The sequence below is a fragment of the Citrobacter sp. U14242 genome, from assembly GCF_046555775.1.
Lineage (GTDB): Bacteria > Pseudomonadota > Gammaproteobacteria > Enterobacterales > Enterobacteriaceae > Citrobacter.
Genome location: NZ_JBKGLW010000008.1, coordinates 230,686 through 288,356 on the forward strand (window position 1 = coordinate 230,686; position 57,671 = coordinate 288,356).

At 52.1% G+C, this 57,671-nt stretch carries 54 protein-coding genes, 5 tRNA genes and 1 pseudogene (2 of these 60 only partly in view); 20 read left to right on the top strand and 40 right to left on the bottom strand.

All coding sequences use genetic code 11. From position 1 onward, the window contains the following. Positions 1 to 239 carry the 3' portion of a 2,3-diphosphoglycerate-dependent phosphoglycerate mutase gene (gpmA, locus tag ACLJXE_RS15190; protein WP_003022999.1) on the top strand. The gene continues 514 nt to the left of window position 1, outside the view, so the window shows 239 of its 753 coding nt (coding positions 515–753); its start codon lies beyond the left edge, outside the window; the stop codon is at positions 237 to 239. Positions 240 to 307: 68 nt separating this feature from the next. Here the strand turns inward: gpmA and aroG are convergent, their stop codons facing one another. Continuing rightward, the gene (gene aroG / locus ACLJXE_RS15195; protein ID WP_286628318.1) at positions 308 to 1,360 is read right to left on the bottom strand and encodes a 3-deoxy-7-phosphoheptulonate synthase AroG; all 1,053 of its coding nucleotides are present in this window, start codon (positions 1,358 to 1,360) and stop codon (positions 308 to 310) included. 375 nt (positions 1,361 to 1,735) lie between these two features. Between aroG and zitB the strand changes: the two genes are divergently transcribed. Continuing rightward, complete coding sequence (gene zitB / locus ACLJXE_RS15200; protein ID WP_410751316.1) at positions 1,736 to 2,677, top strand: CDF family zinc transporter ZitB; 942 nt, start codon at positions 1,736 to 1,738, stop codon at positions 2,675 to 2,677. Here the strand turns inward: zitB and pnuC are convergent. The 18 genes from pnuC to cydA form a co-directional block, all read right to left on the bottom strand. After that, positions 2,674 to 3,393, bottom strand: coding sequence for a nicotinamide riboside transporter PnuC (gene pnuC, locus ACLJXE_RS15205; protein WP_410751317.1), 720 nt, complete (start codon positions 3,391 to 3,393; stop codon positions 2,674 to 2,676). The genes zitB and pnuC overlap by 4 nt on opposite strands. Before the next feature lie 27 nt (positions 3,394 to 3,420). Continuing rightward, entirely contained in the window at positions 3,421 to 4,464 is a 1,044-nt protein-coding gene (gene nadA, locus ACLJXE_RS15210; protein WP_410751346.1) for a quinolinate synthase NadA, read from the bottom strand. Between the two features lie 332 nt (positions 4,465 to 4,796). Continuing rightward, positions 4,797 to 4,872 (bottom strand) — tRNA-Lys (locus ACLJXE_RS15215). Positions 4,873 to 4,904: 32 nt separating this feature from the next. Then, positions 4,905 to 4,980: transfer RNA gene (locus tag ACLJXE_RS15220), tRNA-Lys, on the bottom strand. Between the two features lie 146 nt (positions 4,981 to 5,126). Next, positions 5,127 to 5,202 (bottom strand) — tRNA-Lys (locus ACLJXE_RS15225). 3 nt (positions 5,203 to 5,205) lie between these two features. Next, positions 5,206 to 5,281: transfer RNA gene (locus tag ACLJXE_RS15230), tRNA-Val, on the bottom strand. A gap of 128 nt (positions 5,282 to 5,409) precedes the next feature. After that, a tRNA-Lys gene (locus ACLJXE_RS15235) sits at positions 5,410 to 5,485 on the bottom strand. A 164-nt stretch (positions 5,486 to 5,649) separates the two neighbouring features. Next, positions 5,650 to 6,438: a cell division protein CpoB gene (cpoB, locus tag ACLJXE_RS15240; protein WP_286628321.1), complete on the bottom strand. Its 789-nt coding sequence runs from the start codon at positions 6,436 to 6,438 to the stop codon at positions 5,650 to 5,652. Between the two features lie 9 nt (positions 6,439 to 6,447). Then, positions 6,448 to 6,966, bottom strand: coding sequence for a peptidoglycan-associated lipoprotein Pal (gene pal, locus ACLJXE_RS15245; RefSeq protein ID WP_003022983.1), 519 nt, complete (start codon positions 6,964 to 6,966; stop codon positions 6,448 to 6,450). 34 nt (positions 6,967 to 7,000) lie between these two features. Beyond that, positions 7,001 to 8,293: a Tol-Pal system beta propeller repeat protein TolB gene (gene tolB / locus ACLJXE_RS15250; protein WP_038638949.1), complete on the bottom strand. Its 1,293-nt coding sequence runs from the start codon at positions 8,291 to 8,293 to the stop codon at positions 7,001 to 7,003. Positions 8,294 to 8,421: 128 nt separating this feature from the next. Continuing rightward, a complete protein-coding gene (tolA, locus tag ACLJXE_RS15255) occupies positions 8,422 to 9,657 on the bottom strand; it encodes a cell envelope integrity protein TolA (protein ID WP_410751318.1) in 1,236 nt (411 codons plus the stop codon). A gap of 64 nt (positions 9,658 to 9,721) precedes the next feature. Further along, a complete protein-coding gene (gene tolR, locus ACLJXE_RS15260) occupies positions 9,722 to 10,150 on the bottom strand; it encodes a colicin uptake protein TolR (protein WP_137381327.1) in 429 nt (142 codons plus the stop codon). 3 nt (positions 10,151 to 10,153) lie between these two features. Further along, entirely contained in the window at positions 10,154 to 10,846 is a 693-nt protein-coding gene (tolQ, locus tag ACLJXE_RS15265; protein WP_003022976.1) for a Tol-Pal system protein TolQ, read from the bottom strand. Further along, positions 10,843 to 11,247 carry a tol-pal system-associated acyl-CoA thioesterase gene (ybgC, locus tag ACLJXE_RS15270; RefSeq protein WP_005125439.1) on the bottom strand — a complete coding sequence of 135 codons (405 nt, stop codon included), beginning with the start codon at positions 11,245 to 11,247 and terminating at the stop codon, positions 10,843 to 10,845. The genes tolQ and ybgC overlap by 4 nt, the downstream gene beginning before the upstream one ends. 259 nt (positions 11,248 to 11,506) lie before the next feature. Beyond that, positions 11,507 to 11,800: a cyd operon protein YbgE gene (gene ybgE / locus ACLJXE_RS15275; RefSeq protein ID WP_271454195.1), complete on the bottom strand. Its 294-nt coding sequence runs from the start codon at positions 11,798 to 11,800 to the stop codon at positions 11,507 to 11,509. After that, positions 11,800 to 11,913, bottom strand: a complete 114-nt coding sequence (cydX, locus tag ACLJXE_RS15280; RefSeq protein WP_061381940.1) for a cytochrome bd-I oxidase subunit CydX — start codon at positions 11,911 to 11,913, stop codon at positions 11,800 to 11,802. Before cydX ends, ybgE begins: the two co-directional genes overlap by 1 nt. Before the next feature lie 14 nt (positions 11,914 to 11,927). Beyond that, a complete protein-coding gene (gene cydB, locus ACLJXE_RS15285) occupies positions 11,928 to 13,067 on the bottom strand; it encodes a cytochrome d ubiquinol oxidase subunit II (RefSeq protein ID WP_286628322.1) in 1,140 nt (379 codons plus the stop codon). Between the two features lie 15 nt (positions 13,068 to 13,082). Further along, entirely contained in the window at positions 13,083 to 14,651 is a 1,569-nt protein-coding gene (cydA, locus tag ACLJXE_RS15290; RefSeq protein ID WP_137381347.1) for a cytochrome ubiquinol oxidase subunit I, read from the bottom strand. Positions 14,652 to 15,870: 1,219 nt separating this feature from the next. Here cydA and glmS point away from each other — a divergent pair. The 10 genes from glmS (at position 15,871) to cobO (ending at position 27,059) form a co-directional block, all read left to right on the top strand. Further along, the gene (gene glmS / locus ACLJXE_RS15295) at positions 15,871 to 16,320 is read left to right on the top strand and encodes a methylaspartate mutase subunit S (protein WP_137381330.1); all 450 of its coding nucleotides are present in this window, start codon (positions 15,871 to 15,873) and stop codon (positions 16,318 to 16,320) included. Next, positions 16,320 to 17,714 (top strand): methylaspartate mutase accessory protein GlmL, encoded by a 1,395-nt coding sequence (gene glmL / locus ACLJXE_RS15300; protein WP_286628323.1) that lies wholly within the window; start codon positions 16,320 to 16,322, stop codon positions 17,712 to 17,714. The genes glmS and glmL overlap by 1 nt, the downstream gene beginning before the upstream one ends. 12 nt (positions 17,715 to 17,726) lie before the next feature. Beyond that, positions 17,727 to 19,172, top strand: coding sequence for a methylaspartate mutase subunit E (locus ACLJXE_RS15305; RefSeq protein ID WP_271450205.1), 1,446 nt, complete (start codon positions 17,727 to 17,729; stop codon positions 19,170 to 19,172). Then, positions 19,172 to 20,413, top strand: coding sequence for a methylaspartate ammonia-lyase (locus ACLJXE_RS15310; protein ID WP_137381333.1), 1,242 nt, complete (start codon positions 19,172 to 19,174; stop codon positions 20,411 to 20,413). Before ACLJXE_RS15305 ends, ACLJXE_RS15310 begins: the two co-directional genes overlap by 1 nt. A gap of 3 nt (positions 20,414 to 20,416) precedes the next feature. Beyond that, on the top strand, positions 20,417 to 21,787 hold the full coding sequence (locus ACLJXE_RS15315; protein ID WP_045441108.1) for an acyclic terpene utilization AtuA family protein: 1,371 nt from the start codon (positions 20,417 to 20,419) through the stop codon (positions 21,785 to 21,787). Next, positions 21,784 to 22,101, top strand: coding sequence for a DUF4387 domain-containing protein (locus ACLJXE_RS15320; RefSeq protein WP_005122536.1), 318 nt, complete (start codon positions 21,784 to 21,786; stop codon positions 22,099 to 22,101). The genes ACLJXE_RS15315 and ACLJXE_RS15320 overlap by 4 nt, the downstream gene beginning before the upstream one ends. 168 nt (positions 22,102 to 22,269) lie before the next feature. Next, complete coding sequence (locus tag ACLJXE_RS15325; protein WP_286628324.1) at positions 22,270 to 23,574, top strand: dicarboxylate/amino acid:cation symporter; 1,305 nt, start codon at positions 22,270 to 22,272, stop codon at positions 23,572 to 23,574. Between the two features lie 125 nt (positions 23,575 to 23,699). Then, positions 23,700 to 24,701, top strand: coding sequence for a glutaminase A (gene glsA, locus ACLJXE_RS15330; protein ID WP_286628325.1), 1,002 nt, complete (start codon positions 23,700 to 23,702; stop codon positions 24,699 to 24,701). Between the two features lie 93 nt (positions 24,702 to 24,794). After that, positions 24,795 to 26,447: a class I fumarate hydratase gene (locus tag ACLJXE_RS15335; protein WP_286628326.1), complete on the top strand. Its 1,653-nt coding sequence runs from the start codon at positions 24,795 to 24,797 to the stop codon at positions 26,445 to 26,447. A gap of 9 nt (positions 26,448 to 26,456) precedes the next feature. Then, positions 26,457 to 27,059, top strand: coding sequence for a cob(I)yrinic acid a,c-diamide adenosyltransferase (gene cobO / locus ACLJXE_RS15340; RefSeq protein ID WP_410751319.1), 603 nt, complete (start codon positions 26,457 to 26,459; stop codon positions 27,057 to 27,059). Between the two features lie 119 nt (positions 27,060 to 27,178). Here the strand turns inward: cobO and ACLJXE_RS15345 are convergent, their stop codons facing one another. Further along, positions 27,179 to 28,081 (bottom strand): LysR family transcriptional regulator, encoded by a 903-nt coding sequence (locus tag ACLJXE_RS15345; RefSeq protein ID WP_137381339.1) that lies wholly within the window; start codon positions 28,079 to 28,081, stop codon positions 27,179 to 27,181. Positions 28,082 to 28,485: 404 nt separating this feature from the next. Here ACLJXE_RS15345 and cobA point away from each other — a divergent pair, with 404 nt between their 5' ends. After that, positions 28,486 to 29,274: a uroporphyrinogen-III C-methyltransferase gene (cobA, locus tag ACLJXE_RS15350; RefSeq protein ID WP_286628327.1), complete on the top strand. Its 789-nt coding sequence runs from the start codon at positions 28,486 to 28,488 to the stop codon at positions 29,272 to 29,274. Here the strand turns inward: cobA and ACLJXE_RS15355 are convergent. From ACLJXE_RS15355 to sdhC, 9 genes are all read right to left on the bottom strand, one after another. Next, positions 29,253 to 30,146 carry a PocR ligand-binding domain-containing protein gene (locus ACLJXE_RS15355; RefSeq protein WP_410751320.1) on the bottom strand — a complete coding sequence of 298 codons (894 nt, stop codon included), beginning with the start codon at positions 30,144 to 30,146 and terminating at the stop codon, positions 29,253 to 29,255. The two genes, cobA and ACLJXE_RS15355, sit on opposite strands and share 22 nt — an antisense overlap. A 257-nt stretch (positions 30,147 to 30,403) precedes the next feature. Continuing rightward, a complete protein-coding gene (gene sucD, locus ACLJXE_RS15360; RefSeq protein WP_005122544.1) occupies positions 30,404 to 31,273 on the bottom strand; it encodes a succinate--CoA ligase subunit alpha in 870 nt (289 codons plus the stop codon). After that, positions 31,273 to 32,439 (bottom strand): ADP-forming succinate--CoA ligase subunit beta, encoded by a 1,167-nt coding sequence (gene sucC / locus ACLJXE_RS15365; RefSeq protein ID WP_003022927.1) that lies wholly within the window; start codon positions 32,437 to 32,439, stop codon positions 31,273 to 31,275. Before sucC ends, sucD begins: the two co-directional genes overlap by 1 nt. A gap of 91 nt (positions 32,440 to 32,530) precedes the next feature. Continuing rightward, positions 32,531 to 33,754 (bottom strand): 2-oxoglutarate dehydrogenase complex dihydrolipoyllysine-residue succinyltransferase, encoded by a 1,224-nt coding sequence (gene odhB, locus ACLJXE_RS15370; protein WP_271450211.1) that lies wholly within the window; start codon positions 33,752 to 33,754, stop codon positions 32,531 to 32,533. A gap of 14 nt (positions 33,755 to 33,768) precedes the next feature. After that, a complete protein-coding gene (gene sucA, locus ACLJXE_RS15375; protein WP_271442215.1) occupies positions 33,769 to 36,570 on the bottom strand; it encodes a 2-oxoglutarate dehydrogenase E1 component in 2,802 nt (933 codons plus the stop codon). Positions 36,571 to 36,831: 261 nt separating this feature from the next. Beyond that, the gene (sdhB, locus tag ACLJXE_RS15380; RefSeq protein WP_410751321.1) at positions 36,832 to 37,548 is read right to left on the bottom strand and encodes a succinate dehydrogenase iron-sulfur subunit SdhB; all 717 of its coding nucleotides are present in this window, start codon (positions 37,546 to 37,548) and stop codon (positions 36,832 to 36,834) included. Between the two features lie 15 nt (positions 37,549 to 37,563). Beyond that, positions 37,564 to 39,330 (bottom strand): succinate dehydrogenase flavoprotein subunit, encoded by a 1,767-nt coding sequence (gene sdhA / locus ACLJXE_RS15385; RefSeq protein ID WP_271449841.1) that lies wholly within the window; start codon positions 39,328 to 39,330, stop codon positions 37,564 to 37,566. Further along, on the bottom strand, positions 39,330 to 39,677 hold the full coding sequence (sdhD, locus tag ACLJXE_RS15390; RefSeq protein WP_271449842.1) for a succinate dehydrogenase membrane anchor subunit: 348 nt from the start codon (positions 39,675 to 39,677) through the stop codon (positions 39,330 to 39,332). The genes sdhA and sdhD overlap by 1 nt, the downstream gene beginning before the upstream one ends. Next, the gene (sdhC, locus tag ACLJXE_RS15395) at positions 39,671 to 40,075 is read right to left on the bottom strand and encodes a succinate dehydrogenase cytochrome b556 subunit (RefSeq protein WP_271449843.1); all 405 of its coding nucleotides are present in this window, start codon (positions 40,073 to 40,075) and stop codon (positions 39,671 to 39,673) included. Before sdhC ends, sdhD begins: the two co-directional genes overlap by 7 nt. Positions 40,076 to 40,458: 383 nt before the next feature. Between sdhC and ACLJXE_RS15400 the strand changes: the two are divergent. From ACLJXE_RS15400 to ACLJXE_RS15410, 3 genes and pseudogenes are all read left to right on the top strand, one after another. Next, positions 40,459 to 40,569 (top strand): annotated as a pseudogene (locus ACLJXE_RS15400) (hypothetical protein). A 202-nt stretch (positions 40,570 to 40,771) separates the two neighbouring features. Continuing rightward, complete coding sequence (locus tag ACLJXE_RS15405) at positions 40,772 to 42,055, top strand: citrate synthase (RefSeq protein WP_271442210.1); 1,284 nt, start codon at positions 40,772 to 40,774, stop codon at positions 42,053 to 42,055. Positions 42,056 to 42,190: 135 nt separating this feature from the next. Further along, the gene (locus ACLJXE_RS15410; RefSeq protein WP_410751322.1) at positions 42,191 to 43,237 is read left to right on the top strand and encodes an AbrB family transcriptional regulator; all 1,047 of its coding nucleotides are present in this window, start codon (positions 42,191 to 42,193) and stop codon (positions 43,235 to 43,237) included. Here the strand turns inward: ACLJXE_RS15410 and nei are convergent. The 8 genes from nei to ybgI form a co-directional block, all read right to left on the bottom strand. Then, entirely contained in the window at positions 43,234 to 44,025 is a 792-nt protein-coding gene (gene nei, locus ACLJXE_RS15415; RefSeq protein WP_410751323.1) for an endonuclease VIII, read from the bottom strand. The two genes, ACLJXE_RS15410 and nei, sit on opposite strands and share 4 nt — an antisense overlap. 14 nt (positions 44,026 to 44,039) lie before the next feature. Then, on the bottom strand, positions 44,040 to 44,684 hold the full coding sequence (pcp, locus tag ACLJXE_RS15420; RefSeq protein ID WP_410751324.1) for a pyroglutamyl-peptidase I: 645 nt from the start codon (positions 44,682 to 44,684) through the stop codon (positions 44,040 to 44,042). Positions 44,685 to 44,693: 9 nt separating this feature from the next. Then, positions 44,694 to 45,689 (bottom strand): DUF979 domain-containing protein, encoded by a 996-nt coding sequence (locus ACLJXE_RS15425; RefSeq protein WP_286628334.1) that lies wholly within the window; start codon positions 45,687 to 45,689, stop codon positions 44,694 to 44,696. Continuing rightward, positions 45,686 to 46,408: a DUF969 domain-containing protein gene (locus tag ACLJXE_RS15430; RefSeq protein WP_005122560.1), complete on the bottom strand. Its 723-nt coding sequence runs from the start codon at positions 46,406 to 46,408 to the stop codon at positions 45,686 to 45,688. Before ACLJXE_RS15430 ends, ACLJXE_RS15425 begins: the two co-directional genes overlap by 4 nt. Positions 46,409 to 46,586: 178 nt before the next feature. After that, entirely contained in the window at positions 46,587 to 47,321 is a 735-nt protein-coding gene (gene pxpA / locus ACLJXE_RS15435) for a 5-oxoprolinase subunit PxpA (protein ID WP_410751325.1), read from the bottom strand. After that, positions 47,311 to 48,243, bottom strand: a complete 933-nt coding sequence (gene pxpC / locus ACLJXE_RS15440) for a 5-oxoprolinase subunit PxpC (RefSeq protein WP_286628337.1) — start codon at positions 48,241 to 48,243, stop codon at positions 47,311 to 47,313. The genes pxpA and pxpC overlap by 11 nt, the downstream gene beginning before the upstream one ends. Next, positions 48,237 to 48,893, bottom strand: coding sequence for a 5-oxoprolinase subunit PxpB (gene pxpB, locus ACLJXE_RS15445; RefSeq protein ID WP_410751326.1), 657 nt, complete (start codon positions 48,891 to 48,893; stop codon positions 48,237 to 48,239). The genes pxpC and pxpB overlap by 7 nt, the downstream gene beginning before the upstream one ends. A gap of 15 nt (positions 48,894 to 48,908) precedes the next feature. Next, positions 48,909 to 49,652: a radiation resistance protein YbgI gene (gene ybgI, locus ACLJXE_RS15450; protein ID WP_410751347.1), complete on the bottom strand. Its 744-nt coding sequence runs from the start codon at positions 49,650 to 49,652 to the stop codon at positions 48,909 to 48,911. Between the two features lie 289 nt (positions 49,653 to 49,941). Between ybgI and dtpD the strand changes: the two genes are divergently transcribed. After that, complete coding sequence (dtpD, locus tag ACLJXE_RS15455; RefSeq protein ID WP_410751327.1) at positions 49,942 to 51,423, top strand: dipeptide permease DtpD; 1,482 nt, start codon at positions 49,942 to 49,944, stop codon at positions 51,421 to 51,423. Between the two features lie 51 nt (positions 51,424 to 51,474). On the opposite strand, the gene phrB is transcribed toward dtpD, so the two are convergent. From phrB to ACLJXE_RS15470, 3 genes are all read right to left on the bottom strand, one after another. Next, entirely contained in the window at positions 51,475 to 52,893 is a 1,419-nt protein-coding gene (phrB, locus tag ACLJXE_RS15460; protein ID WP_286628340.1) for a deoxyribodipyrimidine photo-lyase, read from the bottom strand. Positions 52,894 to 52,911: 18 nt separating this feature from the next. Beyond that, a complete protein-coding gene (locus ACLJXE_RS15465; RefSeq protein WP_005122568.1) occupies positions 52,912 to 53,466 on the bottom strand; it encodes a DUF1722 domain-containing protein in 555 nt (184 codons plus the stop codon). 97 nt (positions 53,467 to 53,563) lie between these two features. Then, the gene (locus tag ACLJXE_RS15470) at positions 53,564 to 53,770 is read right to left on the bottom strand and encodes a YbfA family protein (protein ID WP_005122569.1); all 207 of its coding nucleotides are present in this window, start codon (positions 53,768 to 53,770) and stop codon (positions 53,564 to 53,566) included. 308 nt (positions 53,771 to 54,078) lie between these two features. Here ACLJXE_RS15470 and kdpF point away from each other — a divergent pair, with 308 nt between their 5' ends. The 3 genes in view from kdpF to kdpB are tightly spaced (at most 20 nt apart) and all read left to right on the top strand, a layout consistent with a single transcriptional unit that may run on beyond the window. Beyond that, complete coding sequence (gene kdpF, locus ACLJXE_RS15475; protein ID WP_001670793.1) at positions 54,079 to 54,168, top strand: K(+)-transporting ATPase subunit F; 90 nt, start codon at positions 54,079 to 54,081, stop codon at positions 54,166 to 54,168. After that, positions 54,168 to 55,847, top strand: coding sequence for a potassium-transporting ATPase subunit KdpA (gene kdpA / locus ACLJXE_RS15480; protein WP_410751328.1), 1,680 nt, complete (start codon positions 54,168 to 54,170; stop codon positions 55,845 to 55,847). The genes kdpF and kdpA overlap by 1 nt, the downstream gene beginning before the upstream one ends. 20 nt (positions 55,848 to 55,867) lie before the next feature. Beyond that, positions 55,868 to 57,671, top strand: partial view of a potassium-transporting ATPase subunit KdpB gene (gene kdpB, locus ACLJXE_RS15485; protein WP_286628342.1) — the 5' portion only. Its footprint extends 245 nt past the window's final position; only the first 1,804 of its 2,049 coding nucleotides appear in the window; it begins with the start codon at positions 55,868 to 55,870; its stop codon lies off the right edge, out of view.

Consider the following 57,671-nt stretch of genomic DNA (forward strand, 5'->3'; position numbering starts at 1 on the left):
GCATGAAAAGCGGTGAGCGCGTGATTATTGCCGCTCACGGTAACTCCCTGCGTGCGCTGGTGAAATACCTGGATAATATGGGTGAAGATGAAATTCTTGAACTGAACATCCCGACGGGTGTACCGCTGGTGTATGAGTTCGACGAAAACTTCAAGCCGATCAAGCATTACTATCTGGGTAACGCTGACGAGATCGCAGCAAAAGCTGCGGCCGTTGCCAACCAGGGTAAAGCGAAGTAATTTCTTCGTTGCACATAAAAAAGCGCGGATAATCCGCGCTTTTTTTTGTCTCTCTGCGAGGCTAGCCTTTAACCCCGACGCGCTTTTACCGCATCCGCCAGCTGGCGCAGCACAGCATCGGTATCTTCCCAACCAATACAGGCATCAGTGATGCTCTTGCCGTAGGTCAGGGGTTCACCGCTATCCGGGTTCTGATTACCTTCGACCAGATGGCTTTCGATCATCACGCCAATAATTGCTTTCTCGCCGCCGGCAACCTGTCCGCAGACATCTTTTGCAACATCCATCTGCTTTTTGAACTGCTTGCTGGAGTTGGCATGGCTAAAGTCGATCATCACCTGCGCAGACAGACCCGCTTTGACCAGACCTTCTTTTACGTCTGCGACGTGCCGGGCGCTGTAGTTTGGTTCTTTGCCGCCACGCAGAATGATATGACAATCGCCGTTACCACTGGTATTCACAATGGCGGAGTGACCCCATTTGGTCACGGACAGGAAGCAGTGTGGTGCTCCTGCGGCGTTAATGGCATCAATGGCAACTTTGATTGTGCCATCGGTACCGTTTTTAAAGCCAACCGGACAGGAAAGACCAGACGCCAGCTCACGGTGCACCTGAGACTCAGTGGTGCGCGCGCCAATTGCGCCCCAGCTCATCAGATCCGCAAGATATTGCGGGGTGATCATATCCAGAAACTCCCCCGCAGCCGGCAGACCACTGTCGTTGATATCCAACAGCAATTTACGTGCAATGCGCAGGCCGTCGTTGATCTGGAAGCTGTTGTCCATGTGCGGATCGTTGATAAGCCCTTTCCAGCCGACGGTAGTACGCGGTTTTTCAAAGTAAACGCGCATGACGATTTCAAGCTCGCCTTTCAACTCTTCACGCAACGCCAGAAGTCGTGCGGCATACTCTTTAGCGGCAGCCGGATCGTGAATTGAGCACGGCCCAATAACGACCAACAGGCGATCGTCATTCCCTTTCAGAATTTTATGAATCGCCTTACGGGCGTGCGCCACCGTATTTGCGGCATTTTCAGTAGCGGGGAATTTTTCCAGCAGTGCAACCGGGGGCAATAACTCGTTGATCTCTTTAATGCGTAAATCGTCGTTCTGATAATTCATGATTATTCCAGCGTAGCCATACTTATATAAATGAATGCAATCCCCCCAATCTATATCTTCAGTCATAAAGTGTAAACGGGGTTTTACAGTACGAACCGTGTTATCCCGGGAATAAGCAAAAAAACGCAAGAATGTAGCGAATAGTGAGATCCAGACTGCAAATCCCGACTGTAATTGCGGCTTTTATTATCATTTTCAAAATTCTGTGCTGACTATCGATACACATTGTGGATCTTTACCCACTGAACTGTAAGGCAACGACCAATATTTACGTGGCTGATAGCGGGAGAATAGAAGCTCTCCTTTTTAATTTTATCCCCCCAAAAACGGTATGATGTCATACAGTAAAGGTGAGAATAACAAAGGGATGGCACAATGGCGCACTCACATACTCATACTTCCCCCGACCACCCAAAGGATAATAACGCCCGTCGACTGCTGTTCGCCTTCTGCATTACAGCGGGATTCATGCTGGTCGAAGTGGTGGGAGGGATACTTTCAGGCTCGCTGGCGCTGCTGGCTGATGCCGGACATATGCTCACTGACGCTGCAGCGCTGCTTTTTGCGCTGCTGGCCGTCCAGTTTTCCCGTCGACCGCCGACCATCCGACACACTTTCGGCTGGCTGAGGCTCACGACGCTGGCCGCATTTGTTAATGCTATTGCGTTGGTGGTGATCACGATTTTAATCGTCTGGGAAGCGATTGAGCGCTTCCATACGCCCCGTCCGGTCGCCGGCGGGATGATGATGGTTATCGCCGTTGCGGGTTTACTGGCTAACGTGCTCGCCTTCTGGGTTTTACATCGCGGCAGCGAAGAGAAAAACCTCAACGTTCGTGCCGCAGCACTGCATGTTATGGGCGATTTGCTGGGCTCGGTCGGCGCGATCATTGCGGCACTGATCATTATCTGGACGGGCTGGACCCCTGCGGACCCTATTCTCTCTATTCTGGTTTCTGTTCTGGTGTTGCGCAGTGCCTGGCGCTTACTGAAAGACAGTGTGAATGAATTACTCGAGGGCGCGCCCCATGCGCTGGATATCGCCGCCCTACAGCGACATCTCAGCCGGGATATCCCCGAAGTTCGCAACGTGCACCATGTTCACGTCTGGATGGTGGGTGAAAAACCGGTCATGACGCTGCATGTTCAGGTAGTCCCGCCGCACGATCACGATGCGTTGCTGGAACGTATTCAGCACTTTCTTCTTCATCACTATCAAATTGAACACGCGACGATTCAGATGGAATACCAACCATGTAATGGGCCGGACTGTCACCTGTATGAGGGACTGTCCGGCCATTCACATCACCATCACTAATGGGAAAACGCGCGTGAGCCACGTTCGCGCGCGCTGTTAATCCACATCCTGCTGCCGTTCAACGCGATCACCGTCAGAATCATGTATTCCAGCGACATGGCATACACTCCTTGCAGGGCAAAGATCACTACGCTGATGATGTTAATGATCACCCACAATAGCCAGTTCTCGACGTATTTGCGCGTCATCAGGATCATCGCCACAATCGATAGCACCATCATGCAGGAATCCCAGAACGGGAACGCATCCGGTTGCAATTCAGGTAATGCAACCTGTAATCCCAGTCCTTGCATGATAGTCACCGCAATGCGGGTGAGGAACGCAAACACCGGGTCGATGTACACGGTCATCAGACCAATTGCCAGCACACAAGCCGCCAGCCAGCCCAACGCTTTCGGCAACGGCAGCCAGCGAATTTTAAGTTCAGCCTCATGTTGGCTGGTCTGCCGGGACCAGGCGTACCAGCCATAGATGTTGGCGGCAAAAAAGAACACCTGCAGCAACAAGCTGGCGTAGAGCTGGATCTGAAAGAAGATAATCGCAAACAGCGTGACGTTTATCAGACCAAAGAAGTAATTACTGATTTTCTCCATACTGGCGAGGCCAATACACAGTAACCCGGCGATAGTCCCCACCGCTTCAATCCACGACAGATCGTACCCGCCTGCACCGATTGGAATATGTACCAGAATGTTCTGTGTGCTAAAAAAATCCATCTTTTCCCCCAGAGCGAAACGCCTTAATTAAGCTCGTAGTGTAGCCGCAAATTCCAGCATGCGGTTTAATGGCAGCAATGCACCTTCTCGCAGCGCGGCATCAACATGTATCTCATGAGCCACCCCCCCCTGCTCAAGTCCCTCAGCAATCGCTTTAAGGCCGTTCATTGCCATCCACGGACAATGCGCACAGCTACGACACGTTGCACCTTCACCCGCCGTCGGGGCTTCAAGCAGCTCTTTATCCGGAACCGCTTGCTGCATTTTGTAAAAAATACCCCGATCGGTCGCCACAATCAGTTGCCTGTGCGGTAACGATTTAGCGGCGCTGATTAACTGGCTGGTTGATCCCACCGCATCGGCCATATCAACGATAGACTGGGGGGATTCAGGGTGCACAAGTACGGCAGCGTCAGGATACAGCCCTTTCATGCGTGTTAATGCCTGGGTTTTAAATTCATCATGAACGATACAGGCACCCTGCCAGCAGAGAACATCCGCCCCCGTCTGTTTTTGCACGTAATTGCCCAAGTGCTTGTCAGGGGCCCAAATGATTTTTTCCCCCAAGCTATCAAGGTGTTCAATCAGTTCGACGGCAATACTGGACGTCACAACCCAGTCAGCGCGCGCTTTAACCGCGGCCGACGTATTGGCATACACTACGACGGTGCGATCCGGATGCGCATCGCAAAATGCGCTAAACGACTCAATCGGGCACCCCAGATCTAATGAACATTCAGCCTGTAAGGTTGGCATCAGGATGGTTTTTTCCGGGCTCAGAATTTTGGCTGTTTCGCCCATAAACCGGACTCCCGCAACCAGCAACGTAGAGGCCGGATGTTTTGATCCGAACCGCGCCATCTCAAGCGAATCAGAGATACAGCCACCGGTTTCTTCGGCCAACTGCTGTATTTCAGAATCGGTGTAATAGTGCGCGACCATGACGGCATCACGCTCTTTCAGCAGACGTTTAATTTTCTCTCGATAAAATTGCTTTTCATCCACACTCAACGGCGCAGGTTTTGGCGGAAACGGGTAGATTGCTGCTTCAGGATCAAACATCACGCTCATCATGCTGTCTCGTTTTACTGGCTTAACGAAATAACCGAGTAAAAGCGTGACATACGCTATATTCGGTTATAATTGTTTTGTATGCTAAACAAGATAGCGGATTGGCGGAGAAAAGTCACAAGAAATGCGTGTGATGATGCCGGATGGGGACTAGCGTCTTATCAGGTCTGCAGGTTCGAATTTTATAAATCGCAGATAGCAAAAAGGCACCTTTAGGGTGCCTTTTTACACTGGTGGGGCGTGCAGGATGACTCGACTTCGTCTCGCCCTTACGGGCCGTTGCTAAAGCAACGTTATCCTTCACTTTCAACATCTGAGTGCGATGTTAAATTTGGTGGGGCGTGCAGGATTCGAACCTGCGACCAATTGATTAAAAGTCAACTGCTCTACCAACTGAGCTAACGCCCCCATATGGGGTTCACTGCTTCAATTATTCAGGATGGTGGGTCGTGCAGGATTCGAACCTGCGACCAATTGATTAAAAGTCAACTGCTCTACCAACTGAGCTAACGACCCGCTCGGATATCACCTGAAAATTTTTACTCGACACCAATATAAGAATTGGTGGGGCGTGCAGGATGACTCGACTTCGTCTCGCCCTACGGGCCGTTGCTGACGCAACGTTATCCTTCACGGCTAACATCTGAGTACGATGTTAATATTGGTGGGGCGTGCAGGATTCGAACCTGCGACCAATTGATTAAAAGTCAACTGCTCTACCAACTGAGCTAACGCCCCGAGTGGTGGGTGATGACGGGATCGAACCGCCGACCCCCTCCTTGTAAGGGAGGTGCTCTCCCAGCTGAGCTAATCACCCGATACTACGCTGGATACTGCATTAAGTGGTGGGTCGTGCAGGATGACTCGACTTCGTCTCGCCCTGACGGGCCGTTGCTCTCGCAACGTTATCCTTCACGTTTTACTATCGCGTTCCACCAGAACGATTGGTGGGTCGTGCAGGATTCGAACCTGCGACCAATTGATTAAAAGTCAACTGCTCTACCAACTGAGCTAACGACCCACTTTTGCGCTGCTTTTGGTTTGTTTGATATCCCTTGGCAACGGCGGCATATATTACTGATTTCAGATTTTAGCGCAACAAAAATTTCGATGTAAATGACTCAACTGCTTAGGAATCACACGACGCGACCAGAAATAACACGATTTCTGGTCGCATGGTGTGCATTACATCGCGCCAAGACGTTTTTGTGCTTGTTTCGCGCCATCAGTACCAGGGTATTTAGTGATAACCTGCTGATAAACCGCTTTCGCTTTTGCTGTGTCACCTTTGTCCTGCATGATGACGCCGACTTTATACATCGCGTCTGCAGCCTTCGGTGACTTCGGGAAGTTTTTAACTACGGATGCAAAATAGAACGCTGCATCATCTTTTTTACCCTTGTTGTAATTCAACTGACCGAGCCAGTAATTCGCATTTGGCAGGTAAGTAGAATCCGGGTACTTTTTGATGAAGTTCTGAAATGCAACGATCGCATCATCCTGACGGGATTTATCCTGTACCAGAGCGATTGCCGCATTGTAATCAGTATTCGCATCGCCAGTTTGCGCCGGAGCGCCTGACGAGGCTGCAGCACCCGCATCGGGTGCTGGGGTTGCCGCCCCGCTCTGATCGCCAGTCGCAGATTGCGCCGCAGGCGCGCTACCGCTGCCGAGATTATTCATCTGCAGCAATATCTGTTTTTGGCGTTCAACAACCTGATTCAGCTGATACTGACTTTCCTGAATTTGACCACGCAGGGCATCAATATCGGACTGATTATCGGAGAGTTGTTGCTGGAGTTGGGTTAAAAGCTGACTGTGAGCGTTAGAAATACGCTCGAGTTGAGTGACGCGGTCTTCGACCGAGCCTGAGCCGACACTACTGATTGGCGCCTGAGCAAAAGCGGCCCAGGGGGCCGCTATGCCAACCAGTAACGACAGACTCAACAAGTGATGTCTGAAGTTACTGCTCATGCAATTCTCTTAGTAAACCAGTACGGCGCGACGGTTTTTGGCGTAAGCCGCTTCGTCATGACCCAGTACTGCAGGTTTTTCTTTACCGTAAGAAACGATGGAGATCTGGTCCGCAGAAACGCCTTTACCCTGCAGGTACATCTTAACGGCGTTAGCACGACGTTCACCCAGGGAGATGTTGTACTCAGGCGTACCACGTTCGTCCGCATGACCTTCTACGGTGACTTTGTAAGACGGGTTGCTACGCAGGAAGTTAGCGTGCGCATCCAGCATTGCAGCGAAGTCAGAACGGATATCGTACTTATCCAGATCGAAGTAAACGATGTTGTTCTGCTGCAGCTGTTGCATCTGCAGACGCGCTTGCTCTTCGGAGGACATGTTGCCGCTGCCGTTTGCATCCATACCAGTGCCGGCACCCAGCATGCCTTCGCTGCCGTCATTGCTGGCGTTCTTGTTAGAAGAACATGCCGCAATAGCCATAACAGGCAGAGCAATCATCAGCCCTTTCAGCACTTTGTTCAGTTGCATTTCAATGATTCCTTTATTAATCAATTATTTATTATCACAGATACGGCGACCAGGCAGGGAACTTAACCTGACCATCAGTTGCCGGAAGACGCGCTTTGAAACGCCCATCTGTAGAAACCAAATTCAGCACGGATCCCATCCCCTGAGAAGAGCTGTAGATTACCATAGTGCCGTTAGGTGCCAGACTTGGCGTTTCGTCCAGGAACGTTGACGACAGAACTTGTACGCCACCCGCTACCAGATCTTGTTTGGCAATGTGCTGCTGACCATTCGCCGAGCTTACCATTACCATAAACTTACCGTCGCTGCTGACATCAGCATCCTGGTTTTGCGAACCTTCCCAGGTAATACGCTGCGGAGCACCGCCGTTGACGTTAACTTTATACACCTGCGGACGACCGGCCTGGTCAGACGTAAAGGCCAGGTTTTGGCTGTCCGGGAACCAGGTAGGTTCCGTGTTGTTGCTACGACCATCAGTGACCTGACGGATCTGACCGGAACCAATGTCCATAACGTACAGGTTCAGGCTACCGGTTTTAGACAGTGCAAACGCCAGCTTGCTGCCATCCGGAGAAAATGCTGGTGCACCGTTGTGACGCGGGAACGAAGCAACCTGACGCACTGCACCGTTGGACAACGTCTGAATAACCAGCGCTGAACGACCGCTTTCGAAGGTAACGTAGGCCAGTTTAGAACCGTCCGGAGACCACGCCGGAGACATCAACGGCTGCGGAGAGCGGTGAACGACAAACTGGTTGTAACCGTCGTAGTCAGACACACGTAATTCGTACGGGAACTGACCACCGTTCGTCTGAACAACATACGCGATACGGGTACGGAATGCGCCCTTAATACCGGTCAGTTTTTCAAATACTTCGTCACTTGCAGTATGGCCCGCATAACGCAGCCACTGCTTGTTCACTTTATAGGTGTTCTGTGCCAGTACGGTACCCGGTGCGCCACCGGTATCAACCAGTTGATATGCAACGCTATAGGATCCATCCGGGTTTGGCGTAACCTGGCCTACCACAACGGCATCAATACCCAGAGCGGACCATGCAGCAGGCTGAACTTCAGCTGCAGTCCCCGGCTGCTGAGGCAGACGAGATCTGTCTAGTGGGTTAAATTTACCGCTGTTACGCAGGTCAGCACCGACGATACCACCGATATCTTCAGGTGCAGCGCCCGGACCTGCCCATTGGAACGGAACAACACCAATCGGGCGTGCCGAGTCTACCCCTTGGGTGATCTCGATACGTACTTCTGCATGCAGCACTGCTGCCCACAGCATCAGAAAACCAAATGCTACTCGTAATGCCTGCTTCATCATATCTCCCTTATCTGGACGGCACGCCCGCGATAATTTAGCAGAATGTTAACAAACTCAAATACACAAAACTACCAGAACTCTGTCTCAACCTTAGACCGTTTCCCCTGAATTCTCAGGGGGCCTTATTACAGTTTAAAGTCCAGTTTGGCATCTTTTACTTTTTCATAAACAGCCTGGCTAGGCGGTTTAGGAATTCTGGCTGTTTTCGCAGCCGTCAGCGCAGCCTGGCACAATGCCGGATCGCCGCCCTCTTCGGTCACATCCAGTAACAGACCATCGGGTGCTAACTTGATATGTAATACGCAAGATTTCCCTGCATATAAATCGGCACCATACAAACGGCTCTGGATTGCATTACGAATTTGAGATGCGTAAGCACTGATATCAGCACCAGACGCACCGCCATTTGCACCACTTGTACCACTATCTTTCGCCGGTTGGCCGTTTCCTTTCGCCCCACCGCCTGATTTCGGCGCATTCTTACCGGAGCTTAAGTCACCTAATAAGTCGTCAACACCCGAAGCGGCAGCAGCTTTTTCTGCTGCAGCTTTTTTGGCAGCAGCCGCTTTCTCAGCAGCAGCCTTCTTATCGGCGGCGGCTTTTTCAGCGGCAGCTTTCTTCTCTGCTGCGGCTTTTTCGGCGGCGGCTTTCTTCTCTGCAGCCGCTTTTTCGGCAGCAGCAGCGGCTTTCTCAGCGGCAGCTTTTTCAGCCGCAGCTTGTTTAGCGGCTTCAGCCTGCGCTTTCTTCGCGGCGTCTGCGGCGGCCTTGGCAGCCTGCGCCTCAGCAACCTTCTTAGCATCGGCAGCCGCTTTTGCAGCTTCAGCTTCTGCTTTCTTCTGGGCATCAGCAGCGGCTTTCTTCGCAGCATCAGCCGCCTGTTTCGCCTGAGCATCTGCTTTGGCTTTCGCGTCTGCAGCAGCCTTCGCCGCAGCCTCTTCAGCCTGTTTTTGTTGCTCCTGTGCTTTCGCCGCAGCGGCTTCAGCCTGTTTCTGCTGTTCCGCCTGCTCGCGCACTTTTTCCTGCGCCGCTAAACGTTCTTTCTCCAGCTGTTTCAGACGCTCTTGCTCTGCCGCCTGCTTCTCTCGAAGCTCCTCGGCCTGCTGCTGCGCCTGTTTCTCACGCTGTTCTTCTGCACGTTTCGCACTTGCCTGCTGTTGCTGCTGCCTGTCGTACTGTTGAACAACAGCACCAGGATCGACCATAACAGCGTCGATGGACGAGCCACCACCACCGCCGGCTGAAGCATCAATGTGCTCATCGAACGAACTCCAGATCAGTGCCGCAAATAAAATGACATGCAGCACCGCTGAAATAATTATCGCCCTTTTGAGCTTGTCGTTTTGTTCGGTTGCCTTTGACACTCTCGGTTCCCAAAAAACTGTTCGCCTGTTACGCGCTATCTTTCAAGCCAGGAATACGCAGACATCAGATTGGCTGCGTCATTAAGCCAACCGATTTCACGCCTGCACTGTGTAACAAGTTCAGCGCTTTAATTATTTCATCATAAGGCACGTCTTTCGCACCACCGATTAAAAATACCGTTTTCGGGTTGGCCTGCAGACGGCTCTTCGCTTCCGCGATAACCTGCTCTGGTGGCAGTTGATCCATCCTGTCTTTTTCAACCACCACGCTGTATTGCCCAACACCGGAAACTTCAATAATGACCGGTGGTTCGTCATTGCTACTGACGGCTTGCGACTCAGTCGCATCCGGCAGGTCGACTTCCACGCTCTGTGTAATGATTGGCGCTGTTGCCATAAAGATCAGCAGCAGAACCAGCAGTACGTCGAGCAACGGTACAATATTGATTTCGGACTTGAGTTCGCGACGACCTCGTCCACGCGTTCTGGCCATGGTTTACCCCTTGTTGCTCTCGCTAACGGTAAACGCCTGGCGGTGCAGAATCGCGGTGAACTCTTCCATAAAGTTGTCGTAATTCAGTTCCAGCTTGTTCACGCGCTGATTCAGTCGGTTGTAAGCCATAACCGCCGGGATTGCCGCAAACAGGCCGATGGCCGTTGCAATCAACGCTTCCGCGATACCAGGTGCAACCATTTGCAGGGTTGCCTGTTTTACCGCGCCCAGCGCGATAAATGCGTGCATGATCCCCCAAACGGTACCGAACAGACCAATGTATGGGCTGATGGAGCCGACGGTTCCCAGGAACGGAATATGCGTTTCCAGCGTTTCCAGTTCACGGTTCATAGAGATACGCATCGCACGGGATGCCCCCTCAACGACCGCTTCCGGCGCGTGGCTATTTGCCCGATGCAGGCGCGCAAATTCTTTGAATCCGCTGTAGAAAATTTGTTCCGAACCGGCCAGATTATCCCGGCGCCCCTGGCTTTCCTGGTACAAACGCGATAATTCGATGCCAGACCAAAACTTATCTTCAAAGGCTTCTGCTTCACGTGAGGCGGCATTCAAAATACGGGTCCGCTGGATAATAATGGCCCAGGATGCGATTGAGAAACCAATCAAAATCAACATGATAAGTTTAACCAGAAGGCTTGCCTTCAGGAACAAATCAAGGATATTCATGTCAGTCACTGCTTAAACTCCGCGACAATAGACTTGGGAAGCGCACGAGGCTTCATTTTGAGTGGATCAACGCAAACAATCAGAACTTCGGCTTCATTCAGCACGACGTTCTCTGCGTTGACAATGCGTTGCGTGAAAACCAATGAGGTGCCACGCATTGACGTAATTTCGGTTTGGACTTCGAGCATATCGTCGAGCCGGGCTGGCGCAAAATATTCCAGGGTCATCTTGCGCACCACAAAGGCTACACGTTCTGCCAACAGCACCTGCTGACTGAAGTGATGATGACGCAGCATCTCTGTGCGTGCTCGCTCATAAAAAGCAACATAGCTGGCGTGGTAAACCACCCCACCGGCATCGGTGTCTTCATAATAGACACGAACCGGCCATCGAAATATATACTTATTCATTCTTACTGCCTCTTTGTTGGCTTCGTCCACTCACACCAGTCGCTTATCTTTGTAAACGCCAGGTGACTCGCGTTCTTGCCGCCGCGATGCATCAAGAATGTCGTTGTATATCGCGCTGTCTTCACTGTACATCCCGGTAGTGCTTTCAAACTTCGCTACTATACGCGCGGGATTGATGCTTTGGAATGGGGGAAAGTAAACGGAGAGTAAAAAATTATGGGCTTATGCAAGCCCATAAATATTTAAGGATGTTTCTTATTCAAAAGAAGAAGAAAATCAGACCAACAACGAGGACGATATCTGCGATCAGCGGGCAGAAGATGCCCTGCCAGTGCACCGCACGAGGACGGAACCCAACGCCATGAATGACGCCAGTGCAGACCGCCCACATCAGCAGGAAGCCATGCCAGATCTCAAGCTCACTGGTTTTGGCCGCGAAACGTGACGGATCCCAGAATATGCAGCCAGCCAACACGATTGCCAGCACAAAGGAAAGCGCCCGCAAGGGGCGCTTATCCATCGCGTTGTATACCATCGCGATAATGTTGGTCATCAACTTTCTTCTTGTCCGGCTTTGCCTGATTCAACGTGCTCAAGCGCCAGTGCTGTGATTATCCCAAATGCACAGGCAAGAAGCGTTCCCAAAATCCATGCGAAATACCACATTTTTAGCTCCTTACTTAGTACAGAGAGTGGGTGTTGCTTTCAATATCTTCTTTAGTGATGCGACCGAACATCTTCCAGTAACACCAGCTGGTGTAGAGCAGGATAATCGGTACAAACACCGCCGCAACCCAGGTCATCAGGTTCAATGTTCTCTGGCTGGAGGTGGCATCCCACATGGTCAGACTTGCATTCATCATGGTGCTGGACGGCATCACAAACGGGAACATTGCGATACCGGCAGTCAGGATGATGCAGGCTAACGTCAGCGAGGAGAAGATGAACGCCCAGGCCCCTTTCTCCATACGAGACGTCAGAATGGTCAGCAGCGGCAGAACCACGCCCAACGCCGGAACCAGCCACAGGCCAGGTGCTTTGTTAAAGTTCACCATCCAGGCGCCCGCTTCACGCACCACTTCTTTGGTCATCGGGTTAGAGGCCGCGTGGTGATCCAGTGCGGAAGTCACAACATAACCATCAATACCGTAAATAACCCAGACACCGGCCAGTGCGAAGCAAACCAGCGTCACCAGCGCCGCCACCTGTGAGGTAGTACGTGCACGCAGGTGTAGTTCGCCTACGGTACGCATCTGCAGATAGGTTGCGCCCTGAGTGATGATCATCCCTACGCTCACAATCCCAGCCAGCAGACCAAACGGATTCAGCAACTGGAAGAAGTTACCGGTGTAGTACAAGCGCATGTACTCATCCATGTGGAACGGAACACCTTGCAGCAGGTTGCCAAACGCAACGCCGATAACCAGCGGCGGAACGAAGCTACCAATGAAGATGCCCCAGTCCCACATGTTGCGCCAGCGCATATCTTCAATCTTGGAGCGGTAATCGAAACCGACCGGACGGAAGAACAATGACGCCAGTACCAGGATCATCGCCACGTAGAAACCGGAGAACGCAGCAGCGTACACCATCGGCCATGCAGCGAACAGTGCGCCACCCGCGGTGATAAGCCATACCTGGTTACCGTCCCAGTGCGGGGCGATGGAGTTAATCATAATTCGACGCTCGGTATCATTACGACCGAGGAAACGGGTGAGCATGCCCACCCCCATGTCGAAGCCATCAGTGACCGCAAAACCAATCAGCAGAATGCCAACCAGCAGCCACCAGATAAAACGCAATACTTCATAATCGATCATTTGACGACTCCTGTCTTAGCGTGCCGGCTGAGTAGTCACAGTAGACTGCTCGTAGTGATAACGACCGGTTTTCAGGCTACTCGGCCCAAGGCGTGCGAACTTGAACATCAGGTACAGTTCAGCCACCAGGAACAGGGTATACAGGCCGCAAATCAACAGCATCGAGAAGATGAGATCACCCGCAGTCAGCGACGAGTTCGCCACGGCTGTCGGTAATACTTCACCTATCGCCCACGGCTGACGGCCATATTCTGCGACAAACCAGCCAGATTCAATGGCAATCCACGGCAGCGGGATAGCATACAGCGCAGTACGCAGCAGCCATTTTTTCTCGCCGATACGATTACGAATCACGGTCCAGAAGGACACAGCGATGATAGCCAGCATCAGGATGCCGCACGCCACCATAATACGGAATGCGAAGTACAGCGGTGCAACACGAGGGATAGAGTCTTTCGTGGCTTGCTGGATTTGCGCTTCAGTCGCATCGGTCACTTTATCTGTATAACGTTTCAGCAGCAGACCATATCCCAGATCTTTCTTCATGCTGTTGAACTGGTCGCGAACAGCCTGATCGGTAGAGCCTGCACGCAGTTCTTCCAGCAGCTGGTACGCTTTCATCCCGTTACGGATACGCTCTTCGTGCTGCACCATCAGATCTTTCAGACCAATGACCGGTGTATCAACGGAGCGGGTAGCGATGATACCCAACGCATAAGGAATTTGAATCGCAAAATGGTTTTCCTGCGCATCCTGGTCCGGAATACCGAACAGCGTAAAGGATGCCGGTGCAGGTTGGGTTTCCCACTCGGCTTCAATAGCAGCAAGTTTGGTTTTCTGCACGTCGCCCATTTCGTAACCAGATTCATCACCCAGAACGATAACAGACAGAATGGCAGCCATACCAAAGCTGGCAGCGATAGCAAAAGAACGTTTAGCAAACGCGAAGTCACGACCGCGCAGCATATAGTAGGAGCTGATACCCAGAACGAACATCGCGCCACAAACATAACCAGAAGCCACAGTGTGAACAAATTTCACCTGAGCAACCGGGTTGAGCACCAGTTCAGAGAAGCTCAGCATCTCCATACGCATGGTTTCAAAGTTGAAATCCGCAGCGATTGGGTTTTGCATCCAGCCGTTCGCAACCAGAATCCACAGTGCGGACAGGTTAGAACCCAGCGCCACCAGCCAGGTGACACACATATGCTGGACTTTACCCAAACGGTCCCAGCCGAAGAAGAACAGACCTACAAAGGTGGATTCGAGGAAGAAGGCCATCAAACCTTCAATCGCCAGCGGTGCACCGAAAATATCCCCTACATAGTGGGAATAGTAAGACCAGTTAGTCCCGAACTGGAACTCCATGGTCAGACCGGTTGCCACACCCAGAGCGAAGTTGATACCAAACAACTTGCCCCAGAACTTGGTCATATCTTTATAAATCTGTTTGCCGGAAAGGACGTAGACCGTTTCCATGATGGCCAACAAGAACGCCATACCGAGCGTCAGTGGCACAAACAGGAAGTGGTACATCGCGGTCAAGGCAAACTGTAAGCGCGACAGTTCGACTATATCTAACATCATGACTCCTTGCTCATCGCATGAAGACTCCGAGAGTGAACCCCGTTAGAAAGGGTCACACGCATGCCCCAATACAAATTTATTTGCTTCCTTCCCCCGCTGCTCTTTCTTCTCATTTGAAGAAAGGACAATGATGAAAAGTTACAAACATGTTAATAAAACACTCAAATTGATCCCGCAATTATATTACGCCGTAAAATCCTTACAATAAACAGGTTTTTATCGAGGTAAATTTGCATTTTTCGATAGTGATCAATTTATAGCTAATTTATCACCTTCAGACCAATTTGATCTGCAGCAATTTAACCTCATTTGATGAGGTTTACCAAGTTTTAAACATTGATTTAAATCAATTTTCAATTTTAATGTTAATAGTGTTTATCGCTAGCGCGACTAGTGAACACCATGTTAACGATATGTTTTTCAATGAGTAATTGCCGTTACTACAAATGATAGGATATTTATTTAAATCTACACGATCTTTTAACCAGTCAGGCGGACAAAATTATGGACAGATAAAGAGTCACTCTTGCTGGGTAGCTCACAGTTTTTTGTTTAGCAAGTCCTGCAATCATTATTTAATACAAATTATTCATTTTAAATTTACTTATAATTAACACCGTGATGTAACTATCTCAACCGGAAGCGAAGTGGCTAACATTGACCAACGCTCTGAGCTTTGGCGATCTCTCAGCAGAGACCCGCCGTTTCGCTTAAATCATCACTGTAAGTTATCACTCCCACCACAACATCGCTTCTGCGCCAAAGAATAAATATATCACGAACAATTCATTATCATTTTTATCTTAAATTTAACAAAAAATATTTACGACATATAAGATTAATAAATAAAAAACCGTTATGCCGTTCACAATTTATTTAGCGAATATCATTTTCGAAATTATTAAAAACGCCACAAATAAAGCCCGCAACACAAAATAAGATTTTGATCACAAACATGGCAAGTTGTTTATTACGCAATTCGCTAATAAATAAGATAACCAATAGAAATCATTTTATAACACACTGATTTAAATGGTTTTTTATAAAAATAAAATATAACAATCGTTTTATGCAGGATATTTTGAAAATAGATCAATTGCTTCCTTTTTCGCTTCCACAGAAACTCCAACCCTATTAAGAGGATTGTCACAATCCATGTTCTAAATATTAGAAATAATTTTTACTTATTGACCATCAGCCCTACAGAGGATTACCCATGAAGAAATCTACACTTGTTATTGGCGTCATCGGTGCTGACTGCCATGCAGTAGGCAATAAAGTTCTGGATCGCGTTTTTACTGCTCATGATTTTCACGTAATCAACCTCGGGGTGATGGTGAGCCAGGATGAATATATTGATGCCGCAATTGAAACAGGCGCCGATGCCATCGTGGTGTCCTCCATCTACGGCCACGGCGACATTGACTGCCTCGGCTTACGTGAGCGCTGCATTGAACGCGGCCTGGGCGACATTCTGCTGTATGTCGGCGGTAACCTTGTCGTGGGCAAACATGATTTTGCCGATGTCGAAGTGAAGTTTAAAGAAATGGGCTTCAACCGCGTTTTCGCCCCCAGCCATGACCTGGAAGATGTCTGCTCGCTTATCACTAACGATATTCACCAACACAATGGCCTCGAACAGCGTTGCCTGGAAGAGGCCATCTGATGCAAACAGTTTCTGTCGATATCGGCTCGACATGGACCAAGGCAGCCCTCTTCGCACAGGAAGGAGAGGTGTTAACGCTGGTCAATCATGTCCTGACCCCAACCACCACACATCATCTGGCAGACGGTTTTTTTGCCAGCCTGAATCAGGTGCTGAATGTTGCCGATGCTCGCCCGTTACTGAAAAGTGGTGAAGTGCAGTTGAAGTACTCCTCCTCAGCCAAAGGTGGACTCGCTGTTGCAGCAATGGGGCTGGTGCCTTCCATTACGCTGGAATCGGCGAAAGTTACCGCTCACTCGGCAGGAGCGAAAATCGCGCAATATTATTCGTACAAGCTGAACCGTCATGATATCCAGGAGCTGGAATCCGTACCGCCAGATATCCTGTTGTTTACGGGGGGTACAGATGGCGGTGAAGAAAGCTATGGATTGGCCAATGCGCGTGCACTGGCGGATTCGAAGCTTGATTGCGCCATCATCTATGCCGGAAACCGTGATATTCAGGACGAAATACAAACGATTCTGGGCCACAAAGATCTGACCACGGTAGACAACATCCTGCCGGATCTCGATCACCCGAATCCGTTTGCCGCTCGTCAGGCCATTTGCGATGTGTTCTTGTCACGCATCGTAAAAGGTAAAGGTCTTGACGTCATCGTGGGTGAAACAGGCGAAGACCCCATGCCGACGCCGTGGACGGTGTATGAACTGGTAAAAGCAATTAGCGATTACGACAGCGCATGGAAGGAATTCATGCTGATCGATATGGGTGGCGCCACCACGGATGTCTATTCAGCCAGCGCGAATACCCTCTCCCCCGATACTGTCCTGCATGGTGTCCCTGAACCTTTCGTCAAACGTACCGTTGAAGGTGATTTGGGCATGCGCGTTTCCGCCGTCGTGGTGGGAGAAAGCACGCAGGAGATGGTGAAAGTTGTTTTCGCCCAACAACCACAACGTGAGGAGGCGTTTTATCGCTACCTGCGCCATCTGGTTGGGCAGCCGGACTACCTGCCAGTCAACGAGGAAGAGAAATATTTCGACACTCTGTTAGCAGGTTTGTGCGTGGGCTATGCCGCTGAGCGCCACGCGGGCACTAAGAAGCAGGTTTGCACCTGCGTCGGTAACGTGGATTTACAGATGGGTCGCGATCTCACCACCGTACGGAAAGTTGTCGGTTCAGGTGGATGGCTCTCTCGCGCCAGCCAGTTCGATATCCATAACTGGCTCAAATACCGGGAGCTGGACGACCAGGGTAAAAGAATTCTGTTACCGAATCAGTTTGAGTATTACCGCGATTCATATGGCCTGCTCCCGCTACTGGCAAACGTCGCCAGGCTGTACCCGCAAGCCGCTGCTCGCACCAGCATTCAGTGTTTAACCCTACAAAACTAAAGGCAGCTACGAATGGAACTTCGAAATAAAAAATTGACCCACGACGAATTCATGACCGAAAGGCATCAGGTATTGCAAACCTGGGAAACCGGCAAAGACGTTGAGAACTTCGAAGATGGCGTGAAGTACCAGCAATCAATCCCAGACTCAAAGCGCTTCTCCCTCGCGCTGTTGAAGGCCGATCAAGAAGGTAAAACGCTGAGCCAGCCGCGTGCGGGCGTCGCACTCATGGATGAGCATATTGAGCTGCTTAAAACATTGCAGGAAGAATGTGACCTCCTGCCAAGTACAATCGATGCTTATACCCGTCTGAACCGCTATGAAGAAGCGGCTGTCGGGATCCAAAAATCTATCGAGGCGGGCACCTCCAAACTGAATGGTTTACCCGTCGTCAATCATGGGGTTGCTGCCTGCCGCCGTATGACTGAGTCGCTGGAAAAACCAATCCAGGTCCGCCACGGTACGCCAGATGCCCGTCTGCTGGCAGAAATCGCCATGGCCAGTGGTTTTACCAGCTACGAAGGCGGCGGTATCTCCTACAACATCCCTTACGCCAAACGCGTCACCCTGGAAAAATCCATTCGTGACTGGCAGTACTGCGATCGCCTGATGGGACTGTACGAAGAAAATGGTATTCGCATCAACCGTGAACCGTTTGGCCCGTTGACTGGCACCCTGATCCCCCCGTTTATGTCCCACTCGGTAGCGATTATCGAAGGTCTGCTGGCACTGGAACAAGGCGTGAAGTCTATTACCGTCGGTTACGGCCAGGTCGGTAGTTTGACTCAGGATATCGCCGCCATTCAGGCACTGCGTGAACTGTCCCACGAATACTTCCATAACCACGGCTTCGATGATTATGAGCTGAGTACCGTATTCCACCAGTGGATGGGCGGATTCCCGGAAGATGAAGCAAAAGCCTTCTCCGTTATCGCCTGGGGTGCTGCGGTTGCTGGCATGTCCGGTGCCACAAAAGTCATTACCAAGAGCCCGCATGAAGCCTTCGGCATCCCAACCGCCGCGGCTAACGCTCAGGGTCTTAAAGCGTCACGCCAGATGCTTAACATGGTTAGCGACCAGAAGTTCCCGCAGTGCGCTGCCGTGGAACAGGAAGTCGAACTGATTAAGAGTGAAGTCCGCGCAGTACTGAAAAAAGTCTTCGAGCTGGGTAATGGCGACATTGCACGCGGTACGGTACTGGCCTTTGAAGCCGGTGTTCTGGATGTTCCCTTCGCCCCAGCCGCCTGCAACGCAGGCAAAATTCTGCCGGTGCGCGATAACACAGGTGCTATCCGTATTCTCGAAGCCGGTGCGGTTCCACTGCCGAAAGACATTCTCGCGCTGCACCACGACTACGTCTCAGAGCGCGCACATTTTGAAGGTCGCAAACCTTCTTTCCAGATGGTCATTGATGACATCAACGCCGTATCCCACAGTAAATTAATAGGAAGACCATAATGAAAATTAAACAGGCCCTTTTCACCGCTGGCTACTCCTCATTTTATTTTGACGATCAGCAGGCCATCAAAAACGGCGCAGGTCATGACGGCTTTATCTATACCGGAGATCCGGTAACGCCAGGCTTTACCTCCGTGCGTCAGGCAGGTGAATGCGTATCCGTACAGCTGGTTCTGGAAAACGGCGCGGTCGCAGTGGGTGATTGCGCGGCGGTGCAATATTCAGGTGCCGGCGGTCGTGATCCGCTGTTCCTGGCTGAGAACTTCATTCCGTTCCTCAACGATCACATCAAACCACTGCTGGAAGGTCGTGACGTTGATGCATTCCTGCCGAATGCCCGTTTCTTTGACCAACTGCGTATTGACGGCCATCTGCTGCATACCGCCGTTCGTTATGGTCTATCTCAGGCGCTGCTTGACGCGGCGGCACTGGCCACCGGTCGTCTGAAAACTGAAGTGGTATGCGACGAGTGGCAACTGCCGTGCGTACCGGAAGCTATTCCATTATTTGGTCAGAGTGGTGATGACCGCTATATCGCCGTCGACAAAATGATCCTCAAAGGTGTGGATGTCCTGCCGCATGCGCTGATCAACAACGTTGAAGAGAAGCTGGGCTTTAAAGGCGAAAAACTGCGTGAGTATGTGCGTTGGCTGTCCGACCGTATCTTAAGTCTGCGCACCAGCGAGCGTTATCACCCGACGCTACATATCGATGTGTACGGCACGATCGGCCTGATTTTTGATATGGACCCGGTGCGCTGCGCCGAATACATCGCCAGCCTGGAAGCCGAAGCGCAAGGCCTGCCGCTGTACATTGAAGGTCCGGTTGATGCCGGCAACAAACCGGATCAGATCCGCATGTTGACCGCCATCACCAAAGAGCTGACCCGTCTGGGCTCCGGCGTGAAAATCGTGGCTGATGAATGGTGTAACACCTATCAGGACATCGTGGACTTCACCGATGCGGGCAGCTGCCACATGGTGCAGATCAAAACCCCGGACCTGGGCGGTATTCACAACATCGTTGATGCGGTGCTGTATTGCAACAAACACGCCATGGAAGCTTATCAGGGCGGTACCTGCAACGAAACCGAGATCAGTGCTCGCACCTGCGTCCACGTCGCACTGGCCGCACGTCCAATGCGCATGCTGGTAAAACCGGGTATGGGATTCGATGAAGGTCTCAACATCGTGTTTAACGAAATGAACCGCACCATCGCGCTGTTGCAAACTAAGGATTAAGAGATGGCACGCACATTTAAGATCTTATCGCCTACGGCTATCCTGGGTTATGGCTTCCCGGAAGAGAGTTTTCGTAAAGCCATGGAAGAGTCACCGGATCTTATTGCTGTTGACGCAGGTTCCTCCGATCCGGGCCCCCACTACCTGGGGGCAGGTAAACCCTTCACTGACAGGGCCGGGGTAAAACGCGATCTACGCTATATGATCGTGGCGGGCGTTAAGAACAACATCCCAGTGGTCATCGGTACCGCGGGTGGTTCCGGTGCTGCTCCGCATCTGGAGTGGTGCCGCCAGATAATCCATGAGATTGCCCAGGAAGAAAAACTGTCTTTCTCAATGGCGCTGATTCCGTCTGATGTTGATAAAGAAGTGGTTCACCAGGCACTGGATAACGGCAAAATCACCGCGCTGGATTTCGTGCCTGAGTTAACTCACGAAGCCATCGAAGACAGCACCTACATCGTCGCACAGATGGGTGTCGAACCTTTCCAGCGTGCGCTGAAAGCGGGTGCACAGGTTGTTCTGGGCGGACGCGCTTACGATCCAGCCTGCTTCGCGGCGCTGCCGATCATGCAAGGCTTTGATGAAGGTCTGGCGCTGCACTGCGGTAAGATCCTTGAGTGTGCTGCCATTGCAGCAACCCCTGGCTCCGGCTCGGATTGCGCAATGGGGATCATCGACGACAACGGCTTTACGCTGAAAGCGTTCAATCCAAAGCGTAAGTTCACCGAAACCTCCGCTGCGGCGCATACCTTGTACGAGAAGTCCGACCCGTACTTCCTGCCGGGACCGGGCGGCGTACTGAATCTGAAGGCATGTACTTTCACCGCAGTTAACGAAGGCGAAGTGTATGTCAGCGGTTCGCGTCATGAAGAAACGCCGTATGCGCTGAAACTGGAAGGCGCACGTCAGGTTGGCTTCCGCTGCCTGACTATCGCCGGGACGCGCGATCCGATAATGATTGCCGGTATCGACACCATTCTCGAAGAGGTACAGGCAAGCGTGGCACGTAACCTCTCACTGAATGATGACAGTATCCGCATGACGTTCCACCTCTACGGTAAGAATGGCGTGATGGGCAATCATGAACCGATGAAAACCGCCGGTCATGAACTGGGGATTTTACTGGACGTCGTCGCGCCAACGCAGGATATCGCCAACAGCGTTTGCTCGCTGGTGCGCTCTACCCTACTGCACTACGGCTATGAAAATCGTATTGCGACCGCGGGCAACCTCGCTTTCCCATTCTCGCCATCGGATATTCAGAGTGGGCCGGTGTATGAGTTCTCGATCTATCACCTGATTGAAGCAAGCGATGCACTGCGGTTTGATTTCCACATTGAGCAGGTGACGCCAGAAGGAGTTCAGGCATGAAACAGTCAATTTGTTCACTGGCGCAGGTCATTCGCTCCAAAAATGCCGGACCGTACGAACTGGTTTTAGATATTTTATTTAAAACCCGGGAAGACTATCAGCGAGTAAAGCGTTCGGAGCAATTAACTCCGCAACTTATTGCTGGATTATATAATGTCGAACCTGACTTTATTCACAATATTGTCTGGTTTGATCCCGCGAACGCAGTAAAAATTGTCATGCCGCGCGATATTATTTCCGGAAATGTCGGTGACAATGATGTTTATGGCGCACAGCAACACGCACCATTATTAAGTATTGAATTCGATCTGTAACAAAAAAACACAATAACAGCCATTGGAGCACAGAGTTCAGCTGTATCACAGTGCTTCGAATATTCATGCGGTTGGTCACAACAGGCGTGCGTCTGAGCTGCTGTCCGGGCTCAGGCACACGCCACCCTACATTATTCAAATTACCAGCCTTTATCCGATGGAGTACACATGAAGAAAATTAGTTTAACGAAGATGATCATATTAGGCCTGATACTCGGCATGATTGCCGGGGTGGCTATTAATAATATGGCCGCGGCTGAAACAGCAAAATCATATGCACAGGATATTTCCATTTTCACCACTATATTCTTACGTATGGTGAAGATGATTATTGCGCCATTGGTTATTTCAACTCTGGTTGTCGGTATTGCCAAGATGGGCGATGCCAAAACGCTGGGTCGTATATTTTCTAAAACCTTTTTCCTGTTTATTTGTGCCTCACTGCTGTCGATCGCATTGGGTCTGGTTATCGTTAATATCTTCCAGCCGGGCGCAGGCATCAACTTTGTTGCTCATGACGCAGGCGCTGTTGCCGCTGTTAAGTCAGAGCCGTTCACGCTGAAAGTCTTTATCTCACATGCCGTACCAACCAGTATCGTTGACGCGATGGCGCGTAACGAAATCCTGCAGATCGTGGTGTTCTCCATTTTCCTCGGTTGCAGCCTGGCCGCAATCGGTGAAAAAGCCGAGCCTATCGTTAAGGTTCTGGATTCGCTGGTACACGTCATGCTGAAGCTGACAGGCTACGTCATGCTGTTTGCCCCACTGACCGTTTTCGCTGCTATTTCCGGCCTGATTGCCGAGCGAGGTCTGGGTGTAATGGTCAGCGCCGGTATCTTTATGGGCGAGTTCTACCTGACACTGGGCATGCTGTGGGCAATTCTGATTGGCCTGTCGACACTCATTGTTGGTCCTTGCATCAGCCGTCTCACCAAATCAATCTTCGAACCGGCGCTGCTGGCCTTTACCACGTCCAGTTCTGAAGCGGCCTTCCCTGGCACGCTGGATAAGCTGGAAAAATTCGGCGTATCGTCAAAAATTGCCAGCTTCGTGCTGCCGATCGGTTACTCCTTTAACCTCGTCGGCTCCATGGCCTATTGCTCCTTTGCCACCGTCTTTATTGCCCAGGCGTGCAACATCGAACTGAGCATGGGCGAGCAAATCACCATGCTGCTGATCCTGATGCTGACCTCAAAAGGGATGGCGGGTGTGCCACGTGCATCCATGGTGGTTATTGCCGCTACGCTGAACCAGTTCAACATTCCGGAAGCCGGTTTGATCCTGCTGATGGGCGTCGATCCGTTCCTGGATATGGGTCGTTCAGCCACTAACGTCATGAGTAATGCCATGGGGGCTGCCATTGTCGGTCGCTGGGAAGGTGAACACTTTGGTTCAGGCTGCCGCGGAACAGCACCCGTCAAAACACCGGAGCAAGAACGCCCGGTTACCGAAACAGAGGTCGCGTTGTCCTGATACCCCGTTATTGCCGGATGGCGCTTGCGCTTATCCGGCCTACATAACGTTTAACTATCCGTAAGCCGGATAAGGCGGTACGCCGCCATCCGGCACCATGATGAGTACCCCAACAGGATCGCACCATGACTAAAACTCTTCCCGGCGTGAGTCTCTTTGTTTTCAGCGTCTTGTTTAGCTCTGCCTCATTCGCGCAAACCACGCCGGACTACGCAAGGCTAATAGAGCAGGCACATCAGAAATACAAAAGTAACAATGATGGAAAAGTCGCCGACTACATCCCTGCTCTGGCGAGCTACAGTCCCAATAATTTTGCCATCACCGTTGCCACGGTAGACGGAAAAATCTACCAGGTGGGTGATGTTAAAAAGCCCTTCCCGATGGAGTCCCTGAGTAAAGTCTTCACTATGGCGCTGGCCATGGAGCAGCACGGTCCTCAGGTGGTTCTGGATAAACTCGGGGCCAATGCCACCGGCATGCCATTTAATTCAGGTTTAGCCGTTGAACTCACTAAAGGCGCGCCGGAAAACCCGCTGGTGAATGCAGGTGCAATGAGCACCGTCAGCCTGATTGAGGCCAAAGACAAAACCGATCGCTGGAACAAAATCCTCGACAACCTGAATGTCTGGGCGGATGCCTCACTGACGGTCAACGAACCGGTATTCAAATCCGAGATGGAAACCAATCAGCACAACCAGGCACTGGCGAAGCTGATGGAGTCCTATAACAGTTTCTACGGCAACACAGAGGAAGCGGTCGAAATTTATACCCGCCAATGCTCAGTGGACATCACCGTTGAGCAACTGGCCAAAATGGGTGCTGTACTCGCGAACAAAGGCAAATCGCCCTTCAACGGTAAGCAGTTACTGAATGAAAGCTATGTCCCGCAGGTGCTGGCTGAAATGGCCATTGCCGGACTGTACGACGGCAGCGGTAAATGGTTGTACAGCGTCGGTATTCCGGCGAAAAGCGGCGTTGGCGGCGGAATGGTTGCTGTTGTCCCGGGTGAATATGCCATTGCCGTCTATTCTCCGCCGTTGGACGAAGCCGGTAACAGCGTTCGTGCACAGAAAACTATCGAATATGTCGCTGACGCGACCAAAGCCAATGTCTTTTTAGCAAAATAACGCTATGCCGGATGGCGCTTTGCTCATCCGGCCTACGATTAGCACATTTATTTACGCCGTCATCCGGCAAAAATGAAGAGGTGAGAAGTAAACATGTCTAAACCATTTGTCTGGCAGGAGCTCTTTGTTCAGAGTAAAGATAATACCGAATATGAATTGCTCAGTAATCAACATATTACTGTGACAGAGTTAGACGGAGAGGAAGTTATTAAGGTTGCGCCGGAAGCGTTAACCTTGTTAGCACAGCAGGCATTTTATGAGGCCTCTTTTTTCCTGCGCGCCGGACATTTGAAACAGATTGCCAGCATTTTGCACGATCCACAGGCCAGCAGTAATGACAAGTATGTCGCATTACAGCTGCTGCGCAATGCCGAAGTCTCAGCCAAAGGCGTACTACCAAACTGCCAGGATACCGGTACCGCCACCATTGTCGCCAGCAAAGGCCAGCAGGTCTGGACCGGTGGCGATGATGCCGAAGCATTAAGCAAGGGCGTATATACCACCTTTACGGAAAGTAACCTGCGTTATTCACAAAATGCCCCGCTGGACATGTATAACGAGGTCAATACCCAGACCAACCTGCCTGCACAAATCGACATCAGCGCGACGCCGGGTAGCGAATACCGTTTCCTGTTCGTCAACAAAGGTGGTGGTTCAGCTAACAAAGCCGCGCTGTTCCAGGAAACCAAATCTATTCTGCAGCCGGAGAAATTGACGGCTTTCCTGATCGAAAAAATGAAATCGCTGGGCACTGCCGCTTGTCCGCCGTACCACATTGCATTTGTGGTTGGCGGATTATCTGCCGATCAGTCGCTAAAAGTTGCGAAGCTGGCATCGACCAAATATTACGATAACCTGCCCACCAGCGGGAATGAACTGGGTCAGGCATTCCGCGATACAGCACTGGAAGCCGAACTGCTCAATGCCAGCCGCGAATTTGGCATTGGCGCGCAGTTTGGTGGCAAATACTTTGCCCACGACATTCGCGTTATTCGTCTGCCGCGCCACGGTGGCTCCTGCCCTATTGCCATGGCGCTCTCCTGCTCGGCTGACCGCAACATCAAGGCTAAAATTAATAAACACGGTATCTGGCTGGAGAAACTCGAACATAACCCAGGCAAGTTTATTCCCGACTCTCACCGCGTTGAAAACACCGCCCAGACGGTACAGCTCAACCTCGATCGCCCGTTGCGTGACATTCTGAATGATTTGTCAGCGCTGCCCATTGGCACCCGCCTGTCGCTCAGCGGCCCGATTGTCGTCGCCCGTGATATTGCTCACGCCAAAATAAAAGCGCGCCTGGATAACGGCGAGCCCATGCCGGAGTACATGAAAAAGCACATTGTATATTACGCAGGTCCAGCAAAAACACCGGATAATCAGGCCTGTGGCTCAATGGGGCCGACCACCGGCGGACGCATGGACGGTTATGTCGATGCCTTCCAGGCTGCGGGTGGCAGTCTGATCATGTTGTCAAAGGGCAACCGTAGCCAGCAAGTAACCGATGCTTGCCACAAGCATGGTGGCTTTAACCTCGGCAGCATCGGCGGCGCAGCGGCCCTGCTGGCACAGCAATATGTGAAGAGCCTGCACTGCCTTGAGTACCCCGAACTGGGCATGGAAGCGGTCTGGATGATGGAAGTTAAAAATATGCCGGCCTTCGTCTTAGTGGATGACAAAGGCAATAACTTCTTCAGTCAGTTTGAGCAGCAGCATCGCTGCGCAACCTGCCCGGCAGGGCATTAAGGAGCTATCATGGAAGCGCGAGCCAACAATGACCGACATCGCCAGCGTCAGCAGAAGCTAAAAGCGCAGGTTGATACCCGCGTGGCGGCAGCCACCGAGAAAAAAGGGATTCTGATTGTCTTCACCGGCAATGGTAAAGGGAAATCCACCGCAGCCTTCGGCACGGCTACGCGCGCGGTTGGTCACGGAAAAACCGTTGGCGTCGCGCAGTTTATTAAAGGCCAGTGGGATAATGGCGAGTACAACACACTGCACCCTCTTGGCGTGGAGTTTCATATTATGGGTACCGGTTTTACCTGGGAAACCCAGAACCGGGAAGCCGATATTGAGGCGGCCACGGCAGTGTGGCAGGAAAGTAAGCGCATGCTAGCCGATGCGCATTACGATCTGGTCGTACTGGACGAACTCACTTATATGTTGGCTTATCACTATCTGGATACACAGGAGGTTATCAGCGCCATCGACAATCGCCCTGCCGGCCAGAGTGTGATAGTCACCGGGCGCGGTTGCCATGCGCTGTTACTTCAACTTGCCGATACGGTCAGCGAGCTGCGCCCAGTTAAACACGCTTTTGATAGCGGCATTCAGGCACAGCCAGGGATCGACTGGTAATCGCTCCTTTGCCGGATAAGGCGTTTACGCCGCATCCGGCAATTTGCCCGATGCCGCGACGCTTATCAGGCCTATGGTGAACACCGAAACCAGTAGGCCTGATGAGGCGCAAGTCACCATCAGGCAGCCGACACCACGGATTTATTTAGCAACCAGTTGCGGAAGATCTCCAAATGCAGGGACTCCGATTTTTCCTCCCGCCACGTCATGATGAATCGATTACCGGTACGCATTGGAACATCGCAAGGAATCACCATATCCCCACTATCCAGATCGTGCTGAATGGCAAAACGGGGTAGCAATGCGACGCCAAGGTTGGAACGTACCGCCGCAATCAGCATCGACAAGAGATCAAATCGCGGACCTTTATTCACCAGCGGACTGCTGACATCGGACAGCGCAAACCATTCCTGCCAGCCTTTAATTCGGGTGCTTTGATGCAAAAGCGGGTATTCGTTCAGCAGTTCATCGACGGACAGCTTCCGGTCTGGTTCAGCAAGTAGGCAACGACTGCACACTGGCAGAATTTCCTCTTCGAACAGGTACTCTACCCCCGACCACGGAGAGTAAAAATCTTCCCGCATGATCGCTGCATCATATTCCCGGTTAAGAAAATCACCAATATTCGCCAGAGAATGAATATTAACGATAATATCAGGATTGAGTTTATTGAACTCACGCAGGTTTGGGATCAGCCAGTGCGTACTGAACGTCGGGTTAACCGCCAGTTCGATCACTTGTACGGTCGGCTGCCACGTCATGATCGTCGTCGTATCTCGTTCAAGCTTGTTCAGCGTTTCTTTAACGATAGTTAAATAGTGTTTGCCTGCCGCATTTAAAAAAATGCGCTTTTTGGCATGGTTAAATAGCGCTGTATTAAGAAAATCCTCTAGCGCATTCACCTGGCGGAAAACAGCACTTTGTGTTAAAGCCAGCTCTTCAGCTGCCCGGGTATAACTTTCGTGACGCGCAACCACTTCAAAAGTTACCAGCAACTCCGTTTTGGGTATTTTTCCTCTCATAACCTCTTCCATATGCAGCGTACAAAAATAGTTTAATTTATAAAAAATAATTCATGTCACCCAAATAAACATCGAGTGTTATATTTTATTTCAGGCATTGATGTCATTGATCCAATCCATGATTTGTTCATACTGATGGCGGATAAATATTAACCAATAATACTCAAGCACAACAATAAACACAATTTAATTAAGGTTAAATTCAGACACATAGCGCCAATAAGTTCTTAATAATTTTTCAAGTCATCTTGTTTATTGTGGAAAAAACTTTGCGAGATTAATCAATATTATCCTTGCGATAATTTAGGAAAATTTAGCGTTATAACTTACAGGCAAACGACTGCTTTTAATCATTCTCCGGGGTGGTTCTGCCTTTTTTTGTTAGACGTGATAAAGGACGCAATGTGAAAACTTTCGGAAAGGTCTGGCTCGTTGGCGCAGGTCCCGGTGATATTTCATTACTCACCCTCAAAGCAGTGATGTGCATTAAACAAGCAGATGTCATTATTTACGATCGGTTGGTCAATCCTAAGATTCTGGAATGGGCATCCGCTGACTGTGAGCTTATCAATGTCGGTAAGAATCCAGGATTTCATTGCGTGCCACAGGATGAAATCAACGCGCTTCTCGTTCAGTATGCCCAGACGCATCACAATATCGTGCGCTTAAAAGGCGGCGATCCCTACGTATTTGGTCGTGGGGCCGAAGAAGCTGAAGGGCTTATCGAGCCGGGGATCCCTTTTGAAGTCGTCCCCGGTATCAGTTCAACCATTGGGGGATTAACCTGCGCCGGGATCCCGGTAACACATCGCGATTACGCCTCTGGTTTTCACGTGGTGACCGGCCATACGCGCGAAGGTAACCAGCAACAGGACTGGCGCCAACTGGCCAAACTGAACGGTACATTGGTTATCGTCATGGGTATCGCGAATCTGGCATTCATCTGTGAAGAGCTACTGATGGGCGGAAAACCTGCGGAGACACCCGCGGCCATTATCATGTCCGCGACCCGGGAGAATCAGCGCCGACTGACCTGTACCCTCGGTTCGTTACTGAGCAATGCGCAGGAAGCCAACATTACGCCGCCTGCACTGATCGTCATTGGTGATGTCGTCACGCTGAGCGATCGCCTGTCTTTCATTCCCGCCGCTATCGAACGCCCTGAACATCTTTACTGCGAGAGTCTGGCGTGACGAAAAGACTGGGGTGATGTTTGATGCGCCGCCCGGAAAACGCGACAAAAATAACTGGTTTGTGCGTACTGAAGTTTCCGGGCAATACTGTCTATTGAATGAACAGGATCATGTAATAACTCCCCCGCCTTTTGCATTTTTTTCTGATTTACCCAGGTTTTAAAATTGACACCCTGGCGTTTCTTAAAAAATCGACTGAAATAATTTGCACTTAAACAGACATGTGCTGCCACAGACTCCAGGGATAAGTCACTATACAAGTTATCATCAATATAACGCAGTGCCGCCAGTAGTTTTTTCTCATGACGAGAAAGCTCCGTTAAATAGTGCCGGATGTTACTGACCGGTTTGTCGAATACCACTTCAGATTGTTTTTCTTGTCTCTCAAAGTTATTGACAATAAAATGTAATAAATTAGCCGACGCCACCAGCGTATTATTGTCAACCGCAACAAGCTGATCCCACTCGGCTTTTATTTCAGGATCGACCATCCATCGCAATTCATCTTCAACGATGATAGTTTTATATTCCTGGTACTTAGCCCGAACCTGACCACAGATAATAAAACCATGCAGATTCTCCTCATAAATTAATGGTATGGAGAACAGACTTAGCCCTGCATGGCAGCTGAATATTCTGGGCTTACACTGTTTCAGAGCTTCAAAAGCACACTGTTTATCGCACGTTTGGCAACCAACACTGTAGCGTTTATTCGCTCTCATCAGCTTACAGAATGAATTAAAATTATGACAATTCGAGAGTGCTCTGCCTGTAACATCAACGACTACCGTTGCTAACCCCGTCGCATTGGAGAAGACTTCTGCTATAGAGAAAAAAAACGGTAAGTAATCATCCTGAATTTCCAGCGACACGCCATCCTCCAACCTTAATATGACTAAAGGCGGTAATATGCAAAATCCAGGCAAAAGAAAGAATGATGTTCGCCGCAAAAAATAATCTCATTTGTGAAGATGATTATGATCAATTTGCATAATACGGGATGACAGAAAATAAAAAAGGCCATCAATAGATGGCCAACCATGTCGAAAACGAATCAGTCTTGCTTCCTTCGCGCAACAGCTGTTTTCTGCTACGCGAAAGAGTCGGACCTTATACTGCTTTTTGAGAATTACTTAATTACCGCTTTCAGCGCTTCGCCGATATCGGCCAGACTGCGCACGGTTTTCACACCAGCCGCTTCCAGTGCAGCGAATTTCTCATCCGCTGTCCCTTTACCGCCTGCGATGATCGCGCCCGCGTGACCCATACGCTTGCCTTTCGGCGCGGTCACACCTGCGATGTAACCCACAACCGGCTTAGTCACGTGGTCTTTAATGTACGCTGCTGCTTCTTCTTCTGCGCTACCGCCGATCTCACCGATCATCACGATCGCTTCAGTCTGCGGATCTTCCTGGAACAGTTTCAGGATGTCGATAAAGTTAGAGCCTGGGATCGGGTCACCGCCGATACCGACACAGGTAGACTGGCCAAAACCGTAGTCGGTGGTCTGCTTAACCGCTTCATAGGTCAGCGTACCGGAACGGGAAACAATACCCACTTTACCCGGTTTATGAATGTGGCCCGGCATGATGCCGATTTTACATTCGCCCGGGGTGATAACGCCTGGGCAGTTCGGGCCAATCATACGTACGCCCGCTTCATCCAGTTTCACTTTCACCGTCAGCATATCCAGCGTCGGGATACCTTCAGTGATGGTGATGATCAGTTTGATGCCTGCATCAATCGCTTCCAGAATGGAATCTTTGCAAAACGGTGCCGGTACGTAGATAACGGTGGCGGTTGCGCCGGTCGCTTCTACGGCTTCACGTACAGTGTTGAATACCGGCAGACCCAGATGCGTGGTGCCACCTTTGCCCGGCGTAACGCCGCCGACCATTTGCGTACCGTAAGCAATCGCTTGTTCAGAGTGGAATGTCCCCTGGCTACCGGTGAAGCCCTGGCAGATAACCTTGGTATCTTTATTAATTAAAACTGACATTATTTCCCCTCCACTGCGGCAACAACCTGCTGAGCTGCATCCGTCAGACTTTTCGCTGCAATAATATTCAGGCCGCTGTCAGCCAGTTTCTTCGCGCCGAGTTCGGCGTTGTTGCCTTCCAGACGTACAACAACAGGAACGTTAACACCCACTTCTGCTACCGCACCGATGATACCGTCAGCGATCAGATCGCAACGAACGATACCGCCGAAGATGTTAACCAGAACGGCTTTAACATTGTCGTCAGAGAGGATAATTTTGAATGCTTCGGTGACACGCTCTTTGGTCGCACCGCCGCCCACATCGAGGAAGTTAGCCGGTTCGCCGCCGTGCAGCTTAACGATGTCCATGGTGCCCATTGCCAGGCCCGCACCGTTAACCATACAACCAATGTTACCGTCCAGCGCAACGTAGTTCAGTTCCCACTGTGCAGCCTGTGCTTCACGCGGATCTTCCTGAGACTGGTCACGCATTTCACGCAGGTCAGCCTGGCGGAACAGCGCATTGCCGTCAGCACCCAGTTTGCCATCGAGGCAAATCAGATCGCCTTGTTTGGTGACCACCAGCGGGTTGATTTCGATCAGCGCCAGGTCGCGCTCCAGGAAAATCGTCGCCAGGCCCATGAAAATCTTGGTGAACTGCTGAACCTGTTTACCTTCCAGACCCAGTTTGAACGCCAGTTCACGCCCCTGGTAAGGCATTGGGCCTGCCAGCGGATCAAGTGCCACTTTGTGGATCAGGTGCGGCGTTTCTTCCGCGACTTTTTCAATTTCCACACCGCCTTCGGTAGAGGCCATAAAGACCACGCGACGGGAACTGCGGTCAACAACTGCGCCGAGGTAAAGTTCTTTACCAATGTCGGTCGCTGCTTCAACCAGAATCTGGTTTACCGGTTGACCATGTGCGTCTGTCTGGTAAGTGACCAGACGTTTACCCAGCCAGTGTTCAGCAAAAGCGCGAATGTCTTCTTTGCTGTTAACAACCTTCACACCGCCCGCTTTACCACGGCCACCAGCGTGAACCTGACATTTTACTACCCACGGGCCCGCGCCGATTTTAGAGGCGGCTTCTTCGGCTTCACGCGGAGTAGTACAGGCATAACCCACCGGTGCCGGTAAGCCATAGCGGGCAAAAAGTTGTTTTGCCTGATATTCATGTAAGTTCATGTGTTCTGTCCATCCTTCAGGTAATCGTTATCTTTTACCCGTAGGCCTGATAAGGCGTCCAGACCTACGGGGCAGGTGATACTCTTTTTGGTTACACGTCCAGCAGCAGACGTGTTGGATCTTCCAGCAACTCTTTAATGGTTACCAGGAAGCCGACTGACTCACGACCATCAATCAGACGGTGGTCATAAGACAGCGCCAGATACATCATCGGCAGGATTTCAACCTTACCGTCTACCGCCATCGGACGGTCTTTGATGGCATGCATACCCAGGATAGCGCTCTGCGGCGGGTTGATGATAGGCGTAGACATCAGGGAACCGAACACACCACCGTTAGTGATGGTGAAGTTACCGCCCGTCAGATCTTCAACCGTCAGCTTGCCGTCACGACCTTTTACTGCCAGTTCTTTAATATTCTTCTCGATGTCGGCCATACCCAACAGATCAACATCACGCAGTACCGGGGTCACCAGGCCACGCGGCGTGGAGACCGCCATGCTGACATCAAAGTAGTTGTGATAAACCACGTCATCACCATCGATAGACGCGTTGACTTCCGGATAGCGTTTCAGCGCTTCAACCACGGCTTTAACGTAGAAAGACATAAAGCCCAGACGGATACCGTGGCGTTTTTCAAACGCGTCACCGTACTGCTTACGCAGGTCCATGATTGGCTTCATGTTGACTTCGTTGAAGGTCGTCAGCATCGCGGTGGAGTTTTTCGCTTCCAGCAGACGCTCAGCCACGCGCTTGCGCAGACGGGTCATCGGAACGCGTTTTTCACCACGTGCGCCCAGCGCAGGCTGTGCCGCAGGTGCGGCGGCCGGTGCTTTGGCTTCAGCTTTCGCCGCCGGCGCTTTAGCCAGATGTTTTTCAACATCTTCACGCGTAATACGTCCACCGACACCCGTGCCGTTGATAGCGCTGGCTTCGAGGTTATGCTCACCCAACAGGCGACGGATTGCCGGGCTCAGGGCATCGTTGTTCTGCTCGGCGAGGGACGCCTGCTGACGCTGCGCCGGAGTAGAATCTTTCTCTTCGGACTTGGCGCTGGTCTCTTTACCGGCGCTGTTGCCTTCACGCAGGCGACCGAGGATCTGGCGAGAAGTTACCGTTGTCCCTTCATCTTCCAGGACCGCATCAAGAATACCGTCCGCTGATGCCGGTACTTCCAGTACCACTTTGTCAGTTTCGATTTCTACCAGTACTTCATCACGACGTACTGCATCGCCCGGTTTTTTGTGCCAGGTTGCAACCGTTGCATCCGCGACGGATTCAGGCAGGTCGGGAACAAGAATATCTACGCTACTCATTATTTATCCTTTATTTAATCGACGTTCAGCGCGTCATTTACCAGATCTTGTTGCTGTTTCTGGTGAACGGACATATATCCTACTGCCGGAGAGGCAGAGGCCGGGCGACCTGCATAACGCAGAGCTGACCCAAATGGAATTACTTCACGGAAATGATGCTGGCTGCAGTACCATGCGCCCTGGTTAAGCGGCTCTTCCTGGCACCAGACAAAATCATGTACATGAGCAAACGGTTTCAGCGCTTCCTGCACCGCTTTATGCGGGAACGGATAGAGCTGTTCGATGCGCACAATGGCAACATCTTTTTGGCCATTCTTACGGCGTTGCTCCAGCAGGTCGTAATAAACCTTACCAGAACACATCACGACACGCTTCACGGCTTGTGGATCAAGTTCATCAATCTCACCAATGGCTGGCAGGAACGTACCGTTCGCCAGTTCGTCGAGCGTAGACACCGCCAGCGGATGACGCAGCAATGACTTCGGTGACATCACCACCAGCGGACGACGCATACCGCGCAGCGCCTGACGACGCAGCATGTGGTAAACCTGTGCCGGCGTAGATGGGACGCAAACCTGCATGTTTTGCTCAGCGCAAAGTTGCAGATAACGTTCCAGACGTGCAGAGGAGTGCTCCGGCCCCTGACCTTCATAGCCGTGCGGCAGCAGCATCACCAGGCCACACATACGGCCCCATTTCTGCTCACCGGACGAGATGAACTGGTCGATAACGACCTGCGCACCGTTGGCGAAGTCACCAAACTGCGCTTCCCAGATAGTCAGGGTACGCGGTTCAGCCGTGGCATAACCGTATTCAAATGCCAGCACCGCTTCTTCAGACAGGACGGAGTCCCAGACGCGGAACGTCCCCTGCCCGTTATGAACATGCTGCAGCGGGGTGTAGGTTGAACCGTTCGCCTGGTTATGAATGACCGCATGACGGTGGAAGAAAGTACCGCGACCGGAGTCTTCACCCGACAGACGTACCGGAATGCCTTCGTCAACCAGCGTGGCGTAAGCCAGATTTTCTGCGCCACCCCAGTCGAACAGCTTCTCGCCTGCCGCCATCGCCTGACGATCGCCATAAATCTTGGCAACGCGCGACTGCATTTCAACCGCTTCTGGTACAGTACTGATACGTTTGGCCAGTTCCTGCAAACGCTTCATTTCAACCTTGCTGGGGTAGTTTTCATCCCACTCGTGGTTGAGGTACGGTGACCAGGTGAAGGAGTGCATGTTCATTGGACGCCACTCTTTCACGACGCATTCGCCAGCATCCAGCGCATCACGATAGAGGTTGACCATCTCGGTCGCATCTTCCAGCGTCGCAACTTTATCGGCTTCCAGTTTGTCAGCGTAGATTTTGCGCGGGGTCGGATGTTTTTTGATTTTCTGATACATCAGCGGCTGGGTTGCGCTCGGCTCATCAGCTTCGTTATGGCCGTGACGGCGGTAGCACACCAGATCAATGAAGACATCACGTTTAAAGGTATTACGGAAATCCAGCGCCAGACGCGTCACGAAAGCAACCGCTTCGGGGTCATCCGCATTCACGTGGAAGATCGGCGCCTGAACCATCTTACCGATGTCGGTGCAGTACGGCGTAGAACGTGCGTCCAGCGGGTTAGAGGTGGTGAAGCCCACCTGGTTGTTGATGACGATACGAACGGTACCGCCCACTTCGTAACCACGCGCTTTCGACATGTTCAGGGTTTCCTGAACCACGCCCTGTCCGGTCACTGCCGCATCACCGTGAATCGTAATCGGCAATACTTTATTGCTGCTTGGCTCGTCCAGTCTGTCCAGACGCGCACGAACGGAACCGATAACCACCGGGCTAACGATTTCCAGGTGCGACGGGTTAAACGCCAGCGCCAGGTGCACCAGACCGCCCTCGGTTTCGATATCCGATGAGAAGCCCATGTGGTACTTCACATCACCGGTGCCGAGGTGTTCTTTATGTTTGCCTGCGAATTCGTCGAACAGTTCCTGTGGGCGTTTACCCAGCACGTTAACCAGTACGTTCAAACGACCGCGGTGCGCCATGCCCAGAACCACTTCACGGGTTCCACTGTTACCGGCGTGGCGGATCATTTCTTTAAGCATCGGGATTAACGCATCGCCACCTTCCAGTGAGAAGCGTTTTGCCCCCGGGAACTTCGCACCCAGGTAGCGTTCCAGGCCTTCAGCTGCAGTCAGTTCACTGAGGAAGCGTTTCTTCTCTTCACTACTGAATGCTGCACGACCGGACTCGATACGCTGCTGAAGCCAGCGTTTCTCTTCGGTGCTGGTGATGTGCATATACTCGGCGCCAATCGGGCCACAGTAGGTTTGTTTCAGCGCAACGACCAGGTCGCTCAACTTCATGGTGTCTTTGCCGCCGGCAAAAGAACCGACGTTAAAGCTTTCCTGAAAATCAGCGTCGGTCAGATCGTGGAAAGACGGGTCCAGATCGGCCACATTTTCTTGTTGCCACAGCCCCAGCGGATCGAGGTTCGCATGCTGGTGACCGCGGAAACGATAGGCGTTAATGAGCTGCAGGACTTTAACCTGCTTCACATTGGCATCAGGGTCGGAAATAGAAGAAGAGTAACGTGGGGTAATCAACGCCTGTCGACGGAAATAATCACGTGTTTTTGAGTGGAGTTGATCCGGTTTGACTCCGGTACCAGGTAACTGCTGGAACGTCGAACGCCAGTTAGCATCTACCGAGTCAGGGTCGGTTAAGAAGTCTTCATAGAGCTGTTCTATCCAACTCTGGTTAGAACCGGAGAGGTAAGAAGAGTCCAACCAGGCTTTCAAAGCGCTGTTCTGCATCGTGATCCCTTAAGCATTTGTATGCTTACTTCGCCGTGGATACTACCACGCACACCGATGTGCGTGCCGGGGTTCACTTGTTGCGGACTGTCGTATCATCTGCGTCCGCTAAGGAACCTTTAAAAACTGTCTAATAATCTTTGTCGTTCGGACCGCGCCTTGTCTCGCTCCGAACGCCTCGATTATTGCTCTCTAATTTATGGCAGTTTTTAGAGGTTTCCTGCACTACCGGGGAATCACTTCCCCGGCAACAACAACTATTTATGCACTACGTTTCAGTAACATCGACTTAATATGACCAATCGCGCGCGTTGGGTTCAGCCCCTTAGGACAAACACTGACGCAGTTCATGATGCTATGGCAGCGGAATACGCTGAAAGCGTCACTTAAACCGTCCAGGCGGCTGTCGGTCTCGGTATCGCGGCTATCAATTAAGAAGCGATACGCGGCCAGCAGGCCTGCCGGGCCAATAAACTTGTCCGGATTCCACCAGAATGATGGGCAAGACGTTGAGCAGCATGCACATAAAATACATTCATACAGCCCATCGAGCTTCTCACGCTGCTCTGGCATTTGTAAATGCTCACGAGCCGGTGGATTTTTCCCATTATTCAACAAGTAAGGTTTAATCTTCTCATACTGTGCGTAGAATTGCCCCATGTCTACCACCAAATCGCGCACAACCGGTAAACCCGGCAGCGGGCGAATGACAATCTTCTTGCCCGGCTGATTCAGCGCAGAAATAGGTGTGATACAGGCCAGTCCATTTTTACCGTTCATATTCAGACCGTCGGAGCCACAGACCCCTTCACGGCAGGAGCGACGGAACGATAGCGTAGGGTCTTTTTCTTTCAGCTGCATCAGTGCATCCAGCAGCATCATGTCGCGCCCTTCTTCCGCTTCCAGGGTGTAATCCTGCATGTGCGGAGCATCATCAACATCCGGGTTATAGCGATAAATTGAAAACTCGAGTCTCATTTTCCTGTCTCCGCATTAGTAAGTACGAATCTTCGGCGGGAATGCCGGGCGCAGTTTCGGTTCCATGTTGACTTGACGTCGGGTCATGGATTCCGACTCTGGCAGATACAGGGAATGGCACAGCCAGTTTTCATCATCACGTTCCGGGAAGTCGAAGCGACTGTGAGCGCCACGGCTTTCGGTACGGAAGTTGGCGGATACCGCCGTTGCGTACGCGGTTTCCATCAGGTTATCCAACTCCAGGCACTCAACGCGCTGGGTGTTGAACTCGCTGGATGTATCATCCAGACGGGCATTTTTCAGGCGCTCACGAATGGCTTTCAGCTCTTCAAGACCTTTCGCCATCGCATCACCTTCACGGAATACCGAGAAGTTATGCTGCATACATTCCTGCAGCGCTTTACGGATCACAACCGGGTCTTCACCGTCGCGATTACCGTTCCAGCGATTCAGACGCGCCAGAGAGGCATCGATCTCTTCTTCCGTCGCATCCTGCAGATTACCTTGCTCGGCGATAGATTCCTGCAGATGCAGGCCGACCGCACGACCAAAGACCACCAGGTCCAACAGCGAGTTGCCGCCCAGACGGTTGGCACCGTGAACCGATACGCAAGCGATCTCACCCACGGCAAACAGTCCAGGAATGACCACATCTTCACCCTGCTCGTTCACGGTCAACGCCTGACCAGTCACCTTGGTCGGAATACCCCCCATCATGTAGTGACAGGTTGGAATGACCGGAATCGGCTCTTTCACCGGGTCAACGTGAGCAAATGTACGGGAAAGCTCCAGGATACCCGGTAGACGGGATTCCAGTACTTCTTTACCCAGATGGTCGAGTTTCAGTTTGGCGTGCGGACCCCATGGGCCGTCGCAGCCGCGACCTTCACGGATTTCGATCATGATGGAGCGCGCCACCACGTCACGGCCCGCAAGGTCTTTCGCGTTCGGGGCATAACGCTCCATGAAGCGTTCGCCGTGTTTGTTCAACAGATAACCACCTTCACCACGGCAGCCTTCTGTTACCAGCACGCCCGCACCGGCGATACCGGTCGGGTGGAACTGCCACATTTCCATATCCTGCACCGGAACACCGGCACGGATTGCCATGCCTACGCCATCACCCGTGTTGATATGGGCGTTCGTTGTCGACTGATAAATACGGCCTGCACCACCGGTTGCCAGCACGGTCGCGCGGGCTTTGAAGTAAACCACTTCACCGGTTTCGATACACAGTGCGGTACAACCGACAATTGCGCCGTCGGCGTTTTTCACCAGATCTAACGCATACCACTCGGAGAAAATCGTGGTGTGGTTTTTCAGGTTTTGCTGATACAGCGTGTGCAACAGCGCGTGACCGGTACGGTCAGCCGCCGCTGCAGTACGTGCCGCTTGCTCGCCACCGAAGTTTTTCGACTGACCGCCAAACGGACGTTGATAAATGGTGCCATTTTCCAGACGCGAGAACGGCAGCCCCATGTGGTCCAGCTCCAGAATCGCTTCCGGACCGGTTTTACACATATATTCAATGGCGTCCTGATCCCCAATGTAGTCCGACCCTTTTACCGTGTCGTACATGTGCCATTCCCAGTTATCTTCATGGGTATTACCGAGCGCAACGGTGATACCACCTTGCGCAGATACGGTATGGGAACGGGTTGGGAAGACTTTGGAGAGCAGCGCACAGGTCTGACCGCTCTGGGAAATTTGCAGCGCCGCGCGCATACCTGCGCCACCGGCACCAATCACAACAGCATCAAATTCTCTGACTGGCAGTTTCATTACACACCCCACACCACAACAAATCCATAAATGACGTAAACCACCAGCGCAACGACAATGGCCAGTTGCAGAATCAGGCGAACTGCCAGCGGTTTAACGTAGTCGGTCAACACCTGCCACATGCCAATCCAGGCATGAATCAAGATGGAGAAAAGAGCCAGCAGGGTGAAGACTTTGGTGAATGCCGATGAGAAGAAACCGGTCCAGGCTTCAAAGGTCAGGTCGCCACTGGTGGCGAAGAAGCCGACCATATAGATGATGTATAACGTCAGAACGATAGCGGTGGCACGGACCAGAATGAAGTCATGTACGCCATTGCGTCCTAATGCGGAGGCGTTGCTTACCATACGAGGACTCCTGCGAGAAGTGAAAGCACGACAATGATTACAAAAGAAATTTTGGCGGAACGTGTCCCTGCTTCGAGGGTTTCTTCGAGGTAGCCAAAATCCATCAACAGATGGCGAATGCCCATGACGGCGTGATAGGCCAGCGCAATCAGAATCCCCCACAGAATCAACTCCACGAAGAAGTTATTCATAATGGAAGATGCCGCGAGGAAACCTTCAGGGGAGGACAGGCTGGTACCCAATAACCACAACAGGATCCCGACCGCCACGAAGGTGATCACTCCAGATACGCGATGGAGAATGGACGCTATCGCCGTGATTGGGAACCGGATCGTTTGCAGATCCAGATTGACAGGTCTTTGTTTTTTCACATTTCTTATCATGAATAACGCCCACATGCTGTTCTTATTATTCCCTTTGGACTTCGGGTACAGAAGATGAAGACTCCTGTTGCCTGAAAGACGACGGGGTTTCCTTCCTCCGGTCTGCGTGCGGGTCAGACAGCGTCCTTACTATAACTACGCGTCATATAAAACACTGCTTCCAGTTGCTAAAACGACACGTTACAACGCTGGTTGGCTCGGGATTGCAGGGTATTCCGGAGACCTGGCGGCAGTATAGGACGTTCACAAAATCATTACAATTAACCTACATATAGTTTGTCGGGTTTTATCCCGAACAGTGACATAGGTCACGATAACAACATTATTTTAATTTTTAATCATCTGATTTGACAATCATTAAACAAAGTTGTTACAAACGACACCAGAAAAAGCATATAATGCGTAAAAGTTATGGGGTCACTCTTTCACCGGAGATTTAGTTATGTAACAGTGTGGAAGTATTGACCAATACCTTCAGGACAGTTATTAGTGATAGACAGGTTAAATAATTCGGATTGCTAAGTTGTTGATTTGTTGCTAATTCACCATGAGTTAACTGATTTACCTGCAAGCGCCCATTGCTCTGTACCCTGGTTTTCTCCTCTATCGCAGAGCGGCGAGCCGAATAACAAACTGGTAATGGTTAATTGATGAGTTGAAACAGATCTCACCTGAGTAGTCTTAAGTAATAAGGCGCTAAGGAGACCGTAAATGGCTGATACTAAAGCAAAACTCACTCTTAATGGTGACGCTGCTATTGAACTGGATGTGCTGAAAGGTACGCTCGGTCAAGACGTTATTGATATTCGTAGTCTTGGTTCAAAAGGAATGTTCACTTTTGACCCAGGTTTTACCTCTACCGCATCCTGCGAATCCAAAATTACTTTCATCGACGGTGACGAAGGTGTTTTGCTGCATCGCGGCTTCCCGATTGACCAGTTGGCAACCGAGTCCAACTATCTGGAAGTGTGTTATATCCTGCTGTACGGTGAAAAACCGTCACAGGAAGAGTACGACGAGTTCAAAACCACGGTCACTCGCCACACCATGATCCACGAACAGATTACCCGTCTGTTCCACGGTTTCCGCCGCGACTCTCACCCGATGGCCGTCATGTGCGGTGTTACCGGTGCGCTGGCCGCGTTTTACCATGACTCGCTGGATGTCAATAATGCGCGTCACCGTGAAATCGCCGCTTTCCGTCTGCTGTCCAAAATGCCAACCATGGCAGCAATGTGCTACAAATACTCCATCGGCCAGCCGTTTGTTTATCCGCGTAACGACCTTTCCTACGCCGGTAACTTCCTGAACATGATGTTCTCCACGCCGTGCGAAAAATACGAAGTAAACCCAATCCTGGAACGCGCAATGGATCGTATTCTGATCCTGCATGCTGACCACGAACAAAACGCTTCAACGTCCACCGTACGTACCGCTGGCTCTTCCGGCGCTAACCCGTTTGCCTGCATCGCAGCCGGTATCGCTTCCCTGTGGGGACCGGCGCACGGCGGCGCGAACGAAGCTGCACTGAAAATGCTGGAAGAAATCAGCTCAGTTAAACACATTCCGGAATTTGTTCGCCGCGCGAAAGACAAGAATGATTCTTTCCGTCTGATGGGCTTTGGTCACCGTGTTTACAAAAACTATGACCCGCGCGCCACCGTCATGCGTGAAACCTGCCATGAAGTGCTGAAAGAGCTGGGCACCAAAGATGACCTGCTGGAAGTGGCAATGGAGCTTGAGCACATCGCGCTCAACGACCCGTACTTCATCGAGAAGAAACTCTACCCGAACGTGGACTTCTACTCTGGCATCATTCTGAAAGCAATGGGTATCCCGTCTTCCATGTTCACCGTGATTTTCGCCATGGCGCGTACCGTTGGCTGGATTGCACACTGGAACGAAATGCATACCGACGGCATGAAAATCGCCCGTCCTCGCCAGTTGTACACCGGCTACGACAAGCGCGATTTTAAGTCCGACATTAAGCGTTAATCCCTGTTACCGGCTGGCGATGCTGTCGCGTCGCCAGCCGGTATATTCCCTTTTTCTTGACATGCGTTGTGTTAATCCGCCCATCCTTTCTCTATGATTTACTGAGAGTTCTCTAATTTTATTCAGGAGCATGGGATGCCTGTTTTGCAGTGGGGTGCACTGTTTATACTGTCACTTCTTCTTTCCCTGCTGTTTCTGCTTATCCATCTTCCGGGGCCATTACTGCTCGGGTCGATGATTGTCGGTATTATTTTCAGTATGCGCGGTATTTCGCTGCATCCCCCTCGCTGCACGTTTCTCGGTGCGCAGGCCATTCTCGGCTGTATGATTGCGCAAAACCTGACTGGCTCTATTTTAACCACGCTTGCGGCGCACTGGCCGGTGGTTATGGTCATCCTGCTGGCGACACTTGTCAGCAGCGCGGTCATCGGATGGCTGCTGGTTCGTTACAGCAACCTGCCCGGTAACACCGGTGCGTGGGGTTCATCGCCTGGCGGGGCCGCAGCAATGGTTGCAATGGCACAGGATTATGGCGCCGACATCCGCCTGGTGGCCTTTATGCAATATCTGCGGGTACTGTTGGTGGTGGGGGCGGCCGCACTGGTCACCCGGCTGGTAATGGGCGACCAGGCACAGGCGGTCAGCGCCCAAATGGTCTGGTTTCCGCCACTGAGTATCAACCTGTTCAGTACCCTGATGTTGGCCGCTGTTGCCGGGGGAGCAGGACGATTGCTGCGTATCCCCTCTGGCGTCATGCTCCTGCCTATGCTGGTGGGCGCATTGCTGAACGCTGGCGGTGTCATGGTCATTGAACTGCCGGAATGGCTGCTGGCGATGGCGTATATGGCCATCGGCTGGCAAATAGGCCTGGGTTTTGACAAACAGATCTTTTTGATGGCACTGCGTCCGTTGCCACAAATTTTATTGTCTATTTTTTCACTGATGACTGTCTGTGCCGCCATGGCCTGGGGGCTGGCACATTATATGCGAATCGACTTTCTCACCGCCTATCTGGCAACCAGTCCGGGAGGTGTGGACTCCGTCGCAGTGATTGCCGCAGGAAGCCACGCCGACATGGCACTGGTCATGGCGATGCAGACCCTGCGACTGTTCAGTATTTTATTAACCGGACCGACAGTCGCGCGGTTTATTTCAGCGCATGCGCCAAAACATCCCGCTTAGTGCTGGCATCCCGGGCACCAGTAAAACGGTCGTGAAGAGAGCATCGTTTTCTCAATAATGCCGCCACAGCGTTCACAGGGCTCGCCATCCCGATGGAACACCTTAAAGCGAAATAACGCCCCGTGATGCTTGTTCTCATCAGCCAGCCCACGGGTGTTGTAGGACAGGCGTGGAATCTCGAGCAGCGCATACGCCAGCGCGCTGAGCTGTTCATCGCTCAGTTGCGATGCTTTATGCTGACCGGTCAGTCCAACCTGCCAGAGAATTTCTACCCGCAGATAGTTCCCCAGTCCCGCCAGAAACGCCTGATCCAACAGTAAGCCAGAAAACTGCCGATTGCGAAAACGGGGTGACAGCAACCGCGCTTTAACCTCCTCAGGCGTTAAACGCAGATCCAGCACGTCCGGCCCTACCCGTTGCAGAAACGGATGGGTCGCCAATTGTGCTGATGTCAGCATCTCAATATCAGACGCGCTATAGAGCAGGATGGTTTTATCGTGTGTTTGCAGTTTGACACGCAACACACGCGTCGTTTCCGGTATATTTCCGGTCTCCACCACCCGCCATACGCCGTAAAGCTGATTGTGGCTGTACAGCGTCAGTCCATTTGAAAAGTGGGTCAGTAATGCTTTTCCCCGCGTTTCAAGCTGGGTGACGCGCTGCCCGATGAGTTGAGATTGATACGGTTTTAACTGCTCAAAGGCAAACCAGACATCCGTCAGCGGTTTGCCTTTGACTGCCGCCTCCAGGTTATCCGCCGCGCGGCGGATCTCCGGGCCTTCAGGCATAATACTGTCCTTTATTAGTGTGTTGCACCGCCCGTCACTGCGATATCGCGTTCCACCTGCAATGCAGTGTCAATGGCAATTTCCAGCGCCCGGCGCACCGTTTCGCTCGCCATACTTGGCGCTCCGGGGTGCGCGGCGGCCTGTTGTGGCAGATAAGGAATATGGATAAAACCGCCCTTCACTGCCGGTGTGTCTCGTAGTTTGTGCAGCAAGCCATACATCACGTGGTTACAGACGAAGGTACCGGCGGTTTGCGAAACCGAGGCCGGAATACCCGCATCGCGCATGGCCATCACCATCGCTTTGATTGGCAGCGTGCTAAACCATGCCGCCGGACCATCAGCGACAATCGGCACATCAACAGGCTGCTGACCGTGGTTATCCGCAATACGCGCATCATCCACATTGATCGCCACACGCTCAACGGTAATATCGGTACGACCTCCTGCCTGCCCCACCGCCAGCACCAACGACGGTGACAGCGCGTCAATCGCGGCATTAAGTACGGCCAGAGACTCGCCAAATACGCACGGTAGTTGACGCGCCACGACGCGACATCCGGCGATGATAGCATTGTCGAGCCCGGAGACCACTTCCCAGGAAGGGTTAACTGACTCGCCGCCAAAGGGTTCAAATCCGGTAATTAAGACCGTTTTCATCCTTTCTCCTTACAGGAACATCAGGAAATACATCAGGAACACGTTAACCAACAACAGCAGTATGCCGGTTGGCACCTGCGCTTTAATCACCGCGTTTTTATCCGGTAACTCCAGCAGGGCTGCGGGCACGATGTTAAAGTTCGCTGCCATCGGCGTCATTAAGGTTCCGCAATAACCGGAGAACATCCCGATGGCCGCCATCACCGCGGGGTTACCACCATGCTGCAACACAAGAATTGGAATACCGATCCCGGCGGTCACAATCGGGAACGCAGCAAATGCGTTCCCCATGACCATCGTCAACAGCGCCATACCGATGGTGTACACCGCCACGGCGATAAAGCGGCTATCTACCGCGAGGTATTCCTGGGTCAGATACGATATACCACTGCCGACACCCGCCGCTGTAAACAACAGCCCGAGCGTTGCCAGAATTTGCGGCAGGATGAACGCCCAACCGATGGAGTCCAGCAGACGACGGGCTTCCTGAATGGGCTGATGGACGCGCTCATGGGTCATTTTTATCGCCATTGCCAGGCCAATCAGCGAGCCTGCCGTCATAGAAAAGAGCGTGACCAGCGTGGCGTGATTCCCTGGCCCAAACAGTGCATCCTGCAAACCCGGAATATGGTTAAACATCAGTACACCGATAACGGTCACCAGCGGAATAGCCAGCGCCGGAAAAAACAGGCGGTTTCCCAGTCGGCTGGCGCTTTCTTCACGCTGCTGCTGGGTGCGTTGATGGTAGCTGCCCAGTTTCACACCGCCAAACCCGGCGATCAGCGCCAGTACGACCACCGCAATGCCGACCGCGATATGTACTGTACGTTTATCGCCAAACAGTGAGTACGTCCAGTCGCCAAGCAGGAACAGCACTCCATACAGTCCCCAAAACAGCCCCGTGCTCAGACGGCGTGGGTTCGCTTTGTCCTGCCAGGACATCACCGCCACAATCAACAGTACCGCACCCGCCAGCCAGTAGAGATAGCTTTGCTGAAAATTCATTGCGCTGCTCCTTTCGCTGCCGCATTGGCTTTCGCCACTTCGCGTTGCAGGTAGTTATCCAGACGCCACAAGCGCGTACCGTGGATCAAGAAGGCGCAAATTGCCGTTGGGATCCCCCACAAAGCGATATGCAGTGGCTCGGTCTGGATCCCACCGGACTCCAGCATAAAGTTGTGCATGAAAATGATCGCCCCAAAGGCAACGAAGATGTCTTCACCGAAAAACAGACCTACGTTGTCAGTCGCTGCAGACATTGCACGCAGGCGATAGCGCACGGCCCCCGGCAATTCACCGTGGTTTTTCTCCGCTGCCCCTTCAGCCATCGGGGCTAATAACGGGCGTACCATCTGAGGATGCCCACCCAGGCTGGTCAAGCCCAGCGCGGCGGTCGCTTCACGAATAAACAGATAGACAATCAGCAGACGACCACTGGTGGCGCTACGGATTTTCGCGATCCACGCCTGGGCACGCTCTTTCAGCCCGTGACGTTCCAGCAAACCAATGACTGCCAGCGGAATCAGCAGGATAAACGGCAGGTTGCGGGTGTTGAGAAATCCTTCACCCAGCTTTTCGAGAATAGTGGCGATTGGCATATGCGCTGCCAGCCCGGTGACGATCCCGGCAACGATAACCACCAATACCGGGTTAAAACGTAAAAGAAATCCGACCACGATGACGGCGATCCCCGTCAATGGCCAGAGAGAAATAGCCTCTCCCATAATTCATTCCTGTTTAAACTCGTCATAGTTCAAGCAGCATGTCCGTTGGCTGCGTTCGTTCCCCCCTGCCACTCACTTATGTAAGCGCCAGGGAAGTCACTCACGGGCCATCTTCCCGTCACTCGAAATATTCAGAGTTGATGTTGTTGTGTAATATCTTATTGTTTTATATAAGAACTTATGCGCTAATTTGAATATCACAGGCACTGAACGCGCTGCGCAAACGACGGGCAAAAGCGAGTGCGTGCTCACCATCCCCATGAATGCATACCGTCTGCGCGGTTACGTTTGCCCATGTTCCACTCTGACTTTTTACTCTCCCGGACTGCACCATTTCTAACGTTTGTGCCAGCGCCTGCTCTTCGTCTTCGATCAGTGCACCTGGCTGACTACGCGGAACCAGACTACCATCAGCCTGATACCCCCGATCTGCAAAAACCTCCTGACGCGTCACCAGACCATACTGTTCACCGGCACGGATCAATTCGCTCCCCGCCAGCCCTACCAGTATCAATGACGGATCGCAGGCATAAACTGCTCTGGCTATCGCATCGGCCAGCACAGGATCTTTTGCGGCCTGGTTATAGAGCATGCCGTGCGGTTTCACGTGGCGCATGACGCCGCCTTCCGCCCGGATGATCGCGGCCAGCGCACCGATTTGATACAGCGTTTGTGCGTAAACCGTTTCTACCGGCAAGGTCATGGCGCTACGACCAAAGTTTTCCCGATCCGGGAAACTGGGATGCGCCCCCACAGCTACGCCATTTTTAAGCGCTTCACGCACGCTTGACAGCATGGTTTGTGCGTCCCCGGCATGAAATCCACAGGCAATGTTGGCAGATGACACCAGTTGCAGCAGCGCGGCGTCATTTGCGCAGCCCTCGCCGAGATCGGCATTTAAATCAATTTTCATCGTTAAGTCGCCATGTTAGCTGTTCCAGATAACGCTGCTGATCGTGACGCGCCTTGAGCGCTTCTTCCAGCGAGCACTGAACAAAATGAATCGGCTGACCGAGGGGAATTTGCGCCAGATGGTACATATCCGCCTCGATGATGCAGGCGATACGCGGATATCCGCCCGTGGTCTGGGCATCGTTCATCAGTACAATTGGCTGCCCGTTATGCGGGACCTGTACCACGCCGGGGAGCAAACCGTGTGACAACATCTCGCGGTCTGTCGTGCGTGTCAGTGGCTGCCCCTGCAGGCGATACCCCATACGGTTACTCTGTGGGCTCAGTCGCCACGGCGAGCGCCAGAACGATGCCTGCGATGCCTCGTCAAATTCCTGATATTCGGGTCCTGGTAACGCACGAATGTGGTTGCCCCACATCAACTGTTTTACCCCTTGTGGGCCATTGAATTGCCGTGTTGAAACGCCAATCGCCAACTTATCGCCATCGCGTAACAAACGTCCTTCAAACCCGCCAATACCGACTTTCAAATCGGTACTGCGCGATCCCATAACGTCGGGAACATCAATACCGCCCGCTACCGCCAGGTAACTACGCATACCATGATGCGGGTGTTTTAATGACAGGCGTTGTCCGGCTTTAACTGGCAACCGCCAACCGCTCCATACCGGAGTACGATCCAAATGCGCTTCGCATCCCGCGCCGGTCAAGGCAAACCAACCATCCGCGTCAAACTCCACCACCAGCTGACCCAACGTGACTTCCAGCGCGGCAGCATTCGCATCATTTCCTACCAGCAGATTAGCGACGTTCAATGCCGGTTTGTCCAACGCGCCGCAGTGACTTACCCCTGACTGACGAAAGCCATGCCGCCCCCCATCCTGTACGGAGGTGTACATGCCAGCACGAATGATGTTTAACATACGCCCTCCTTCTGCGGGACAAAACGTACAGTATCTCCAGCCCGTAACAGGATCGGCTCCTCACGCTGCGGATCAAAAAGCTTAACGGCGGTACGTCCTATCAGTTGCCACCCGCCGGGCGTTGCAATCGGGTAGATACCGGTTTGTGAACCGCCGATCCCCACCGAACCTGCCGGAACAAGTAAGCGCGGTTCGGCTCGTCTTGGCGTATGCAATGGTTCCGGTAAGCTCCCAAGATAGGGAAATCCCGGCTGAAACCCTAAAAACCAGACGACATAATCCACTGATGCATGCAATTCAACGACCTGCTTGCCGCTCAAACCACTGTGTCGGGCGACTTCGGCCAGATCGGGCCCATATTCGCCGCCATAGATAACGGGGACTTCGACAAAGCGCGAATCCGGCTCCATCGCCTCGCTCTCTTCCCACCAACGTTGCAGGCGTTCAATAGCATCCAGCGCCAGCGTCTGTGGGGAATTCAGGATCACCGTGATATTGTTCATTCCCGGAATGGCTTCAAGTACATTCGGAGCATCAGCCAGACGCTGGGCCAGACGCCAGATGCGTTTCTGAGTTGCCAGCGTAATCGGCGGTTCCAGCTCCAGAACCACCGCAGTTTCACCTAACAGATAACAACGCGCTCGCTGCACTTTCGTCCCTCTTTATCAGGCTGGGTTAGGGATGTCGACGAACGTCACATCCAGATCGGTATTTTCATTCAGCCATTCGCTCAATGCACGAATACCGCCGCGTTCGGTAGCATGGTGACCGGCAGCATAGAAATGCAGTCCCTGCTCGCGGGCAGAGTGAATGGTTTGTTCAGAAACTTCCCCGGTAATAAAGGCATCAACACCAAAACGGGCCGCGCTATCAATGAAACTTTGACCGCCCCCCGTACACCAGGCAACACGCTGAACGTTTTCAGGCCCGGTATCGCCGCACCATAACGGTTTACGTCCCAGACGCGCTTCAATCCAGGATGCCAGTTCCAGCCCAGGAACTGGCATGGAGAGTTCCCCCCACGGTACCAGAGGCTCTATCTCCCCCATCACAGTGATACCCAACAGCGCGGCCAGCTGTGCGTTATTCCCCAGTTCGGGGTGGGCATCCAATGGCAGATGCCAGCCATACAGGTTGATGTCGTTTTCCAGCAGCGTTTTCAGACGCCGGCGCTTCATGCCGCGAATAACCGGAGATTCGCCCTTCCAGAAATAACCATGATGAACGATGACCGCATCGGCCCCAAGGCGAACAGCTTCATCCAGTAATGCCTGGCTTGCGGTTACGCCGGTCACGATTTTTTGCACCGTTTCTTTGCCCTCAACCTGCAAACCGTTCGGTGCATAGTCGCTTATGGCTCCGCTGTTCAGCTTGTCGTTAATCAGTTGTTCCAGCTCGGTGTTTTTCATCATCGTCCTCGTTGTCATAAATTCTGCCTGCTCAATCAGCAATACAGCTTCAGTTAAAATAGCGTCCTCACCTCCGTTCGTCGATAGCCATTTCGCTGACACATCAAGAAACAATCACGCGGCCTGTAAACGTAAATTGCTTACCACCACGAGATCGTATTCATGTATATTTATGCAATCAGACAGCATATTGCAAAAATAATCAGATCTGTATCAAAGTGACAACTTTAAGGAAACACACTCACACGGCACGTTCCTTCCGTCGTGAGGCATTTACTTCGAGAAAATAATGAATAAACAAGCATCTCAGCCGCGCGCGATTTATTACGTCGTCGCGCTGCAAATTTGGGAATACTTCAGTTTTTATGGCATGCGTGCACTGCTGATCCTGTATCTCACTAACCAGCTTAAGTACAACGATAACCACGCGTATGAACTGTTCAGTGCTTACTGTTCACTGGTGTATGTCACGCCGATTCTCGGGGGATACCTGGCGGATAAAGTGCTCGGTAACCGGATGGCAGTAATGATTGGCGCATTTCTGATGGCAGTGGGACATCTGGTCCTGGGTGCCAGTGAAATGGCTCCGGCGTTTCTCTACTTATCTCTGGCCATTATTGTCTGTGGCTACGGTTTGTTTAAATCCAACATCAGTTGCCTGCTGGGTGAATTGTATAAACCAGAAGATCCGCGCCGTGACGGCGGATTCTCTCTGCTCTATGCTGCCGGTAACATTGGTTCAATTATTGCCCCTATCGCCTGCGGCTATGTGCAGGAAGAGTACAGTTGGGCAATGGGCTTTGCGCTGGCCGCTATCGGTATGCTGGCCGGGCTGGTCATTTTCTTATGCGGGAATCGTCATTTTGCTCACACCACCGGCGTCAACAAAGCCGTGCTGTGTGCCAAATCGTTCATTCTGCCGAACTGGGCCTGGCTGCTGGTTCTGCTGGTCGCCGCACCACTTTTCATTACTGTCCTGTTCTGGAAAGAGTGGTCCGTGTACGCGCTGATTGTCGCCACCGTCATTGGTTTGGCCGTTCTGGCAAAAATCTACCGTCAGGCGCAAACGCAGAAGCAGCGTAAAGAACTGGGTCTGATCGTTACCCTGACCTTCTTCAGCTTGTTGTTCTGGGCCTTTGCACAGCAGGGAGGGAGTTCCATCAGCCTGTATATCGACCGCTTTGTTAATCGCGACGTGATGGGATATTCAGTCCCTACTGCCATGTTCCAGTCAGTAAACGCCTTCGCCGTCATGTTGTGCGGCATCGTGCTGGCCTGGGTGGTCAAAGAAAGCGTGAGTGGCAATCGTACCGTTCGTATCTGGGGTAAGTTTGCTCTCGGCCTGGGATTAATGAGTGCTGGTTTCTGTATTCTGACTTTAAGCGCCCGCTGGTCCGCCGCATATGGGCACTCCTCCATGCCGCTGATGGTTTTAGGGCTGGCCGTTATGGGTTTCGCCGAACTGTTTATCGACCCTGTCGCCATGTCACAAATTACACGCATTGAAATTCCGGGGGTAACCGGCGTACTCACCGGCATCTATATGCTGCTTTCCGGGGCTATTGCCAACTACCTGGCGGGGGTGATTGCCGACCAGACATCACAGGGTGCGTTTGATGCAAGCGGTGCCATCAACTATTCCATCAACGCCTATATTGATGTCTTTAGCGAAATTACCTGGGGCGCGCTGGCCTGTGTGGCGCTGGTGCTGTTGATTTGGTTATATCAATCCCTCAAATTTAAAAACCGTCCGCTCGCGGTAGAGCCCTGAGTTTACGGGCCCGACGATGTTCTATGTCCCGGGCCTGTTTTTATCCGGCGATTACGAATGACTCGCTGCCTGATATGCTGCCAGCGTGGCTAACCTTGCCTGCTTATGATCGACAATCGGACGAGGATAATTGAGTGTCACCTGCATTTTTTCCGCCCACGTCCACGGTTCGTGAATGGCTTTTCCCGGTACATCACGTAATTCCGGTACCCATTGGCGGATAAAGTCACCATCACGGTCGAATTTCTCCCCCTGCGTGGTGGGATTAAAAATACGGAAATACGGCGCAGCATCCGTTCCGGTAGACGCAGCCCACTGCCAGCCACCATTATTCGCCGCCAGATCACCGTCGATCAGTTGTGACATGAAATACTGCTCACCTTGTCGCCAGTCAATCAGCAGGTCTTTCACCAAAAAGCTAGCCGCGATCATGCGTAAACGATTATGCATCCACCCTGTGCCGTTAAGCTGGCGCATCGCCGCATCTACGATGGGATACCCTGTATTCCCCGTCTGCCACGCCTGAAAATGCGTCACGTTATTTTGCCATTGCACACGATCAGTCCAGCGAATAAAGGGGTGATGCCGACACAGCGCGGGATAGTACGTCAGTAGATGGCGATAAAATTCGCGCCAGATGAGCTCGTTTAACCAAACGCTCCCGGCGCCTCCCTCTAGCGCCTGCGGTTGCTCGACTAACAAACGGTGCAGACACTGGCGCGGTGATAGCCCGCCGGTGGCAAGGCTTGCAGACAACCGACTGGTACCTTCATTGGCCGGGAAATCACGTTGTTGTTCGTATTCTGCCGCCCCCTGCTGGCAAAACTGACGTAATTGCGCGATAACCGATTTTTCTTCTACCGGGAAAAGCGCCACATCAAAATCCTGCTGTGGATAGTTAAGCGTAATTGGCGTTGGTGGGGAGGGAATTGCGCCGCTTTCGCGGGCTTTTGGTGCCGCAACACACTCTGGGATACTGTCTTTTAACCGCTTCAGCCAGGCATTTTTAAACGGCGTAAAGACTTTATACATCTCATGATTCCCGGTCATTACCGCGCCCGGTGCCAGGATTACGCTATCGTCAAAGCCCTCACACACCACCTGCGGTAATGATTTTTCTACCTGAGCATCGCGCTGGCGTTCGTTGATTTCGTACTGATAGTTATAAAACAGTCGGCTAACGTCATGCTGTGCGCAGACATTTTTGACTCTCTCTACGCTGGCGGTGAAATCCCCGACGTCATAAACCAGCAGCGGGATGCCTTTTTCTGCCAGCGCCGTTTGCAGCGCATTCAACTGCTTGCTGATAAACGCCGCCTGACGCGGTGACATATCATGCGCTTTCCACTGTGCGGGCGTGGCAATATATAACGCCAATACCCGCGCCGAACGATCCCGACATGCCGCTGCCAGCGCAAGATTGTCATGCAGACGTAAATCTCGCCGAAACCAGACCAGATGAGTGGTCATAAAACTCCCGAATAAAAATTAAGCTTTGCCGTGTAAACGCAGAATCGCAGGCCAGAGTTCAAAGTAACGTTGCCCGGACAACCAACTGTTCGGGTGTTCCGTCATATAGTGTTGGAGGAGCATCAATGGCGCAAGCAGCGGCTGCATCTCACGTCGATAGTTATCGATTATTGAGGTCAGTTCCTGACGTTGACGAAGATTGAGTTGGTTACGGAAATAACCCTGCACATGCATCAGGACATTGGTATGGTTGCGTCGGGTCGCGTTATTAAACAGCAGATGAATCAACCGCAAACGGTACTCCGTATAAAAAGCATCGAGGCTTGCCCATTCGTGGATTGCGGCCACAAAAGGGCCGAGTTCACGATACTCCGGTTGGGAGTGTGCCAGTAACACCAGCTTGTAACGGGTGTGAAAATCAATCAATGCGCCACGTGATAATCCGCTCTGGCGCAGTCGGTGCAATTCATGCAAGGCATAAATACGTACCAGTGTATTCTCGTCAAACAGAAATTTATCGTTCGCTTCTGTGGTCAGACAGGCGCGGATACCAACAGAAATTCTCTTGCTCATCGCCACTCCTTATCCGTTACACAGATAAGTGTAGACTGCGACGTATAAAAAAACCGCCACATTGCTGTTGGCGGTTTTTTTGAACCTGAACGGTAACTTAGTAGAAATCGCAGGTGGCTTTTTCAGCCTGCTCCATCCACACCGGCTTATCACTGGTTTTCGACCAGACGCGATGCAGGTAGCTGTAAAAACGGGCACGGTCTTTCCAGAACAGCATGACCGGCAGCGCCAGAACACCAGCCAGTACGGCAAAGGTACGGCGCAAGAAAACAATGTGTGCTGGATATTCTTTATAAAAGTCCATAATCCTCTCCCATATATCTGTTCGGTGAATCGCACCGGAAAAATAAACTTGGTTAACTGGTGAAAATAATACCGCTTTGTGTGTAATTTTGCTACTCATCCGACCACTTATTTTTATCTATTGATGCTCCGTTTAACTTAAATTCGTAAGTAAGTTACATAAAAGTTAAATTAATACTAATCATTAGTTAAATAATGGTCTTTGCCATTTTTATACTTTTTTTACACCCCGCCCGCAGATTTTTGCGAAATCTTTGCAACCAAAAACCTACGCTCTGGTTATCACATTTATGCCACGGGAGGTGCACTGTGAGTGCAGGCGTGATAACCGGCATTGTGCTGGTCTTTTTATTACTGGGTTATCTGGTGTATGCCTTGATTAATGCGGAGGCGTTCTGATGGCAGCGCAAGGATTTTTACTCCTCGCCAGTTTCCTGCTGGTGCTGTTTGTTATCGCCAGGCCGCTGGGCTTTGGGCTGGCGCGTCTTATCAACAATACATCCTTACCCGGCCTTGCAGGCGTTGAGCGTGTGCTGTGGCGTGGGCTGGGTATTTCGCAGCAGGAAATGACCTGGCTGCACTATTTGCTGGCGATCCTCGCACTTAATATCTTCGGTCTGCTGATACTGTTTGCGATGTTGATGGCGCAAAACCTGCTACCGCTAAATCCGCAACAGTTGCCGGGGCTATCGTGGGATCTCGCGCTCAATACTGCTGTTAGTTTTGTGACCAACACCAACTGGCAGTCCTATGCGGGTGAAACCACTTTAAGCTACTTCAGCCAGATGGCCGGCCTGACTGTGCAGAATTTCCTGTCTGCGGCGACAGGTATTGCGGTGATCTTTGCCCTGGCTCGCGCCTTTACGCGCCAGAGTATGAACACGCTGGGGAACGCCTGGGTGGATCTGGTACGCATCACATTGTGGATATTACTGCCGATTTCTCTACTCATCGCGCTGTTTTTCATCCAGCAAGGTACGCTGCAAAACCTGCTGCCTTATCAGGCGATCACCACGCTTGAAGGGGCAAAACAACTGCTGCCGATGGGACCGGTCGCCTCACAAGAGGCCATTAAGATGCTCGGTACCAACGGCGGTGGCTTTTTTAATGCCAACTCCTCACATCCGTTTGAAAACCCAACCGCGCTGACCAACATGGTACAGATGTTGGCCATCTTCTTAATTCCCACGGCGCTGTGTTTCGCCTTTGGCGACGTCGTGGGCGATCGCCGACAGGGACGCACCTTGCTATGGGCTATGTCGCTCATTTTTGTTGTTTGCGTGGCGGTCGTGATGTGGGCTGAGGTTCAGGGTAATTCACATCTGATGGCGTTTGGCGCAGACAGCAATATCAACATGGAAGGTAAAGAGAGCCGCTTTGGCGTGCTGGTCAGCAGTCTGTTTGCAGTCGTCACGACGGCAGCGTCCTGTGGCGCAGTCATCGCTATGCATGACTCCTTCACTGCGCTGGGTGGCATGGTGCCAATGTGGTTGATGCAGATTGGCGAAGTGGTGTTCGGCGGTGTGGGGTCAGGGTTGTACGGCATGCTGCTGTTCGTGCTGCTGGCGGTCTTTATCGCCGGACTGATGATTGGCCGTACCCCGGAATATCTGGGTAAAAAAATCGATGTCCGTGAAATGAAAATGACCGCGCTGGCGATTCTGGTTACCCCTGCGCTGGTGCTGCTTGGGACAGCGATAGCCATGATGAGCGATGCCGGGCGTAGCGCCATGCTCAATCCTGGGCCACATGGTTTTAGCGAGGTGCTGTACGCGGTCTCGTCTGCCGCCAATAACAACGGTAGCGCTTTTGCCGGATTAAGTGCCAACAGTCCATTCTGGAACAGCCTGCTGGCCGCGTGCATGTTCTTCGGCCGCTTCGGCGTCATTATCCCGGTGATGGCGATTGCCGGTTCGCTGGTCGGTAAAAAGAGTCAGCCAGCAAGTCCCGGCACGCTACCTACCCACGGTGCGCTGTTTGTTGGATTGTTGATCGGTACGGTGTTGCTGGTTGGCGCCCTCACCTTTGTTCCTGCGCTGGCGCTTGGCCCGGTCGCAGAATACCTCTCTTTACGTTGAGCGATGCGGAGCACATTGTTATGAGTCGCAAGCAACTGGCACTGTTCGAACCTTCTCTGGTCGTACAAGCGCTGATGGACGCCGTGAAAAAATTAAGTCCACATACTCAGTGGCGTAACCCGGTGATGTTTATCGTCTGGCTGGGCAGCCTGCTGACCACCCTGTTAACGGTAGCGATGGCGACAGGCCATATGTCAGGTAATCCACTGTTTACCGGCGCGATAAGCCTCTGGCTGTGGGTGACCGTTCTGTTCGCTAACTTTGCGGAAGCGCTGGCTGAAGGGCGTAGTAAAGCGCAGGCCAACAGCCTGAAAGGGGTCAAAAAAACCGCCTTTGCCCGCAAACTTCGTGAACCGAAATATGGCGCGCAAATGGATCACGTGCCGGCCGAAGAGCTACGCAAAGGCGATATCGTGCTGGTGGAAGCTGGCGATATTATCCCTTGTGACGGCGAAGTTATCGAAGGCGGCGCCTCGGTGGATGAAAGCGCCATTACCGGTGAATCCGCGCCTGTGATCCGTGAATCCGGCGGCGATTTTGCCTCCGTCACTGGCGGGACACGCATTCTCTCGGACTGGCTGGTGATCGAGTGTAGCGTCAATCCCGGAGAAACATTCCTCGATCGAATGATTGCCATGGTAGAAGGCGCGCAGCGACGTAAAACGCCAAATGAAATCGCGCTGACGATCCTGCTGATTGCCCTGACTATCGTCTTTCTGCTGGCAACCGCCACGCTGTGGCCGTTCTCTGCCTGGGGCGGCAGTGCGGTCAGCGTCACGGTACTGGTTGCCCTGCTGGTCTGTTTGATCCCCACCACGATCGGTGGGCTGCTTTCCGCGATTGGCGTCGCCGGGATGAGCCGCATGCTGGGTGCGAACGTTATCGCCACCAGCGGACGTGCGGTAGAAGCGGCTGGTGACGTCGATGTACTGCTGTTGGATAAAACCGGCACCATCACGCTGGGGAACCGTCAGGCCTCTGATTTTCTGCCCGCCCAGGGCGTGGACGAAAAAACACTGGCCGACGCGGCACAGCTTTCATCACTGGCCGACGAAACGCCGGAAGGCCGCAGCATCGTTGTCCTGGCTAAACAACGCTTTAACCTGCGTATACGTGACGTACAGTCGCTCCATGCCACCTTTGTGCCGTTTACCGCGCAAAGCCGGATGAGCGGTATCAACATCGACAACCGGATGATCCGCAAAGGCTCCGTAGATGCTATTCGTCGTCACGTCGAAGCCAACGGCGGCCACTTCCCTGCCGATGTGGAGCAGAAAGTCGAAAACGTTGCTCGCCTTGGCGCGACGCCGCTGGTCGTTGCTGAAGGTTCACGGGTGCTGGGCGTGATAGCCCTGAAAGATATTGTCAAAGGTGGGATTAAAGAACGTTTTGCCCAGCTGCGCAAAATGGGCATCAAAACGGTGATGATCACCGGCGACAACCGCCTGACTGCTGCAGCAATCGCCGCAGAGGCAGGAGTGGATGACTTTTTGGCAGAAGCGACACCGGAAGCCAAGCTGGCACTGATCCGCCAGTATCAGGCGGAAGGTCGTTTGGTGGCGATGACTGGTGACGGAACCAACGACGCCCCGGCACTGGCGCAGGCCGATGTCGCGGTCGCGATGAACTCCGGGACCCAGGCCGCGAAGGAAGCGGGCAACATGGTGGATCTCGACTCTAACCCCACCAAGCTGATTGAAGTGGTGCACATTGGTAAACAGATGCTGATGACGCGCGGGTCGCTGACCACCTTTAGTATCGCCAACGACGTTGCGAAATATTTCGCCATCATCCCGGCTGCGTTCGCCGCAACTTACCCGCAGC

What these genes read in the sequence shown, in the direction of transcription:
- aroG (WP_286628318.1), bottom strand. Translation starts at nt 1,360, where the DNA reads ATGAATTATCAGAACGACGATTTACGCATTAAAGAGATCAACGAGTTA.
- zitB (WP_410751316.1), top strand. Translation starts at nt 1,736, where the DNA reads ATGGCGCACTCACATACTCATACTTCCCCCGACCACCCAAAGGATAAT.
- pnuC (WP_410751317.1), bottom strand. Translation starts at nt 3,393, where the DNA reads ATGGATTTTTTTAGCACACAGAACATTCTGGTACATATTCCAATCGGT.
- nadA (WP_410751346.1), bottom strand. Translation starts at nt 4,464, where the DNA reads ATGAGCGTGATGTTTGATCCTGAAGCAGCAATCTACCCGTTTCCGCCA.
- cpoB (WP_286628321.1), bottom strand. Translation starts at nt 6,438, where the DNA reads ATGAGCAGTAACTTCAGACATCACTTGTTGAGTCTGTCGTTACTGGTT.
- pal (WP_003022983.1), bottom strand. Translation starts at nt 6,966, where the DNA reads ATGCAACTGAACAAAGTGCTGAAAGGGCTGATGATTGCTCTGCCTGTT.
- tolB (WP_038638949.1), bottom strand. Translation starts at nt 8,293, where the DNA reads ATGAAGCAGGCATTACGAGTAGCATTTGGTTTTCTGATGCTGTGGGCA.
- tolR (WP_137381327.1), bottom strand. Translation starts at nt 10,150, where the DNA reads ATGGCCAGAACGCGTGGACGAGGTCGTCGCGAACTCAAGTCCGAAATC.
- ybgC (WP_005125439.1), bottom strand. Translation starts at nt 11,247, where the DNA reads ATGAATAAGTATATATTTCGATGGCCGGTTCGTGTCTATTATGAAGAC.
- ybgE (WP_271454195.1), bottom strand. Translation starts at nt 11,800, where the DNA reads ATGACCAACATTATCGCGATGGTATACAACGCGATGGATAAGCGCCCC.
- cydX (WP_061381940.1), bottom strand. Translation starts at nt 11,913, where the DNA reads ATGTGGTATTTCGCATGGATTTTGGGAACGCTTCTTGCCTGTGCATTT.
- cydB (WP_286628322.1), bottom strand. Translation starts at nt 13,067, where the DNA reads ATGATCGATTATGAAGTATTGCGTTTTATCTGGTGGCTGCTGGTTGGC.
- cydA (WP_137381347.1), bottom strand. Translation starts at nt 14,651, where the DNA reads ATGTTAGATATAGTCGAACTGTCGCGCTTACAGTTTGCCTTGACCGCG.
- glmS (WP_137381330.1), top strand. Translation starts at nt 15,871, where the DNA reads ATGAAGAAATCTACACTTGTTATTGGCGTCATCGGTGCTGACTGCCAT.
- glmL (WP_286628323.1), top strand. Translation starts at nt 16,320, where the DNA reads ATGCAAACAGTTTCTGTCGATATCGGCTCGACATGGACCAAGGCAGCC.
- ACLJXE_RS15305 (WP_271450205.1), top strand. Translation starts at nt 17,727, where the DNA reads ATGGAACTTCGAAATAAAAAATTGACCCACGACGAATTCATGACCGAA.
- ACLJXE_RS15310 (WP_137381333.1), top strand. Translation starts at nt 19,172, where the DNA reads ATGAAAATTAAACAGGCCCTTTTCACCGCTGGCTACTCCTCATTTTAT.
- ACLJXE_RS15315 (WP_045441108.1), top strand. Translation starts at nt 20,417, where the DNA reads ATGGCACGCACATTTAAGATCTTATCGCCTACGGCTATCCTGGGTTAT.
- ACLJXE_RS15320 (WP_005122536.1), top strand. Translation starts at nt 21,784, where the DNA reads ATGAAACAGTCAATTTGTTCACTGGCGCAGGTCATTCGCTCCAAAAAT.
- ACLJXE_RS15325 (WP_286628324.1), top strand. Translation starts at nt 22,270, where the DNA reads ATGAAGAAAATTAGTTTAACGAAGATGATCATATTAGGCCTGATACTC.
- glsA (WP_286628325.1), top strand. Translation starts at nt 23,700, where the DNA reads ATGACTAAAACTCTTCCCGGCGTGAGTCTCTTTGTTTTCAGCGTCTTG.
- ACLJXE_RS15335 (WP_286628326.1), top strand. Translation starts at nt 24,795, where the DNA reads ATGTCTAAACCATTTGTCTGGCAGGAGCTCTTTGTTCAGAGTAAAGAT.
- cobO (WP_410751319.1), top strand. Translation starts at nt 26,457, where the DNA reads ATGGAAGCGCGAGCCAACAATGACCGACATCGCCAGCGTCAGCAGAAG.
- ACLJXE_RS15345 (WP_137381339.1), bottom strand. Translation starts at nt 28,081, where the DNA reads ATGAGAGGAAAAATACCCAAAACGGAGTTGCTGGTAACTTTTGAAGTG.
- sucD (WP_005122544.1), bottom strand. Translation starts at nt 31,273, where the DNA reads ATGTCAGTTTTAATTAATAAAGATACCAAGGTTATCTGCCAGGGCTTC.
- sucC (WP_003022927.1), bottom strand. Translation starts at nt 32,439, where the DNA reads ATGAACTTACATGAATATCAGGCAAAACAACTTTTTGCCCGCTATGGC.
- odhB (WP_271450211.1), bottom strand. Translation starts at nt 33,754, where the DNA reads ATGAGTAGCGTAGATATTCTTGTTCCCGACCTGCCTGAATCCGTCGCG.
- sucA (WP_271442215.1), bottom strand. Translation starts at nt 36,570, where the DNA reads ATGCAGAACAGCGCTTTGAAAGCCTGGTTGGACTCTTCTTACCTCTCC.
- sdhB (WP_410751321.1), bottom strand. Translation starts at nt 37,548, where the DNA reads ATGAGACTCGAGTTTTCAATTTATCGCTATAACCCGGATGTTGATGAT.
- sdhA (WP_271449841.1), bottom strand. Translation starts at nt 39,330, where the DNA reads ATGAAACTGCCAGTCAGAGAATTTGATGCTGTTGTGATTGGTGCCGGT.
- sdhD (WP_271449842.1), bottom strand. Translation starts at nt 39,677, where the DNA reads ATGGTAAGCAACGCCTCCGCATTAGGACGCAATGGCGTACATGACTTC.
- sdhC (WP_271449843.1), bottom strand. Translation starts at nt 40,075, where the DNA reads ATGTGGGCGTTATTCATGATAAGAAATGTGAAAAAACAAAGACCTGTC.
- ACLJXE_RS15405 (WP_271442210.1), top strand. Translation starts at nt 40,772, where the DNA reads ATGGCTGATACTAAAGCAAAACTCACTCTTAATGGTGACGCTGCTATT.
- ACLJXE_RS15410 (WP_410751322.1), top strand. Translation starts at nt 42,191, where the DNA reads ATGCCTGTTTTGCAGTGGGGTGCACTGTTTATACTGTCACTTCTTCTT.
- nei (WP_410751323.1), bottom strand. Translation starts at nt 44,025, where the DNA reads ATGCCTGAAGGCCCGGAGATCCGCCGCGCGGCGGATAACCTGGAGGCG.
- pcp (WP_410751324.1), bottom strand. Translation starts at nt 44,684, where the DNA reads ATGAAAACGGTCTTAATTACCGGATTTGAACCCTTTGGCGGCGAGTCA.
- ACLJXE_RS15425 (WP_286628334.1), bottom strand. Translation starts at nt 45,689, where the DNA reads ATGAATTTTCAGCAAAGCTATCTCTACTGGCTGGCGGGTGCGGTACTG.
- ACLJXE_RS15430 (WP_005122560.1), bottom strand. Translation starts at nt 46,408, where the DNA reads ATGGGAGAGGCTATTTCTCTCTGGCCATTGACGGGGATCGCCGTCATC.
- pxpA (WP_410751325.1), bottom strand. Translation starts at nt 47,321, where the DNA reads ATGAAAATTGATTTAAATGCCGATCTCGGCGAGGGCTGCGCAAATGAC.
- pxpC (WP_286628337.1), bottom strand. Translation starts at nt 48,243, where the DNA reads ATGTTAAACATCATTCGTGCTGGCATGTACACCTCCGTACAGGATGGG.
- ybgI (WP_410751347.1), bottom strand. Translation starts at nt 49,652, where the DNA reads ATGAAAAACACCGAGCTGGAACAACTGATTAACGACAAGCTGAACAGC.
- dtpD (WP_410751327.1), top strand. Translation starts at nt 49,942, where the DNA reads ATGAATAAACAAGCATCTCAGCCGCGCGCGATTTATTACGTCGTCGCG.
- phrB (WP_286628340.1), bottom strand. Translation starts at nt 52,893, where the DNA reads ATGACCACTCATCTGGTCTGGTTTCGGCGAGATTTACGTCTGCATGAC.
- ACLJXE_RS15465 (WP_005122568.1), bottom strand. Translation starts at nt 53,466, where the DNA reads ATGAGCAAGAGAATTTCTGTTGGTATCCGCGCCTGTCTGACCACAGAA.
- ACLJXE_RS15470 (WP_005122569.1), bottom strand. Translation starts at nt 53,770, where the DNA reads ATGGACTTTTATAAAGAATATCCAGCACACATTGTTTTCTTGCGCCGT.
- kdpA (WP_410751328.1), top strand. Translation starts at nt 54,168, where the DNA reads ATGGCAGCGCAAGGATTTTTACTCCTCGCCAGTTTCCTGCTGGTGCTG.